The organism is Methylobacterium sp. E-041 (assembly GCF_022829665.1).
In the GTDB taxonomy this organism is placed as follows: Bacteria; Pseudomonadota; Alphaproteobacteria; order Rhizobiales; family Beijerinckiaceae; genus Methylobacterium.
Genome location: NZ_JAKSYQ010000052.1, coordinates 1 through 55,602 on the forward strand (window position 1 = coordinate 1; position 55,602 = coordinate 55,602).

Here is a 55,602-nt window from a genome sequence, read left to right on the forward strand (position 1 = left end):
GGCGGCGGCATCCTGCCCGGCAACCTGATCTACAACCCGTCGGGCCTCTCCAGCCTCGACTACTTCGGCACCGTGCGCGGTCGCCTCGGCTACGCCTTCGACCGCACCCTCGTGTACGGCACCGGCGGCTTCGCCTACGGCAGCGGCGGCGGCCGTGACTTCGGTTCGGGCGTGTCCCGCAACGACTTCCAGACCGGCTGGGCCGCCGGCGCCGGCGTCGAGTACGCCCTGCCGACCGACTCGTTCCTGAACTTCTTCCGCTCCTCGGCCGTGACGCTGAAGGTCGAAGGCCTGTACGTGAACCTCGACCAGGGCGGCCGCAACAACGGCGCCTTCGCCTCCAACTCGACCGGCACCGTGACCCTGACCTCGCCGGGCGTGACCGTCGTGCAGAGCGGCCTGAACCGCAACAACAGCACCGAGTTCGCTGTCGTGCGCGCCGGCCTGAACTACAAGTTCGGCTCGTACTAGGACCTGCCGGATCCGCCGCGGCTCGCCCAGAGCCGCGGTTCGACCCGACCCGAGAAGCCCGGCCGAAAGGCCGGGCTTTTTTCGTCGTCGGATCGCATCGTCCTACGGCGAAGATTTCTTCGCCGCCCCTGACAAACCTCGGGCGTGCTCCCCATCTTGGAACCGGTCCATGCGGCGCACGATGCCGCGGGTTCGATTCGAGGAGGACGACTCCATGAACAGCGAAGAACGCGACGTCATCTCCGGCATCTTCCAGCGGCTCGAGCAGGCGTCCAGCCAGCCCCGCGACGCGGATGCCGAGCGCTTCATTGCCGACAAGCTCAGGGCCCAGCCCTATGCGCCCTACGCGATGGCGCAGCTGATCTACGTGCAGGAAGAGGCGATCAAGAGCCTCAACCAGCAGCTCGAGCAGGCCCGCCAGCAACAGGCGCAGCCGCAATCCTCGGGTGGCGGCGGGTTCCTGTCGAGCATCTTCGGCGGCGGTTCGCAGCGCCAGGATCCGCAGCCGCAGCAGCGGGCGGGCGGCGCCTGGGGCAACCAGGGCGGCGCGCCGCAGGGTTACCCGCAGCAAGGGTATCCGCAGCAGGGCTACCCGCAACAGGGGTATCCGCAGGGCGGTCCGCAGCAGGGCGGCCCGTGGGGCGGCCAGCAGCAGGCGCCGGCTCGCGGCGGCGGCTTCATGGCCACGGCCTTGCCGATGGCGGCCGGCGCGGCCGGCGGCATGCTGCTCGGCAGCGCCCTCTCGAACGCCTTCGCCGGCGGCCATTCGAGCCTCGGCAGCGCCGCGGCGGCCGGCCTCGGCGGCGGCACGACGGTCGAGAACAACTACTTCGGCTCGGACGCCGGCGGCACCCAGGATTTCGGTGCGCCGCTCGGCGGCGGGAGCGACACCGCCTTCGACGGCGGCAACGACGACTTCGCCGGCGATCTGGGTGGCGGCGACGACAGCGACTGGGCCTGATCGCGCGGCCCGATCCGGGCGCGGCCCGCTCGGATCGGGCCGGATGACATGCGTCTGACGACGTCGAAGGCTCGGGTCGCTCCTCTCGGCGATCCGAGCCTTCCTGCGTTCGATCCCGCGGTCACATCACCTCGACCCGCGTCCCCACCGGCACGCGTTCGTAGAGGTCGACCACGTCGTCGTTCATCATCCGAATGCAGCCGGACGACACGTTCTGGCCGATCGTGTGCGGCTCGTTGGTGCCGTGGATGCGATAGAGCGACGAGCCGAGATAGAGTGCCCGCGCACCGAGCGGATTGCTGGGGCCGCCTTCCATGTGGCGCGGCAGGTCCGGCCGGCGCGCCAGCATCTCCGGCGGCGGCGTCCAGCCCGGCCACTCGGCCTTGCGGCTGACGGTTTTGAGACCCGACCAGGCGAAGCCCGGCCGCCCGACGCCGATGCCGTAGCGCATCGCCCGGCCGCCGGGTTGGACGAGGTAGAGATACTTCGACGGCGTATCGATCACGATCGTGCCCGGGCGCTGGGGACCAGAGAACGCGACCTCCTGCCGGGCGTAGCGCGGATCCGGCGCGCGGGCGATGCGGTCGCTCTCGGCAGGTGGGTCGGCCTGGGCGGGCAGGCCCTGAGGCAGCGCCGCGTAGGCTCGCGATGCGACGCCATAGGGTTCGATCGGATCGCCGGATTGTGCCGACGCGCCTGCGTAACCCGGCCGGGCCACCGCAACGGGGCGGGCACCGCCGCGTGGGGCGACGCCGCCGGTGACAAGGTATTCGATCAGGCCGCCGCCGTATCCGTCGGGCTCAGCATAGCGCGCCTGCGCCTGGACCGCCCCCGACCAGACGGATGCTGCAAGCGCCGCCCCCACGCACCAACTCGTCCGCATCGCCGCACTCCCGCACCACGGCCGGGCTCGATGCCGGCCGTCATGGTTGAGAGGGTCGGACCGGGACGCGCGACATTCGATGAAGGAACGTGGTGAATCGGTCGCGGACGGGCTTCGCTGCCCCGGTCGTCACGAAGCAACGTGAATCGACTGTAAATCCGAACGAATGCTTTCGATCTTCAGCAAACTGCAACCGTTCCTGGTCCTAGATCGGATCCGGGTTTCCAAGACGGCCGGTTCGAACCGATGACTCACAAGCGCTACCGCATCGAGGACAGCCTCGGCCTCCCGCCCGCGGCGGGGACGACGATGTCCAGTGCCGGGCCCGTGGAGGGCGGGGCGCGCCTCGACGAGATCCTCTCGGCGATCCAGGACCTGCGCCGCATCACCCAGTCGAGCGCCGGCGAGACCATCGAGGCGTGCCGCCGCGAGCTGTCCGAAGCCTTGGCGATGCGCTCCGAGCTCGACGTGATGAAGGCGGCGATCACCAACACCCGCGACGAGATCGCGGCTCTGTATCACTCCGAGTCCAACGGCAAGGGCATGCGCCGCGCCGCCGACGAGCTGGGCGCCGTGGTCGGGTCGACCGAGCGCGCGACGTCGACGCTGCTCACCGCGCTGGAGGAGATCGAGGCGAGCGCCAACATCCTGCGGGCCGGCAACCTCGGCAAGGGCGGCCAGGACAAGGTCGACGTCATCCTCGACCGCGTCATCGTCGCCTACGAGGCCTGCAATTTCCAGGACCTGACCGGCCAGCGCATCAGCAAGATCGTCAACGTCCTGAGCTTCGTCGAATCCCACCTCGACCGCATGATCGCCGCCTGGAGCGGCCTCGACGGGTTCCGCGACGTGTTCTCCGCCGGCCCCGCCGCCGTCGTCGATCCGGACGACGAGCGCTCGCTCCTGAACGGCCCGAAGCTCGACGAGGATCCGGGCCACGTCGACCAGTCGGACATCGACGCGCTGTTCGGCTGAGGGCCGAGGTCCGCCGGCACGCCTTTGCGCATCGCGCCCCTTCCCTCGCCAGTTTCGCGGGCTTAGATCACGGCGATGAGCCGGAGAGTCCCGTCAGGTCGCGCCACCGAGGATCTGCCCCAGGAGGCCTTCGACGACGAGGCTTTCGACGAGGAGCGGGACGAGGCCGAGCCGGCGCAGGCCGACGAGGCGCCCGAGATCGACTTCGATTTCGAGCCCGGCGCCGTCGAGGCCGGCACGGAGGTGATCCGCCGGTTCTGGACGACGCTGCCCTCCGGGCCCGGCGTCTACCGGATGTTCGATGCCAAGGGCGACGTGCTCTACGTCGGCAAGGCGAAGAACCTGAAGGCCCGGGTCGGCTCCTACGCCCGCGGGCAGGCGCATTCCAACCGCATCGCGCGGATGATCTCGCAGACGGCGGCGATGGAGTTCGTCACCACCGCCACGGAGACCGAGGCGCTGCTGCTCGAGGCGAACCTGATCAAGCAGCTGAAGCCGCGCTTCAACGTGCTGATGCGGGACGACAAGTCGTTCCCTTATATCCTCGTCACCGCCGACGGCCCGGCACCGCAGATCGTCAAGCATCGTGGCGCCCGCCGCCGCAAGGGCAGCTATTACGGCCCCTTCGCCAGCGTCTGGGCGGTGAACCGCACCGTGAACGCCCTGCAGCGGGCCTTCCTGCTGCGCACCTGCACCGACAGCTACTACGAGAACCGCACCCGGCCCTGCCTGCTGTTCCAGATCAAGCGCTGCTCCGGCCCCTGCACCGGCGAGATCGCGCTGGAGGATTACGCCGGCATGGCCGACTCGGCCAAGAACTTCCTCGCCGGGAAGTCCAATGCGGTGAAGGACCGGATGCGCACCGAGATGCAGGCGGCCTCCGACGCGATGGAGTTCGAGCGTGCGGCCCGCTTCCGCGACCGGATCAGCGCGCTCTCGGCGATCCAGGGCGTGCAGGGCGTCAACACGCAAGGGGTCGAGGAGGCCGACGTGTTCGCCCTCGACGAGCAGGCCGGGCAGTTCTGCATCGAGGTGTTCTTCTTCCGCAACTTCCAGAACTGGGGCAACCGCGCCTACTTCCCCAAGGCCGACCGCTCGATGACCCCGGACGAGGTGCTGGGCTCGTTCATCGGCCAGTTCTACGACACGATGCCGGCGCCGCGCCTCGTGCTGACGAGCCACGCGGTCGAGGATGCGGAGCTGGTCGCCGCCGCGCTCTCCAGCCAGGTCGCCTACCGGGTCGAGCTGCACCAGCCCCAGCGCGGCGAGCGCAAGGCGCTCGTCGACTACGCCCAGCGCAACGCCAAGGAGGCGCTCGGCCGCCGGCTCGCCGACACCGCGTCGCAGGGCAAGCTGCTGGTGGCGCTGGGCCAGGCCTTCGCCCTCGAGAAGACGCCGCGGCGGATCGAGGTCTACGACAACTCCCACATCATGGGCACCAACGCGGTCGGCGGCATGGTCGTCGCCGGCCCGTCCGGCTTCATGAAGACGCACTACCGCACCTTCAACATCAAGTCGGAGGAACTGACGCCCGGCGACGATTACGGGATGATGCGCGAGGTGCTGCAGCGCCGCTTCAAGCGCCTGGTCAAGGAGGCGCCGCGCACCGTCGCCGAAGCCGCCTTCGCCGCGACCGAGGGCGGTCCGGCGGAGCCGGTGGCCGAGGCGCCCGAGGATGCCGACGCGTTCCCCGCCTGGCCCGACCTCGTGCTCATCGACGGCGGCAAGGGCCAGCTCGACGCCGCGCGCAAGGCGCTGGAGGAGATCGGCGTCGCCGACGTGGCGCTGGTCGGCATCGCCAAGGGGCGCGACCGGGACGCCGGCCGCGAGACCTTCTTCATCCCCGGCCGGCCGGCGTTCAAGCTGCCGCCGCGCGATCCGACGCTCTACTTCGTGCAGCGCCTGCGCGACGAGGCGCACCGCTTCGCCATCGGCACCCACCGGGCCAAGCGCAAGCGCGAGCTGGTGCGCAACCCGCTCGACGAGATCGCCGGCATCGGCCCGAGCCGCAAGCGCGCGCTTCTGCACCAGTTCGGCACCGTGAAGGCGATCGAGCGGGCGGCCTACGAGGACCTTGCCAAGACACCGGGCGTGAACGCCGCCACCGCGCGCGCCGTCTACGACTTCTTCCATGCGGGCGGCTGACGCATGAGCGACGGCATCGGCGACGCATCGGAACGGTTGACGCTCAGGCAGGCGCATGATTTCACCGGCCCGATGAACGCCGTCCTCCCCCGACGCCGGTCGCAGGCCTGGACGCTCGCGAACTGCCTGACCTACGGCCGCCTCGTCGCCGTCCCGGTGATGGTCGCGCTGCTGTTCTGGCCCGACGCGATCACCATGCGCTTCACGGCGCTGGCGGTGTTCGTGCTCGCCGCGATCACCGACTACCTCGACGGCTACGTCGCTCGCACCTACGCACAGAGCTCGGCGCTCGGCCGGATGCTCGATCCGATCGCCGACAAGCTGCTGGTCGCCGCCTGCCTGCTGATGCTGGTGGCCGACCGCACCATCGTCGGCGCCTCCGTCTGGGCGGCGATCGTGATCCTGTGCCGCGAGGTGCTGGTCTCGGGCCTGCGCGAGTACCTCGCCGAGCTGAAGGTCGGCGTGCCGGTGAGCAAGGTCGCCAAGTGGAAGACCACGGTGCAGCTCGTGGCGCTGGGCTTCCTCGTCGCGGGGCCGGCTGGCGAGACGATCCTGCCCGGCACCGAGCGGATCGGCCTCGTCCTGCTCTGGCTCGCCGCCGCCCTGACGCTGTGGACCGGCTGGGACTACATGCGCGCCGGCATCAAGCACGTGATCGACGATCCGCGATAGGGTGATCCCGCCAGGCTTCCTCGCCCGCTGCGGCAGAGGGAGAAGCGACCTCGTGCATCGGGTGCGACCCGAGGAAACCGAACCATGAAGCTCGTCTATTTCGCCTGGGTGCGCGAGCGCGTCGGACGCCCCGAGGAGACCGTGACGCCGCCGGCGGAGGTCGCGACGGTGGGCGACCTGATCGGCTGGCTCAAGGGGCGGGGCGAGGAATACGCCCACGCCTTCGAGAAGGACGGCGTGGTCCGCGCCGCGATCGACAAGGTCCACGCCAAGCCCGACGCACCGATCGCGGGCGCGCGGGAGATCGCGTTCTTCCCACCGATGACCGGCGGCTAGGACCGACGCTGGCCGAGCGCCACCACCGCCCCGGTCATCGTCACTGCGCGCGGGCGCGGTCGACCACCGCGCGGGCGGCGGCGAAGGCCTCGTCGGCGTCGAGATGGGTGGTGTCGAGCCGTACCGCGTCGTCGGCCGCCCTGAGCGGCGCCGTGCTCCGCGCCGCGTCCCGGGCGTCCCGCGCCTCGATGTCGGCGAGGATGGCGGCCAGCGTCGTCGTCTCGCCGCGGCTCTCGAGCTCGCGGTGGCGGCGGCGGGCGCGCTCGGCGGCGTCGGCGGTGATGAACAGCTTCACGCGCGCGTCCGGGCACACCACCGTGCCGATGTCGCGCCCGTCGAGCACCGCGCCGGCGCTGGTGCCGGCGAAGCGCTGCTGCCACGCGAGCAGGGCCGCGCGCACCGCCGGCACCGCCGAGATGCGCGAGGCCGCCTCCCCCATCGCCCGGTCGCGCAGGCGCGGGTCGGCGAGGCGGTCGGCGATCAGGCCCTCGGCCGCCCGCGCCGCGGCGGCCTCGTCGTCGAGGGAAGCGCCGGCGTCGAGCAGAGTCAGCGCGACGCCGCGATAGAGCAGGCCGGTGTCGAGGTGGGGCAGGCCGTAGTGCCGGGCGAGGCGCTGGGCGAGCGTGCCCTTGCCGGAGGCGGCCGGGCCGTCGATGGCGATGACCATCGCTGTCGGGTTGTCGGGCATCGGGCCTATTCCCCGATCCCGGCGCCGAGCGCCTGCATCGTCGGCAGGAAGCTCGGGAAGCTCGTGGCGATCATCGCGCCGTCGTCGACGGTGACCGGCTCGGCGGTGGCCAGCCCCATCACGAGGAACGCCATGGCGATGCGGTGGTCGAGATGGGTCGCGACCGTGCCGCCCCCGGGCGGCGCGGTGCCGTCGCCGTGGACGAGGAGGTCGTCGCCCTCGATCAGGTGGGCGACGCCGTTGGCCTTGAGCCCGGCGGCGACCGCGGCGAGGCGATCCGATTCCTTGACCCGCAACTCGTGCAGGCCGTTCATCCGCGTGGTGCCCTGGGCGAAGGCGGCGGCGACCGCGAGCACCGGGTACTCGTCGATCATCGCCGGCGCCCGCTCGGCCGGCACGTCGACGCCCTTGAGGTGGCTCGCGCGCACGCGCAGATCGGCGACGGTCTCGCCGCCCTCCTCGCGCTCGCGCAGGCGCTCGATGTCGGCGCCCATCTCGATCAGCGTCGTGATCAGCCCGGTGCGCAGCGGATTCATCATCACGCCCTCGATCGTGATCTCGGAGCCCGGCACGATCAGCGCCGCCACCAGCGGGAAGGCGGCCGACGACGGGTCGGCCGGCACCACCACCTCGGTGCCGCGCAGCGTCGGCTGGCCGGTGAGCGCGACCGCGCGGCCGTGGCCGTCCGGCCCGTGCGGGGTGACGGAGACCTCGGCGCCGAACAGGCGCAGCATCCGCTCGGTGTGGTCGCGGGTGGCCGCGGCCTCGATCACCGTGGTGGTGCCCGGGGCGTTGAGGCCGGCGAGGAGCACCGCGGACTTGATCTGCGCCGAGGCGGCCGGCGTCTCGTAGCGGATCGGGATCGCCTCGCGCGGGCCACGCAGCGTCAGCGGCACGCGGCCGCCCTCGGCCTCCGCGAGCACCTGGGTGCCCATCAGCCGGAGCGGATCGAGGATGCGGCGCATCGGCCGGCTGCGCAGGGAAGCGTCGCCGTCGAAGGTCGCCGTGACCGGCTGGCCGCCGACGACGCCCATCATCAGCCGCGAGCCGGTGCCGGCATTGCCGAAGTCGAGGGTCTCGGCCGGATCGGACAGGCCGCCGATGCCGACGCCGCGCACCACCCAGCGTCCCTCCCCCAGGCGCTCCATGGAGGCGCCGAGCGCGCGGGCCGCGGCCGCGGTGCGCAGCACGTCGTCGCCCTCCAGCAGGCCCTCCACCCGCGTCTCGCCGATGGAGAGCAGGCCGAGGATCATCGCGCGGTGCGAGATCGACTTGTCGCCCGGCGGCCGCAGCCGTCCGCGCAGGGGCGCGCCGGGCGCGGCGGAAAGCGGGGTCGGCTCGGAATCGTGCGACACGGGCGGTCAACTTCGCGAGGGATCCGGGCCGGGGCCGCGGGATCGCCAGAGGAGGCGCTGAGGCGCCGAAAAGCCGGTGCGACGCGTGGCGCCGCGCGGGAACATGGGGCGGTCGGTTATCACGCGCGCCGCGATCCGTCATCCGAGCTGCGGCGCCGATCCGACGGTCCGCCGCCGCCCTGGATGCATCGAATGTCGCCGGCGAACGATCGCCGATCGCTTTTCCACAAAAAGGGGGTTGAGTCCGATCCGAGGCCCGCCTATAGAACCGCCCTCGCCGGACGGCATCGCCGGGCCAGCGAGACACCAGCGCGGACCTCCAGAGCCGCGGTGGACGAGAGTGGGGCCTTAGCTCAGCTGGGAGAGCGCTTCCATGGCATGGAAGAGGTCATCGGTTCGATCCCGTTAGGCTCCACCACTCTCCCTCTCAGACGCGGATACGGTTGTCCGAGAGGGGTTCGGCATGGACGATCTTCCATCGCTGCCCCATACGATCTTGTACCGTTATCTCGTACGATAGGCAGGCCGCCGCCACGTCTGCGACCGAGACCAGGTACGGTTTCTATCTGCCGTCGAACGGCGCGGTTTTCAGAAGAATCTGCCGTTACGGGCTGCCGTCGGGTTCGCCGACGCTGGTGACTGCATCACGCGCGGATGACGTGCGCGCCCATTGTCGACCGATCGCATCGACCCTCACGGCTCGCGTCGACGGTCGTCGCGCGAGGGAGGCCGGAACCGAACCGCCGATCGCGACCTTACATCTTCAATCACTGGTTGTGTGAGGCTGTGATGGTTGCGATCGTGGTGGCGGCGGTCTTCGGCGCGGGACTGTCGATCCTGCTCCTGGCCAAGTTCGGCCTCCTCATGGCGCTGCTGGCGATCCCCCTCGGCGGGAGCACCGCGGGCATGGCGGCCGCGCTCGGCCTCGCCGCGGCGCGCGATCGGCGCCCGCCGAACCGGATCGGCCGGAGACCTGCGATGGCGCGGCCCGCCACCATCGTCCGCTGACGCCGCAGCTCGCACCGCGACGCCGCTTTCGGCTGGCGCCTACCGGTGCCGGTCGAGGAACTGCGCGAGGTAGGCGCCGGCCGCGTCCGGCCGCTCGACGGCGAGGAGGTGGGCGGCGTGCGGCAGCGTCACCAGTTCCGCCTGGGGGATGCCCCGGCAGATCTCCTCGGCCATCGCAGGCGGCGTCGCGGGATCCTCGCGGCCGGCGACGACCAGCGTCGGGGCGGTGATCGCCGAGAGGCGTGGGCGCAGGTCCATGCGCCCGATCGCGCCGCAGCAGACCGCGTAGCCGGCCGCGTCGCAGGCCGTGAACGCCGTGCGGATCGGCGCGACCACCTCCGGATGCCGTTCGGAGAAGCCCGGCGTGAACCAGCGGCCGAGGGTCGCCGCGACGATCGCCTGCGGTCCCGCCTCGCGCACCGTCGCGGCGCGCGCGTTCCAGCTCGCTTCGCTCGGCATGTGGGCGGCCGTCGCCATCAGGGTCAGGCTCGCCACGCGGTCGGGCGCGGCGCTCGCCAGCGCCTGCATCGTCATGCCGCCGAGCGACAGGCCGACGGCGTGGATGCGGTCGATGCCGAGCCCGTCGAGCAGCGCGAGCAGGTCGCCGGCGAGATCGTCGATCTCGGCCGGCGCGTCCCGCGTCGCCGAGCCGCCATGGCCGCGGGTGTCGTAGCGCAAGATGCGGTAACGGTCGGCCAGGTGCGGCACCACCGCGTCCCACATGGCGAGCGTCGTCCCGAGCGAGTTGGAGAACGCCACCACCGGTGCGTCCTCCGGGCCGGTGAGGATGTGGTTCAGAGGCTGGTGAGCCATTTCAAGCCGCCAGCCCGAGGGCGGCGCGGGCCTCGGCCGGTGTCGCCGGCCGGCGGCCGTGGCGGCGCACCGCCTCGGCGGCGAGCCCGACGAGCTCGGCGTTGCTCGCGGCGAGCCGGTCCTTGGCGATGCGGATGTTGTCCTCGAGCCCGGTGCGCACCGCATCGGCGCCGCGCGCCAGCGCCCACTCCATCACCACCGCCTGGTTGCGGCCGATCCCGGCTGCCGTCCAGGTCGCCCCGGGCAGGATGCGCCGGGTCTCGGCCAGCAGGATGTCGAGCAGGTGCTCGTCGGCCGGCATCGCGTTCTGGACGCCCATCACGAACTGCACGTGCGGCCGCGCGTCGATCAGGCCGGCCTCGACGAGGCGGCGGGCGCCGTGGAGGTGCGACAGGTCGAAGATCTCGATCTCCGGCCGCACGCCGAAGCGCGTCATCTGCGTGGCGAGGTCGGTGACGAGGGCGGCCGGATTCTCGTAGACGATGGTCGGGAAGTTGACCGAACCGGTCGAGAGCGAGGCCATGTCCGGCCGGTGCTGCAGCGAGAGACCCCGGCTCGCCGGGTCGCGCCCGCGCCCGCCGGTGGAGAACTGCACCACGAGGCCGGGGCAATGCTTGCGCAGGCCCTCCTGCACGGCGGCGAAGCGGTCGGGATCGGAGGACGGGGTCTCGTCGTCGTTGCGCACGTGGATGTGGGCCAGCGTCGCCCCCGCCTCGAAGGCCTGGTGCGTCGACTCGATCTGCTCGGCCACCGTCACGGGAAGCGCCGGGTTGTCCGCCTTGCGCGGCACCGAGCCGGTGATCGCCACCGCGATCACCACGGGCGCGCTGGTCTCGATCTGGCTCATGGTCCCTCCGTGGCTCGGCCGCGTCCTCGCGCGATTCTCGCGGGATGTAGACCGCCGCGCCCGCGCGCAAAGCCCGGGGCGGAGACAGCGCCGCCGCTCTGTCGGCCCGCTTGATGCCGCGGCCGCGGCGGTTCATGGGTCGAGCGTCCGTGCGCGGGCCGCGCGAAGGAGGATGTCATGAGCCGTCTCGTCACCGTGCTGAACGGCCCGAACCTGAACCTCCTCGGCCGGCGCCAGCCGGAGATCTACGGCCACGAGACCCTGGCCGACGTCGAGGCCGCCTGCCGGGCGCTCGCCGGCGAGCTCGGGCTCGCGCTGCAGTTCCGGCAGTCGAATCACGAGGGCGCGTTGATCGACTGGATCCACGCGGCGCGGGACGAGGCCGCCGGCATCGTCATCAACCCGGCCGCCTTCACCCATACCTCGGTGGCGCTGCTCGACGCGCTCAACGCCTTCGACGGCCCGGTGATCGAGGTTCACATCTCGAACGTGCACAAGCGCGAGGCCTTCCGGCACCACTCCTACGTCTCGCTGCGCGCCGACGGCGTGATCGCCGGGCTCGGCACCGAGGGTTACGGCCTGGCGCTGCGCCGCGTCGCGACGTTGATCGGCCAAGCTGAAGCGGTGCGCTGATGCGGGACGGGGCGGTGGGCCGGGCGGGCAGCGCGCACGCGGCGCATGGACGGTTCGGCCGCCGATGCCTATGGCGTAGCGCGAGCCCGCCTCCGTCGGTCCGGGCGCTCCTCCTGCTTGCGATGGCGATGTTCGGTTCGATGCGTCCCGTCTCGGCCGAACCGGTTCCGCCGCCCGAGGCGACGACGGGACTGATCGAGGCCCTCCAGGCCCGCATCCTGTCCGGCCACAGCGCGACCGCGGTGCTGGAGGCGTGGTGCGCCGAGCGCGGCCTGTCGGCCGAGCCGCACCTCGTCGCCCGCCGGGTCCCGGGGGCCGAGAAGCCCCTCGACGCGGCGCAACGCAAGCGTCTCGGCCTCGCGCCGGACGAGCCGGTCCGCTACCGGCGCGTCCGGCTCGCCTGCGGCGTCCACGTCCTGTCCGAGGCCGACAACTGGTACGTGCCGGGCCGGCTGACGCCCGCCATGAACGCGGCCCTGGACGAGACCGACGCGCCGTTCGGCCGGGTGGTGCGCCCGCTCGCGCCGACCCGCCGCAACGTCGCGCTCCGCCCGCTCCGCGATCCCGGCGCCCCCGCCCCGAGTCCGGACGACCCGCTGTTCGAGGTCGACGCGGTGCTCGCGACCGGGGCCGGCCTGCCGTTCTGCGAGGTCGCCGAGACCTATCTCGGGGCCGTGCTCGGGCGCGGACCTTAGCGGCCGCCGCTGCGTCTTGCGGGACTTCGGTGCGCACGGCTATTGCCGGGCCGATCGCCCGGACGGGCGGCACGCTCGGAGGATCCGCATGAGACCGGCAACTGTGTTCGCTCCCACCCTCTTCGCCGCCTGCCTCGTCGCGTCCTGCCTCGTCGGCAGCGGCGCGCAGGCGCAAAAGGCCGCCGACCCGGCCGGGATCTGGCTGACAGAGACCGGCGACTCGAAGGTGCGGCTGACGCGGTGCGGCGCCGGCTTCTGCGGCACCATCGTCAGCACCGCGGGCAAGGGCCTCGACGCCAACAACCCGGACCCGGCCCTGCGCACCCGCAGCGTCGTCGGCGTCCAGATCGTCAACGCCACGAGCCCGTCGGGCGACGGCTATTCCGGCACCCTCTACAACCCGAAGGACGGGAAGACCTATTCCGGCTCGCTCAAGATGACCGGCCCGAACGCGATCGAGGTCTCGGGCTGCGTGATGAGCGTCTTCTGCAAGCGCCAGACCTGGAAGCGGGTGGGCTGAGCCGTCAGCCCGCCGCCACCGCCGCGGTGATCGCGTCGAGGGCGGCCTTCGCGCCGGCGCCCTCCGGGCCGCCGGCCTGGGCCATGTCGCGGCGGCCGCCGCCGCCCTTGCCGCCGAGATGGCCTGCGCCGGCCCGCACCAGGGCGACGGCGTCGTAGCGCTCGGTGAGGTCCGGGGTGACGCCGACCACGAGGCCGGCCTTGCCGTCGGCGCCGACGCCGACGATGGCGACGATGCCGGAGCCGAGCTTCTGCTTGCCGGCATCGGCCAGGCTCTTGAGGTCGCGCATCTCGACGCCCTCGATCGCCCGCGCCATCAGCTTGACGCCGGCCACCTCGGTCGCCTCGTCGCCGCCTCCGGCGCTGCCGCCCATCGCCAGCTTCTTGCGCAGGTCCGAGACCTCGCGCTCCAGCCGGCGGCGATCCTCCAGCAGCCCGGAGAGCCGGTCGGACACCTCCGCCACCGGCGCCTTGAGCTGGGAGGCCAGCGCCCCGAGGGTGCGGCTCTCCTCGCCGCGGTGGCGGCGGGCGGCGTCGGCGGTCATCGCCTCGATGCGGCGCACCCCGGCGCCGACCGCGCTCTCGGCGAGGATCGTGATGGTGCCGATGTCGCCGGTGCGCGCGGCGTGCGTGCCGCCGCAGAGCTCGATCGAGAAGTTCGGCAGGCGGCCGCCCTCGATCTCCGTGCCGGCATCGTCCACCGGCCGGCCCATGGAGACGACGCGGACCTCGTCGCCGTACTTCTCGCCGAACAGCGCGCGCGCCCCGGACTCGATTGCCTCGTCCACCGCCATCAGCTTGGTCACCACCGGCACGTTCTGCAGCAGCACCGCGTTGGCGATGTCCTCGACGCGGGAGAGCTCGGCCGCCTCGATCGGCTTCGGGTGGCTGATGTCGAAGCGCAGGCGCTCGGGGGAGACCAGCGAGCCCTTCTGCGCGACGTGGTCGCCGAGCACCTGCCGCAGGGCCTCGTGCAGCAGATGGGTGGCGGAATGGTTGGCGCGGATCGCGGCCCGGCGGGCGTGGTCGACCTTCAGCTCGACGGCCTGGCCGAGGCTCATGGTGCCCGCGTCCACGGTGACGTGGTGGACGAACAGGTCGCCGAGCTTCTTCTCGGTGTTGGTCACGCGGGCCTTCAGCCCCGGCGCGGCGAGCGCGCCGGTGTCGCCGACCTGTCCGCCGGATTCGGCGTAGAACGGCGTCTGGTTGGCGATGAGCAGCCCGCTCTCGCCGGCCTGCAGGGCCTGGACCTCGGCGCCGTCGCGCAGCAGCGCCGTCACGACGCCCTCGGCGCTCTCGGCCTCGTAGCCCAGAAACTCGGTGGCGCCGGTCCGGTCGCGCACCGAGAACCACACCGTCTCGGTGGCGGCCTCGCCCGAGCCCGACCACGCCGCGCGCGCCGCCTGCTTCTGGCGCTGCATCGCGAGTCCGAACGCCTCCGTGTCGACGCCGATGCCCCGGGCCTTCAGGGCGTCCTGCGTCAGGTCGAGGGGGAAGCCGTAGGTGTCGTAGAGGGTGAAGGCGGTCTCGCCGGCGAGGTTCTGGCCGGCGGCGAGGTCGCGGGTCTCGGCGTCGAGGATCGCGAGGCCGCGCTCCAGGGTGCGGCGGAAGCGTGTCTCCTCGAGGCGCAGGGTCTCGGAGATCAGGCTCTCGGCCCGCACCAGCTCGGGGTAGGCCTGGCCCATCTCCCGCACCAGCGTCGGCACGAGGCGGAACATCGCCGGCTCGCGCGAGCCGAGCAGCTCGAGGTGGCGCATGGCGCGGCGCAGGATGCGGCGCAGCACGTAGCCGCGGCCCTCGTTGCCCGGCAGCACGCCGTCGGCGATCAGGAAGGAACCGGCGCGCAGGTGGTCGGCGATCACCCGGTAAGAGGCGACGTTCGCGGGCTCGGGCGGGCGGCCGACCGCGTGCGACACGGCATCGATCAGCGACCGGAACAGGTCGGTCTCGTAGTTCGAGGTCACGCCCTGGAGGATCGCGGCCATGCGCTCCAGGCCCATGCCGGTGTCGATCGACGGCCGCGGCAGGACCAGCCGGTTGCCCGGCTCGACCTGCTCGTACTGCATGAACACGAGGTTCCAGAACTCGAGGAAGCGGTCGCCGTCCTCGTCGGGCGAGCCGGGCGGGCCGCCGGCGAGCCCCGGGCCCTGGTCGATGAAGATCTCCGAGCACGGCCCGCAGGGGCCGGTGTCGCCCATCTGCCAGAAGTTGTCCGAGGTGCCGATGCGGATGATCTTGTCGTCGGAAAAGCCGGCGATCTTCTTCCAGAGCGTCGCCGCCTCGTCGTCGTCGGCATAGACCGTGACGAGGAGCCGGTCCGGCTTGAGGCCGAACTCCTTGGTGATCAGGGTCCAGGCCAGCTCGATCGCCTGCGGCTTGAAGTAGTCGCCGAAGGAGAAGTTGCCGAGCATCTCGAAGAAGGTGTGGTGGCGCGCGGTGTAGCCGACGTTGTCGAGGTCGTTGTGCTTGCCGCCGGCGCGGACGCATTTCTGCGCCGTCGTCGCCCGCACGTAGGGCCGCTTCTCGACGCCGGTGAAGACGTTCTTGAACTGCACCATGCCGGCGTTGGTGAACATCAGCGTCGGGTCGTTCTTCGGCACCAGCGAGGACGACGGCACGATCGTGTGCCCCGCACCCGCGAAGTAGTCGAGGAAGGCCGACCGGATCTCGTTGACGCCGCTCATCGGATAACTCTGTGCTGGGCCGGGCTTTTTCGCGCGGCGACGCCCGGCCGTCCCGGGCCGTTCGTCGCGGATGCGCCCTCATACGGAGGGACGGGCGCCAAGTCACGGGCTCACATCGCGCCTCACCATCGCCGGAGGTACGGGTGATGGCCGGCCGGCCCCCGGAAACCGCCGGCAGGACCGGAATGGTCCAGCCTCGGCCGTGTTGTCGCCACATCTGTCAAGCCAGATCGGGGGGTGGCGCCGCCATCGGCGCGAAACCGGGATTTTGGGACGCACATGCAGGGCCGCACCGTCGGAACGTTTCGCAAGGCCATCGCGTCCGGCTCCGCCGCCGTCGGCAAGGGCGCGTCCAAATCGGCGTCCACGGGCCGCATCGGGGCGGGCGCCACCGACTGCATCACCCTTTCCGCCCCGGTCGGCCGCGGCCACGGCAGCCGTCCGGCGCTCGCCCGCTCCGTCCTGTCGATGTCGCTGTTCGCCGGCGCGCTGAGCGCGCTGCTGATCGGCTCGGGCGTCGAGCTCGGCAAGATCGGCCTCGAGAATGCGGTGTCCTCGGCCCAGGCCGCCACCGAGATCCCGATGCCGCGCCCCCGCATCCAGGTGAGCGCGCTGCCGCCCGTCGTCGCCGAGCCGCCGGTGGTGCTGCGCGCCTCCTCGGCCTTCGCCGCGGTCCACGATCTCGACACCGAGCTCGGGTCCAACGCGGTCGACCGGGTCTCCTACGACTTCCTGCTCTCGGAGAGCGCCGGCGGCGACCCGAACGACGTGCTCGAGTTCGGGCCGATGAAGATCCGCCGCCACATCGTCCAGACCATCGTCCGCGCCGCCCAGGCCGTGCAGACCGACCCGGTGCTGCTGATGGCGGTGGCCGACAAGGAGTCGAGCTTCATCACCGCCGTGCAGGCCAAGACCTCCTCGGCCACCGGCCTTTACCAGTTCATCGAGCGGACCTGGCTCGGCTGCGTGCGCGACTTCGGCGCCAAGTACGGGATGGAGAAGGAGGCGGCGCTGATCGTCGCCGATTCAAACGACCGGCCGACGGTGACGGACGCCGCCGAGCGCACTCGGATCCTCGAGCTGCGCCGCGATCCCTACCTCTCGGCGCTTCTGGCGGGCGAGATGCTGAAGCGCGACGCCGCCCGCATCGCCCTGCGGATCGGGCGCGAGCTGTCTCTGGGCGAGGTCTACCTCGCCCACTTCCTCGGGCCGGACGATGCCGAATCGTTCCTCGCCCAGGTCGTCGACAAGCCCGGCGCCGCCGCGGCCAAGCTGCTGCCGGGCCCGGCGCGGGCCAACCGCTCGATCTTCTTCGCTTCCGAGCGCAACCGCCGCCGCAAGGCCGCGAGCCTGTCGGTCGCGCAGGTCCACGAGAAGTTCGAGGCGATGATGAGCGCCCGCGGCGCGCGCTACCGCGACGTCCGCGCCGTGTCGGGCGTGATGGCCTACGCCGACGCCGACGCGGCCGCCCGCTAGGATCGGCCGCCCCGGGTATCTCGGGCGCTCCAGGTATCGGGCGCCTCGGGGATCGGCCGTCCGCAAGGATCAAACGGCCGCCTGAATCGTGAAGCCGGCGCAACTGACTGCGCTTTCCCGACTTCTTTCTTCAAGCGACTCCGCATCCGCGGCCCGCGACGTGAAGACTTCGGGGGAAGTTCTTGACCAAACCGCTCCGACACCGGCCCATCGACACGCTGAGCCCCGACATACCCCTCGACCGGATCGGGGAGACGCTGGCGTCGTTCTACGACAGCCTCGTCGCCGAGGGCGTGCCGGAGCATCTGGCTGCGCTCGTGCGCAAGGTCCGGCAATCCGAATCCGACGGCGACGTCGCGAAGCCTGCGGCGCCCCCTGCCCCGCGGGCCAAGCGGATCGCCCTCGTCGTCGAGGACAATCCCCAGGTTCGCGGCCTCGCCGAGGCGCTGCTCGAGGAGACCGAGCTTTCGGTCGTCGGCTGCGACAGCGCCGAAGCGGCGCTCGCGGTGCTGCAGGCACGGGGCGGCGACGTCGCCCTGGTCTTCGCCGACGTGCGTCTGGCCGGCGAGATGGACGGCCTCCAGCTTGCCCATGCGGTCGCGACGCTGTGGCCGCGGGCGCGGCTCGTCATCACGTCGGGCCACTGCGTCGGCCGCCCCGAGATCCCGCCTGAGGCGGTGTTCATTCAGAAGCCGTGGCGCGCCTTCGACGTGCTGCTGGAGGCGGAACGGGCCGTCGGCGAGCCGGCACCGCCGATCCTCTGACGCCGGCCCTGAGCGCCACCCTTCGCGTCGACGGCACCGTGAAGCTCTGCATGGAACGCGGCATCGGCCGCTTCGATCGCCGTCCCGAACCGAAACGGGCAAGTGGGCGTGAAATTTGCAGCACGGACGTCGCACCGGCGCATCCGCGGAGTGTTACGTCCTTGCCGATCCTGTCCGTCCGGCACGTCACCGTGTACCGCTACCGCCGCCCGGTCTCCTTCGGCGAGCACCGGATCATGTTCCGCCCGCGGGACAGCTACGATCAGCGCCTGATCGAGGCGACCCTCGACATCGACCCGCTGCCGGCCAGCGTGCGCTGGATGTTCGACGTGTTCGGCAACTGCGTCGCGATCGCGAGCTTCGACACGCGCAGCGACACCCTGCGCTTCACCTGCGGCATCACCCTCGACCATACGCCCGAGCACGCTCCGGTCTTCCCGCTGGCGCCGCACGCGACCCACTACCCGTTCGGCTACGGCGTCGAGGACATGCCCGACCTGTCGCGCTCGATCGAGCGGCAATGGCCCGACACGCACCACGTGGTCGACGCCTGGGCGCGCAGCTTCATCCCGGCCGACGGCCGCATCCCGACGCAGGACCTGCTCGCCGACATGACCCGCGGCATCCGCCGCAACTTCACCTACCTCGCCCGCAGCGAGAAGGGCGTGCAGGACCCGGTGACGACGCTCCGCCTGAAGCGCGGATCGTGCCGCGACTTCGCGGTGCTGATGATGGAGGGCGTCCGCTCCCTCGGCATGGCGGCGCGCTTCGTCTCCGGCTACCTCTACAATCCGCGCAACGACCGCGACCGCCACGTCGGCGGCGGCTCGACCCATGCCTGGGTCGGCGTCTATCTTCCCGGGGCCGGCTGGATCGAGTTCGACCCGACCAACGGCATCGTCGGCAATCGCGACCTGATCCGCGTCGCCATCGCCCGCGACCCGCGGCAGGCGGTGCCGTTGCACGGGTCGTATTTCGGTCTGGCGAGCGACGACCTCGGCATGCGCGTCGACGTCGCCGTGACCGAGAAGCCGGCGCTGGAGCTCGCCCCCGCGCAATAGGGGTACCGACACGCCGGTGCGGGCATCATGAACGTATGCTTCGTTGAGGAAGGTTGGCAGGTGGCGCGATGAAGATCAGGACCGGTTTCGATATCGCCTTCGATTCGGCGCAGCCGATGCCGATGATCCTGATGCTCAGCGTCCACCCGTCGCGGCTGCCGGACCTGCTGTCGCCGCAGGCGATCGCCTTCGATCCGCCGATCCCCTGCCACCAGTATGAGGACGGCTTCGGCAACATCTGCCATCGCATCGTCGCGCCGCCCGGGCTGCTGACGATCTCGGCCGACTTCACGGTGCAGGATTCCGGGCAGCCCGACGCGTTCGTGCCGGATGCGCGGCAGATCCCGGTGCAGGACCTGCCCGACGAGGTCCTCGTCTACCTGCTGGGCTCGCGCTACTGCGACACCGACAAGCTTTCGCAGACCGCGTGGTCGTTGTTCGGCAGCACGCCGGAAGGTTGGGCGCGCGTCCAGGCGATCGTCGACTACACCCACGAGCGCATCCGCTTCGACTACATGCGCGCCGACGCCACCCGCAGCGCTCATGACGGCTTCATGCAGCGCGAGGGCGTGTGCCGCGACTTCGCGCACCTGGCCGTCACCTTCTGCCGCTGCATGAACATCCCGGCGCGTTACTGCACCGGCTATCTCGGCGACATCGGCGTTCCGAAGGATCCGGCGCCGATGGACTTCTCCGCCTGGTTCGAGGTCTACCTCGAAGGGCCGCAGGGCGGGTGCTGGTACACCTTCGACGCCCGCCACAACACGCCGCGCATCGGGCGGATCGTGATGGCGCGCGGGCGCGACGCCACCGACGTCGCGATCACCACCAACTTCGGCTACGCGCCCCTCGCCCGCTTCGACGTGCACACCGACGAGGTGGCGTGATCGCGCGCCCTCGATCGGCGCGACGACGTCTTCGCGGCTTACGTATTCCCACGCTCCTGAAATCTTCGCCGGCCCGTGGAACCCTCTGCCTATGCTCACGCTTGTAATAGCAAAGGTTACTGCACAGGTAGGCCACATCATGAAGACCTCAGCCACCGCTCTCGCCGCCCTCCTCGGACTCTCGATTGTTGCCAGCGTGCCGGCCATGGCCGCCTCGACCTACGATCCCTTCGGCACCGATGCCGGATACGAGGAAGATCAGTCCTACGGTTACCAGGGTACGCAGAGCCGTGACTATTACGGCCAGCGTCCCGTCTACGAGCCGGGCTACGGCCAGGGCGTGCAGGCCGCGCCGCAGGCGCAGGTCCAGCCGATCCAGCGCGAGATCGTGGCGTTCAACGGCAACTATGCTCCGGGCACGGTCGTCGTCTCGACCGCCGAGCGTCGCCTGTACTTCGTGATGCCCAACGGCGAGGCGATCCGCTACGGCGTCGGCGTCGGCCGTCCCGGCTTCACCTGGTCGGGCACCAAGACCGTGACCGCCAAGAAGGAGTGGCCGTCGTGGACGCCCCCGGCCGCGATGATCGCCCGCCGCCCCGACCTGCCGCGCTACATGGCCGGCGGCATCGAGAACCCGCTCGGCGCCCGCGCCATGTACATCGGCAACACCGAATACCGCATCCACGGCTCGAACGAGCCGGACACGATCGGCCAGGCCGTGTCCTCGGGTTGCATCCGGATGACCAACGACGACGTCACCGACCTCTACGAGCGCGTGAAGGTCGGCGCCAAGGTCGTGGTCCTGAACTGATCCGACAGCGCACCTGTCTGCGAAATCATGAGGGCCGCGTCATCCGAGAGGGTGGCGCGGCCCGTCTCGTCTGAACACCTCGGCGCCGCTTCGCTCGGCTCAACGGGGCCGAGCCCTGCGCCGGCGATCCGGCGCAGCCGCCGATACGGAGACGCAGGAGGCGTCGGGCGCGCATTCGAGATCTCCGCCTCGCGGTGCGAAGGCGGTCGCGCGTCAGGGCACGACGCGGCCGACCGCCGTCTGCGGCTGGCTGAACGAGGCGATCGGCATGTCGCAGAAGCAGCGCGCGCCCAGCGGCCGCGGGCCCGGAAGCGGGCAGGAATAGGGCTGCGGACCGGTCAGGCCCTGCTGGACCGCATCGCAGTTCAGGCCGACCGGGCGGGCCGGGACCGGCCGCTCGCGCCGCCGCGGGTAGGCCGGGCGCTCGTCGTAGGCCGGGCGCTCGTCGTACCCGCGGGGCGGCGCGTCGTAATACTGGGCGTCGGCGGCCTGCACGGTCAAGGTCGTGAGCAGGGCGGCGAGGCCGAGGCGTGTGATCTGTCGCATGGCATCCCTATCGGCGGAACGTCGGAACCCTGTTCGGGCGGATGCAGGCATGCTCGCGGAAACCCGGCGAAAACGAGACGGCCCGCCCCCGACGATCGGAGGCGGGCCGGTGAGCGATTGCCGGTGCCCCGTCCCCCGGAGGGGCGGGCATGGTTTCAAGGGCTCAGTGCGTCGCCTTGTTGGCGGCGTCCTGTGCATCGTGCGCCGCCTGCTTGGCGGCATCCGTGCCCTGCTCCATCGCCTTGCGGGCGTTGTCGGCACCTTCCTGCATCACGGACTTCGCGCGCTCGGCACCCTGCTGCATCGCGCTCTGGGCGAGACCGCCGAAATCCTTGGCCTGCGCCTGGATCGCGGCGAACTGGCTGCGCACGAACTCGGCCTGATGCTGCATCGCCTCCTGCACGTCCTTCGAGCGGACGAGCTTCTGGGCGAGGTCGAAGGCGGCGTTGACGTTCTGCTCGGCATACTCGAAGCCGCGGGCGGACACGTCCTTCACGCTGGTCCGGGTCGCCTCGGTGGACCCGGTCACGGTCTCCGCGGTGCGGCGTGCGGCGCCGATGAAGCTGTCGAAGGCCTTGCGGGCCTGGTCGACGCTCTTCTCGGCGAAATCGCGCATCTCGGTCGGGACTTCGTAGGTCGGGGGGGTGCTCATCGCTCGTCTCCTCTCACGTTGCCGGTTGATGCATCATTGTGCGCTGCACAATAACACAGGTATCATCGTACGCCACCCGGCGAGGCAGCATTAACGTTGATGCGAGGTAAACGTGTGACGGGCGCGAGAAAGGTCCAGCACCCTTTGGCGCTCCGCCTACAATAAGCACGGTACAATCATATTTCCGTAACCGAACGGGCCGGGACGCGGCCGATGGGGACACTTCGTTGAACGTTGGCGACAGCACGCGTGCAGGCCTCACGGCCGCTCTGGAGGCCTGGGCGGCCGATCCCGTCCTCGCCGCGACGCTGGCTGATTCGGCGCGGGCCTACCTCGTCCTCGACGGGGCCGCGACGGCGATCCTGCACGCCTCCGCCGCGGCCGTCCCGTTCCGCGACGCGGTCTCGGACGAAGCCGGGACGCTGAACCCGGCCCTCGCCGGCCACATCCGTGCCGTCGGCGGCACCGCGCGGCCGCGGCTGGTGCGCCTGCGCCTCGATCCGCGGCGGATCGCGCCGCCGACCGCCTGCCTGATCGCCGGCGGCACGATCGACGGCGCCCCCGCCCTGCTCCTGATCGCGGTCGGTCCCCTCCCCGCCTTCCGCCCGCGCCCGGTTCCGCCCGCGACCACGGATCGGCCGGACGATCACGTCATGCCGGCCGCTCCGGTCGCGGCCGCGGCGCCGATCGCGCTCGATCCGGGCGACGCGGTCGTGCCCATGGCCGGCGATCGCTTCGTCTGGCGGAGCGATGCCGCGGACCGCCTCGCGACGATCTCCGGGGCATCGTTCGGGCCGCTCGCGCCGCGCCTCGTCGGGCACAGCTGGGCCGACCTCGCCGGGGCCGGCCGCTTGCGCGATGCAGACGCGTTCCTCGCCGCGGTCGGATCCCGGCGCACGTTTCGGGCGCTGCCGGCCGTGCTGGACGCCGGCCCGATCGGTGCGCTCGCCCTCGACCTGTCCGGCGCCTGCCTCGGCCGCAGCGGCGACACGTTCTCGGGATTGGGCGGGTACGGCGTGGTGCGCGCGGTGATTGCACCGTCGGCAGCCTTGGAACCCCCGACCGATGCGGCGCAAGCCTGTCCGGATCCGGTCGTCCCCGTTCCCGATCCCCAACTGCCCGACGCCGTCTCCCCGCCCGACGCGGAGGCGGCCCGCCCGGGCTCCGCGGGAGCCGATCGCACGCTGCCCGACATCCGCAAGGCCGCGTGGCCGCCGGCGACGATCACCGCCGCCCGCTTCGGCAGCCCTTGGGCCGGCGATCCATTCGCGCGCGATCCCTGGTCCGGTGCCCGCGGCCCGGCGCCGGTGCCCGATATCAACGCCGCCCCTGCGCCGATCGCGGTCCTGCCGGACTCCGAGCCGGCGCCCGTCGAGCAGAGCCCGCCCAGCGAAAGCCCGGTCGCGGTGCAGGAGGGCGCCGACGCCGCCCTGTCGGTGACCGAGCACGCGGCCTTCCGCGAGATCGCCCGCGCGCTCGGTGCCCGCTACGCCGGCGACGACGAGATCCGGGACCCGGCCGACGCCGCGGATGCGCGCGGCGCGGGCGGAGCGGTGATGCCGTTCCCGACGCCCAGGGTCGCGGAGCCCGAGACGCCGGTGCAGCCGGACGACGTCGCTCCGCCCCTGGACGACCTCCCCCTTTCGATGCTGATCCACCGCGGCGACGCGGTGCTGGCGGCCAACCGCCGCCTCCTCGACCTCACCGGATACGCCGACCTCGCGAGCCTTCAGGCCGCGGGCCTCCATCGCCTGTTCCCCGGGCTTGCCCCGGCCGACCGCGTCGCCGGTACCGGCGTCTCCGCCGGCCCGCGCATCGTCGAGATCGCGCAGGGCGGCAGCCGTCCGGTCGCCATCGAGCGCGGGCCGACGACCTGGAGAGGAGAGCCGGCGACCTGCATGATCCTGCGCGTGGTCGACGAGGCCGATCCGGCCCGCGAGCGGGCGGCCGAACGCCTCGCCCAGTCGTTTCGCGACGGCCACGCCGCGGACGCGCGTGCGACCCTCGACGCCCTCGACGACGGCGTCGTCACCCTCGACCCGGCCTCCCGCATCGTCGCGATGAACCGGGCCGCCGCCGGCCTGTTCGGATGCGATCCCCGCGAGGTGGTCGGCACCGGCTTCGACACCCTGTTCGAGGCCGCGCAGCGCGACGCGGTGCGTGCCGGCATCGCCGGACTCGGCACCGAGACGCGCATCGCCGCCGCCGGTGGCCGTCCGCTGACGCTGCGCGTGTCCGGCCGGGACGGGGCCCGCGTCGCCCTGCTGCGGCCTGCGCCCGACGATGCCGCGCGGGCGCGGCCGGACTTCGATCGCGCGGCCTTCCTCGACCGCCTCGATCGCGAGATCCGCACGCCGGTCGAGGGGATCGTCGGCCTCGCCGACGGCATCCTCGCGGAGCCGCACGGGCCGGTCGACGAACGCTACCGCACGACGCTGCGCGCGATCCGAGCGGCGGGCGACCACGTGCGCGGCCTCGTCTCCGACCTGATCGACATCGCCACCATCGAATCCGGCGGCCTCGCGCTGTCCGTCCGGCCGCTGCCCCTGAACGAGCTGGTCTCCGGCTGCGTCGAGCTGCTGCAGCCCGAGGCGGCGCGCGGCCGCATCGTCCTGCGCACCAGCTTCTCGCCGGATCTCGCACCCCTGGAGGCGGACGAGCCTTCCCTGCGGCAGGCGGCGCTGACGGTGATCGGCGAGGCGATCCGCGCGACGGCGGCCGGCGGCCAGGTGATCGTCTCGACGACGCCGGGCGAGCGCGGCGGCATCGCGCTGAAGGTGCGCGGCACCGGCCCGGGCGCACGCTCCGCCGAGCCCGAGGACGGGCACGACTCCCGCAGCGGCAGCGAGTCGCACGTCGCCGGGCTCGGATTGCCTCTGACCAAGGCCCTGGTCGAGGCCAATCACGGTTCGCTGCGCATCTCGACCCGGGGCAACGACGGCACCCTGGTGGAGATTCTTCTCCCAGGAACGGAATTCCGGACGGGGTGAGTGGCACGCCGAGACAATCCCCGGCCTTTGTCAGAGGAGCGGTTCGAAATTCGTCGTCACCGTTAGACTCTTCAAGCGGGGCCGTGCAGACCATCCCACCGAGGGACGACGGCGGGACTTAGGGTCGGGCTCGAACGGGCCCCGACCTTGGGGCAGGAAAACCGGCTTGACAGCGCTCTCCGGGCGCCCCTAGCAGGAATTGTGTCGCCTCCGGCCGGATGCGGGTCGGGCGGGGGGCGGCGATTGGTGTTACGACGACGACGACGATAATCTTTGGAAGCCCCGGCTGCGCGGACAACTGCGATACGATCGGGCACCAATCAGGGAGACGCGAGATGGACGGGAAGGTCGTCGAGGTTCGGGACACATGGCGCGAGGGCGCCCATGTGGACGACGCCAAGTATCGCGAGATGTACGCCGCCTCGGTTGCCGACCCGAACGCGTTCTGGGGCGAGCACGGCAAGCGCATCGACTGGATGACGCCGTTCTCCAAGGTCAAGAACGCCAGCTTCGAGCCGGGCCAGGTCTCGATCAAGTGGTTCGAGGACGGCAAGACCAACGTCGCCTACAATTGCGTCGATCGGCACCTCGAGACCCGCGGCGACCAGACCGCGATCATCTGGGAAGGCGACGACCCGAACGAGTCGAAGCACATCACCTACCGCGAGCTGCATGCGCAGGTCTGCCGGATGGCGAACGTGCTGCGCAACCGCGGGGTCGAGAAGGGTGATCGCGTCACGATCTACATGCCGATGATCCCCGAGGCCGCCTACGCCATGCTGGCCTGCGCGCGCCTCGGCGCCGTGCACTCCATCGTCTTCGGCGGCTTCTCGCCCGATTCGCTGGCCTCGCGCATCGAGGGCTGCGCCTCGAAGATCGTGATCACCGCGGACGAGGGCCTGCGCGGCGGGCGCAAGGTGCCGCTGAAGGCGAACGTCGACGCGGCGATCGCGCGCCTCGGCAAGGACGTCGTCGACCACGTCGTCGTGGTGCGCCGCACCGGCAGCGACGTGGCGATGGAGCCGGGCCGCGACGTGTACTACCACGAGGCCGCCGAGCAGGTGACCGACGAGTGCCCGGCCGAGGCCGTGGAGGCCGAGCACCCGCTCTTCATCCTCTACACCTCGGGCTCGACCGGCCAGCCCAAGGGCGTGGTCCACACCACCGGCGGCTACCTCGTCTACGCGTCGATGACGCACCAGTACGTCTTCGACTACCGCGAGGGCGAGGTGTACTGGTGCACCGCCGACGTCGGCTGGGTCACCGGCCACAGCTACATCGTCTACGGGCCGCTCGCCAACGGCGCGACGACGCTGATGTTCGAGGGCATTCCGACCTACCCGTCGAATTCCCGGTTCTGGGACGTGGTCGACAAGCACAAGGTCAACATCTTCTACACCGCCCCGACCGCGATCCGCTCGCTGATGGGCGGCGGCGAAGGGCCGGTGAAGAAGACCTCGCGGGCCAGCCTGCGCGTGCTCGGGTCGGTCGGCGAGCCGATCAACCCGGAGGCCTGGGACTGGTACTACAAGGTCGTCGGCGACTCGCGCTGCGCCATCGTCGACACCTGGTGGCAGACCGAGACCGGCGGCATCCTGATCACCCCGCTGCCCGGCGCGACCCGGCTGAAGCCCGGCTCGGCCACGCGCCCGTTCTTCGGCGTGCAGCCGGCGATGGTCGATGCCGAGGGCAAGGTCCTGGACGGGCCGTGCGAGGGCAACCTCTGCATCACCGAATCCTGGCCCGGCCAGATGCGCACCGTCTACGGCGACCACGAGCGCTTCGAGCAGACCTACTTCTCGACCTATCCGGGCAAGTACTTCACCGGCGACGGCGCCCGCCGCGACGCGGACGGCTATTACTGGATCACCGGCCGGGTCGACGACGTGATCAACGTCTCGGGTCACCGCATGGGCACCGCCGAGGTCGAGTCCTCGCTGGTCGCCCATGCGAAGGTCGCCGAGGCGGCGGTCGTCGGCTACCCGCACAACCTCAAGGGCCAGGGCATCTACGCCTACGTCACCCTCAACGAGGGCGAGGAGGGCGACGACGCGCTGCGCAAGGAGCTCGTGACCTGGGTCCGCAAGGACATCGGGCCGATCGCCTCGCCGGACCTGATCCAGTTCGCTCCCGGCCTGCCCAAGACCCGCTCGGGCAAGATCATGCGCCGCATTCTGCGCAAGATCGCCGAGGACGACTTCTCCTCGCTCGGCGACACCTCGACGCTCGCCGAGCCCGCGGTGGTCGACGACCTGATCGAGAATCGACAGAACCGCGCCGTCTAGGGCCGGTCTGCGACGACGGGCGGGCCTCGACCCGCTCACCGAGGCGGATGCCCCAGGGCGTCCGCCTCCAACATGCAAAAAATGCAGTCACGTCGACCGGAAGGCGGGCCCGATCGCGGGTACCCCTTCATCGGAGGGAGCACACATGTCCATCACCAGAAGCGGCCTCGACGGCCGCCCCGCCCCAGCGGTGCCGCGGCCCGGCAGCACCTCGTCCGGACCCGCCTACGACGAAGTCGCGAAGAGCCCGATCTTCCGCCAGCTCGTCCAAGAGCGCACGAGCTTCGGCTGGATCCTCACCGGCCTGATGCTGCTCGTCTATTTCGGCTTCATCGGCCTGATCGCCTTCGACAAGAGCCTGCTCGCGGTGAAGCTCGGCAGCGGCACCGCGTCGGTCGGCCTTCTCATGGGGGTCGTCGTGATCCTCTTCGCCTTCCTCCTCACCGGCCTCTACGTCATGCGCGCCAACACCCGCTACGACGCCCTGGCCGCCGAACTCAAGCGGAGCCTCGGACGATGATCCGCACCCTGTCATTCCTGGGAGCCGCCCTGCTGTCCGGCCCCGCGCTCGCGGCCGGCCCCGACATGGGCGCCGTGCAGCAGCAAGCGACGAACTGGCCGGCCATCGGCATGTTCCTGTTCTTCGTGCTGTTCACGCTGGGCATCACCTACAAGGCGGCCAAGGGCACCAAGTCCGCGGCCGACTTCTACGCCGCCGGCGGCGGCATCTCGGCCGGCACGAACTCGCTGGCGATCGCCGGCGACTACATGTCGGCGGCCTCGTTCCTCGGGATCTCCGGCCTCGTCTACACCTCGGGCTTCGACGGGCTGATCTACTCCACCGGCTTCCTCGTCGGCTGGCCGATCGTGCTGTTCCTGATCGCCGAGCGCCTGCGCAACCTCGGCAAGTTCACCTTCGCCGACGTGGCGAGCTTCCGCCTCGACCAGACCTCGATCCGCATCATCTCCGCGACCGGAACGCTGGTCGTGGTGGCGTTCTACCTGATCGCCCAGATGGTCGGCGCGGGGAAGCTGATCCAGCTGCTGTTCGGCCTGCCCTACCTCTACGCGGTGGTGATCGTCGGCGTGCTGATGATCGTCTACGTCGCCTTCGGCGGCATGAAGGCCACCACCTGGGTGCAGGTGATCAAGGCCTGCCTGCTGCTCGGCGGCGCCACCTTCATGGCCGGGGCCGTGCTGCTCAAGTACGGCTTCAACCCGGAGGCGCTGTTCGCCTCGGCCGTCGCCACGCATCCGAAGGGCGACGCGATCATGGCGCCCGGCGGCCTCGTGTCGAACCCGGTCGAGGCGATCTCGCTCGGCGTCGGCCTGATGTTCGGCACCGCCGGCCTGCCGCACATCCTGATGCGCTTCTTCACCGTCTCGGACGCCCAGGCCGCCCGCAAGTCGGTGTTCTACGCCACCGGCCTGATCGGCTACTTCTACATCCTCACCTTCATCATCGGCTTCGGCGGCATCGCCCTGCTGATGTCGGATCCGTCCTACTTCAAGCTCGGGCCGGCCGGCGCGTTCGACAAGCTGAAGGACATGCTCGGCGGGACCAACATGGTCGCCGTCAACCTCGCCAACGCGGTCGGCGGGCCGTACTTCCTCGGCTTCATCTCGGCGGTGGCGTTCGCGACCATCCTCGCGGTCGTCGCCGGGTTGACGCTGGCCGGTGCGTCCGCCGTCAGCCACGACCTCTACGCCCAAGTGATCGCCCGCGGGCGCACCACCGAGAAGCACGAGGTCAACCTCTCGAAGATCGCGGCGGTGGTGATCGGCATCGTGGCGATCTACCTCGGCTACGTGTTCGAGAACCAGAACGTGGCGTTCATGGTCGGCCTCGCCTTCTCGGTCGCGGCGAGCTGCAACTTCCCGGTCCTGGCCATGTCGATCCTGTGGCGCGGCACCACGACCTGGGGCGCGTTGCTCGGCGGCCTCGTCGGGCTGATCTCGGCGGTGACGATGGTGGTGCTCTCGAAGGCCGTGTGGGTCGCGACGCTCGGCCACGCGGCGGCGATCTTCCCCTACGACAACCCGGCGCTGTTCTCGATGCCGCTGGCGTTCGCGACGATCTGGATCGTCTCGACGCTTGACAAGTCGCGGCGGGCCGAGCGCGAGCGCGCCGCCTTCGAAGCGCAGTTCGTGCGCTCGGAGACCGGCATCGGTGCGGAGGGCGCCCACGCGCACTGACGCCCGCCACACCGGCGACGCCTTTCGAGGGGGCGCGGCATCCGCCGCGCCCCCTTCTTCGTCGCGGCACGGCTCCGCGACAGGCCTGCTTCGCGCACGAGCCGAAGCAAACCTGTTACAACGTCTTCATTCCTTCCGTTCCGCCCGTCCGACCTGTTGGCAGAATCGAGGCCTCGGGTAACAATCGCGTGTTCGGTTCTTGCCGAACGGCCGGACGACGCGAGCGCGTCGTCCCAAGCCCGGTTCCGCGAAAGGAGCACCGGGACACGACGGATCGGGAGGAATTTCAAGATGGTTGCTGCAACCGCAGTCCCACGGCCGGGAGACGCGGCACGGCCGATGACCTCGGCCGAGAAGCGCGTGATCTTCGCGTCGTCCCTCGGCACCGTGTTCGAGTGGTACGACTTCTACCTCTACGGCTCGCTCGCCGCGATCATCGGGGCGCAGTTCTTCTCGGCCTACCCGCCGGCCACGCGCGACATCTTCGCGTTGCTCGCCTTCGCCGCCGGCTTCATCGTCCGCCCGTTCGGCGCCCTGGTGTTCGGCCGCGTCGGCGACCTCGTCGGCCGCAAGTACACCTTCCTCGTCACCATCCTGATTATGGGCCTGTCGACCTTCATCGTCGGCATCCTGCCCAACGCCGAGACCATCGGCATCGCGGCGCCGATCATCCTGATCGTGCTGCGCCTCGCGCAGGGCCTCGCGCTCGGCGGCGAGTACGGCGGTGCCGCGACCTACGTCGCCGAACACGCCCCGAACGGACGGCGCGGCTTCTACACGAGCTGGATCCAGACCACCGCGACGCTCGGCCTGTTCCTGTCGCTGCTGGTGATCCTGGCGACCCGCTCGTTCACCGGCGAGGAGGCGTTCAAGGCTTGGGGCTGGCGCATCCCGTTCCTGGTCTCGGTGCTGCTGCTCGGCATCTCGGTCTGGATCCGCCTGCAGCTCTCCGAGTCGCCGGCCTTCAAGAAGATGAAGGAGGAAGGCACCACCTCCAAGGCGCCGCTGACGGAGGCCTTCGGCCAGTGGAAGAACGCCAGAATCGCGCTCATCGCCCTGTTCGGCCTCGTCGCGGGCCAGGGCGTGGTCTGGTACACGGGCCAGTTCTACGCGCTGTTCTTCCTGCAATCGATCCTGAAGGTTGACGGCTACACCGCGAACCTGCTGATCGCCTGGTCGCTCCTGCTCGGCACCGGCTTCTTCGTGTTCTTCGGCTGGCTCTCGGACAAGATCGGCCGCAAGCCGATCATCCTGGCCGGCTGCGCGATCGCCGCCGCGAGCTTCTTTCCGCTGTTCCACGGGCTCACCTCGGTGGCGAACCCGGCGCTCGAGCGGGCGATCGACCAGGTGAAGGTCACGGTGGTGGCCGATCCGAAGGAGTGCGGGAACCTGTTCAACCCGGTCGGCACCCGCGTGTTCTCGGCGCCGTGCGACCTCGCCCGTGACTTCCTCTCGAAGTCGTCGGTGAAGTACGCCACCGAAGCCGGCCCCGCCGGCCAGCCGACCGTGGTCAAGGTCAACGACACCGCCGTGCCGTTCCCCGCCGGCAGCCCGGCCGCGGACTTCAACAAGGCCGCCACCGCGGCCCTGCAGGCGGCGGGCTACCCGAAGGCGAACGACGCCGGCATCGTGAAGATGTCGAATCCGTTCGACATCTTCCGGCCGCAGGTGGCGAGCGTGATCGGGCTGCTGTTCGTCCTCGTCCTGTTCGTGACGATGGTCTACGGGCCGATCGCGGCGATGCTGGTCGAGCTGTTCCCGACCCGGATCCGCTACACCTCGATGTCCCTGCCCTACCACATCGGCAACGGCTGGTTCGGCGGCCTGCTCCCGGCCACCGCCTTCGCGATGGTCGCCCAGACCGGCGATATCTATTACGGCCTCTGGTACCCGATCGTCATCGCCGTCGCGACGGTGATCATCGGCCTGTTCCTGGTGCCCGAGACCAAGGACCGCGACATCTACGCCGACGCGGACGCCCCGGCCCCGCGCCGCTGAGCGACGAGATCGTCGCCGCGCACGGATCGGCACGACAACGAGAAGGCCCCGCCGGTCGGCGGGGCCTTCCCTCATTCGAAGGGGCTGCGACGCCGCTCAGTGCCGGAAGTGGCGCACCCCCGTGAACACCATCGCCAGCCCAGCCGCGTCGGCGGCGCGGATCACGTCGTCGTCCCGCATCGAGCCGCCGGGCTGGATCACGGCGGTGGCGCCGGCCTCGGCCGCCGCCATCAGGCCGTCGGCGAAGGGGAAGAACGCGTCGGAGGCCACCACCGCGCCGACCGCGAGGCTGTCCGGGAGGCCGAGGCGCTGGGCACCCTCGGCGGCCTTCCAGGCGGCGATGCGCGAGGAGTCGACCCGCGACATCTGCCCGGCGCCGATGCCGACGGTGGCGCCGCCCTTGGCGTAGACGATGGCGTTCGACTTCACGTGCTTGGCGACCCGGTAGGCGAAGCGCAGGTCGGCGAGCTCGGCTTCCGTCGGCGCGCGCCGCGTGACCACATTCAGCGCCATGTCGTCGACGACCATGGCGTCGCGGCCCTGCACCAGCAGGCCTCCGGCGAGCGTGCGCACGGTCTCGCCCGCGGCCCGCGGGTCCGGCAGGCCGCCGGCGAGCAGCAGGCGCAGGTTCTTCTTGGCGGCGACGATCGCGATCGCCTCCTCCGACGCCTCGGGAGCGATGATGACCTCGGTGAAGATCTTGACGATCTCGCGGGCGGCATCCGCGTCGAGGGGCCTGTTGAGGGCGACGATGCCGCCGAAGGCCGAGGTCGGGTCGCAGGCGAGCGCACGGGCATAGGCCTCGGTCAGGCTCGCGCCCTCGGCGACGCCGCAGGGATTGGCGTGCTTGATGATCGCCACCGCCGCCGCGCGGGCCGGATCGAACTCGGCGACGCACTCGTAGGCCGCGTCGGTGTCGTTGAGGTTGTTGTAGGACAGGTCCTTGCCCTGCACCTGCCGTGCAGTGGCGATCCCGGCCCGCGCGATCCCCGGCGCGCGGTAGAAGGCGGCCGCCTGGTGCGGGTTCTCGCCGTAGCGCAGGCCCTGCGCGAGCTGGCCGCCGAAGCTGCGGAACGGTGCCGTGCCGGCGGCTTCCACGTGGGCGGACATCCAGTTGGCGATCGCCGCATCGTAGGCCGCGGTGCGGGCATAGGCCTTCTGGGCGAGTTGCCGGCAGAAGGGCCGGGTGAGCGTGCCGCCGCCCTGCGCCAGCGCCTCCAGAACCGCGCCGTAGTCGGAGACGTCCGTCACCACCGCGACGTCGGCATGGTTCTTGGCCGCCGCGCGGATCATCGCCGGCCCGCCGATGTCGATGTTCTCGACGCAGTCGTCGTAGTCGCGTCCGGCCGCGATCGTCGCCTCGAACGGGTAGAGGTTGACCACCAGCAGGTCGATCGCGCCGATGCCGTGGGCGGCGAGCGCGGCCTGGTGCTCGGGGTTGTCGCGGATGGCGAGCAACCCGCCATGCACCGCCGGATGAAGCGTCTTCACCCGGCCGTCCATCATCTCGGGGAAGCCGGTGAGCTCGGCGACCTCGGTGACCGGCAGCCCGGCCTCGGTCAGCGCCTTGTGGGTTCCGCCGGTGGAGACCAGGGCGATGCCGCGCGCGCTCAGGGCGCGGGCGAAGTCGACGAGCCCCGCTTTGTCGGAGACGGAAAGGAGCGCGCGGGCAACCCGCACCTGATCATGCGACATCGTGGGTCTTGTCGTTTCGAGGGTGTTCCGGGCGCGGTAGCACGAATGGCCGCCGCCGGGCCAGAAGGCCGGTCAGGCCGCCGCGCTCGGCGTGCGTCCGGGTGCCGAGGCGAGGCGCTGGAACGTCCAGTCGACGCGCACGTCGTCGTGGACGGCCACGTGCAGCACGATCTGGTCGGTGCGGCGCGCGCCGGTGAGGCCGGCGAAGTAGACGCTCTCCTCCAGCCGGATCTCGGCGCCGGTGGCATGGAAGGTCCAGACCTCGCCGAGCGGCGAGGACAGCTCGAGCCCGTCCTCCTGAAGGCGCACCGCGATCGCCGGGTGCAGGTGGAAGCGGATCGCCACGTCCTGCGTCCGCGGCCGGCCCTTCCTCGCGGACGCGCGCAGGAACGCGTCCTGCCCGTCGAGCCGCCCCTCGGCGCCGGCGAGCTGCCAGCGTCGCTCGTGGACGATGCCGTGGTCGCGGGCGTAGCCGTCGTGCCGGGCGGCGAGCACGGTGGAGGCGCCCTCGTCGCTGCGCTCGGCCTTCACCGCCGCCGGCCCGCGCAAAACCACGGGGCCGACGCGGCGTTCGAGCCACCGCGCCGCGACGCGTTCGCCCCACCACCCGCCGGACCCGAGGAAGCGGCAGGACGATGCGTCGGCGACGCAAGCGGTGGAGTGGGCGGCCGTGGTGCGGGCGAGCCGGCGCAGCTCTGGGCCGCTCGCGGGCAGGCCGCAATTGATCACGATCCGCTGCGGCCCGCTCGACATCTCGAACGACAGGCAGCCGGCCCCGGCATTGAGCGAGTACGGCAGCGGCGGCGGGGCGCCGACGTCGGCGATGACGACGATGCGGCCGCCTTCCAGCCGCTCGTAGCCGGAATTCGGCGCGTGCATCATCGGCTGCGCCAGGGCGCCGTCGTAGATCAGCAGCGTCGCGAGGTGGTCGGCGGCCGTCGCGCCCATGCCGTTGAAATGGCTCAGCGAGGCGTCGGCGTGGCGCAGCAGGCGCAGCAGCGGCAGCATCCGGTCGATGGCGCGCAGCAGGGCCTCGGGCGGCTCGACGCTGCGGCTGAGATAGCTCTGGCGCAGGGGCAGCAGGTCGAGGAGCAGCTCCATCGCGAAGCGCGGATCGCGCGAGCGGTGGCCGCCGTCCGGCATGATCTGGCGGTCGAGCTCGCGCGACAGCACGCGGGTGGCGCGCCGCAGGATCGGCTGGATGCCCTCGCAGCACAGCCCGGCGAAGCAGAGCGCGACGGCCGCGTTCAGCCGCCATTGCGGCGGCACCCCGCGCCGCAGGTCGCGCTCGAGCTGCTGCGCCCCGCGGGCCAGTGCCCTGAGGAAGGTCTGGTAGAAGGCGTGGTCGGCCCCTTCCAGCACCAGCGGCGACTGGCTCAGGAACGAGATCAGCCGGCGGGCGGCCACCGGCGTCTGGCGCGCCAGCGTCGGGTCGCCGCGCCCGGCCACGAAATCGGCCACGAAGGCGCGGGCGTTGGCGCGGGCAAGCGCCGTGTCGGCGGCGCGCAGGTGCCTGAGCCAGCCGAAGCCGTAGAGCACGTCGGCCCATTCCGGCGAGGGCGGCGTGTAGTCGAACGGCGAGCCGCCGCTCACCGCGAGCGAGCGCCCGGCGAAGACGAAGAGCCCGGCATAGATGTCGTCGGCGAAGGTGGCGTCGGAGGTGCGCAGGTCGTGCGGCGCGATCACGAGGCCGGTGACGCGGACGCGGGCGAGGATGTCCGGCGGCGCGGTGAAGCGGGCCGAGGCGGCGCGTGCGGTCCGGGCGACCTCGCGTCCGACCAGCCGATACAAGCGCCAGCGATCAGCCCCCCAACGCACGCAGTTCCCCTGAAGGCCGGTGCGCGGAGATCGGCGCCGGTCACTCTCACGATCAAGCTAGAGCGGGCGTCTTAACCATCGGTTTACGATCTGTCATTGCTGGAGGTGACGGGTGCCGCGGCGCCGGCCGACCGTTTCCCCGTGCCGGGTCGCCCGCCATGCTGCCTGATGGTCTCTGAATCCAAGGCTCCGCAAGACGCGGGCGATCGTGCCAAGCTCGTCGCCAACGAGAGCGCCAAGCTCACCGCGACCTACGTGAACGGCGTCGCCATCGCGATCCTGGCCGTGGGCGGCCTTGCACCTGTCTTCTCCGGGCGGCTCGCCGGCATCGACTTCGGAGCTGCGCTCCTGGGCGCCAACCTTCTCCTTTGCGCGATGACGAGTGCGGCCCTACATTGGCTCGGACGCAGAATTCTCAGGACCCTCCGATGAGCGATCCGCACGTTCTGTTGATGTTCGCCTTTCCGATTTGCGGATTGATGCTCGGCCTCTGGGCGTTTTGGCTGACGCGGCGAGCGCACGACTAGACTGCACGACGAGACGGGTCGTGGGACGACGCGGCTTGGCGCCGGCCGCCGTCCCTGTGGAAACCGATGAAAGCGGGGACGATCGGGCCGATTCGACGGTTCGTTGCCGGCAAAGTCTTGAACGCCCTAAGCCGTTTACCCGCCGAGCTTTTTTCCGATGTATCGAAGACGGCATCCAGCACCTGCCGGGGGGCAGCGTCGATGCGGTTCGATATCACCGAGGATCCGAGCGGCCTTTGGCTGTGGACGCTGGTCGACGACCGCAACGGACCGGTGGTGTGCTCGCCCGTCCGGTTCCGGACCCAGGTCCAGGCCTATGCCGACGTCGCCGCCTTCAAGGCGATGGTGTCGGGCGCCGGCGTGCTGGTCGGGCGCGGCCCGAAGCGCCGCAACTCCGGTGACGGCGGCGGTCAGCTCGGCCTGCTCTGAGCGTCACGACGGCCCCAGCGCCGCGCCGAACGCGCGTAGGTTGCTCCGCATCATGTCGAGATAGGTCGATGCCGGGCCGGCCGCCCCGGACAGCGCGTCGGAATAGACCTTGTCGCCGATCCGCGCGCCGCTCTCGCGCGAGACCTGCTGCATCAGGCGCGGGTCGGCGATGGTCTCGATGAACACCGCCGGCACCTTGTCCTGGCGGACCTGCCGGATGATCCGGGCGACGTCCTGCGGGCTCGCCTCGCTGTCGGTCGAGACCCCCTGCGGCGCCAGGAAGGTCAGGCCGTAGGCGGCGCTGAAGTAGCCGAAGGCGTCGTGCGTGGTGATGACCTTGCGGTGCTCGGGGGGAATCCTGGCGAGCGTCGCGCGGATCTCGGCGTCGACCGCGTCGAGCCGGGCGAGATAGGCCTCGGCGTTGCGGGCGTAGTCGGCGGCATGGCCCGGATCGACCCTCGCCAGGCCATCGCGGATGTTGGCGACGTAGACCTTGGCGTTCGGGATGCTCTGCCAGGCATGCGGGTCGGGGCTCGACGCCGGGTCGTGGCCGCCCGCGCCGCCGTGGTGATGGTCGTGCCGGCCGGGTATCGTCGCGACCCCGGCCGAGGCGACGACGGGCGCCTTCGAGCCGGAGGCGCGGACCAGCCGGTCGAGCCAGCCCTCGAAGCCCAGGCCGTTGACGAACACGATGTCGGCGGCGGCCAGCGTCCGCGAATCACCGGGCGCCGGGCTGTAGCCGTGGGCATCCGCATCGGGCCCGACGAGGGTGGTCACCGCGACGACGTCGCCGCCGACCTGCCGCACGAGGTCGCCGAGGATCGAGAAGGTCGCCACCGCCCGCACGCGGTCCGCCGCGAAGGCCGGAAGTGATGCGGCGTGCAGGCACAGCGCCAGGGCCGTCGCTCGGAGGAGGCCGAGTCGCGTCGTGGTCCGGGTCGCCATCGTCGAGCACTCCTCGCAGCCGTCCGGCGTGCTGATAGTGTAATAGTGTTACATCGCCAAGCCGCGCGCGGCGACATACCGCCGAAACACGGATGCGGTGTGATCGGTGCGGCAGCGGGACGGCCGGTCGGCTCGGCCGCGCTGCGGATCCGGCGGCACCCGATCCGGGCTCGCCGCGGAAGGAAGGGAGACCGAGATGGTCGGACGTGTGATCAAGGGTGCCCTCGTCGCCGGCCTCGCCGGCCTTGCCCTGGCCGGCGCGGTCGCGGCGCGCGACGGCGAGGACGGCCCGCCCCGCCGCTGGGGCGGCCATTGGAGCCGGCTCTCCCCCGAGGACCGCGCGGCCTTCGCCGACGCCCGCATCGCGGCGCTCCATGCAGGCCTGCGCCTCAACGCCGACCAGGAGAAGCTGTGGCCGCCGGTCGAGACGGCGATGCGCGACCTCGCCCGCCAGCGCCGCGAGCGCATGGCCGCGATGCGCGATCGCAAGCGCATGGACGAGGACGCGCCGGCGGCGTTGCGCGCCATGGCGGATGCCGCCACCGCCCGCGGCGCGGCTTTGGGCAAGCTCGCCGACGCCTCGGGGCCGCTCTACGCCACCCTCGACCCCGACCAGAAGCGCCGGGCGATGATCCTGGCCGGGCCGATGGGCGGCCATCGGCACCGCCACGGCGGCCGTGGCGAGGACGGCGGCGAGGGCGAGCAAGGCCCCCGCGACGGGCGCTGACGCAGGCGGCGCTTGATCCGCGGCGGCCGGGGCGGCACACCCGCGCCACCGCCGCCTCGGGCGACGGTGGGCCGGCGCCCTTCGCCCGGACGATCTCGGAACCCGCGATGGCGCGCCTGAAGGGCGACACGATCCCCCTGCTCCGCCGGCTCTGGCGCGAGTGGCTGTCGCCGCACCGGGGCACGCTGGCCGTGGTGCTGGTGCTCATCGCCCTGGTCGGCGCCTCGACCGGCCTGTACCCGGCGCTGATCAAGGGCGCTTTCGACGCCTTCGACCGCAAGGATGCCGGCGCGCTGGCCTACGGCCCGCTGATCGTCATCGTCGTCACCTCGGTGCGCGGTTTCGCGCTGTTCGGCCAGACGGTGCTGACCAACCGTGTCGTGACCCGGGTCGAGGCCGACATGCAGGCCGCGCTCTACGGGCACCTGATCGACGCCGACCTGGCGCAGCTCGGGCGCGAGAGCCCGGCCGCCTTCACCCAGCGCTTCACCACCGACTTCGCCTTCATCAAGGAGGCGCTGACCCGGATCTCGACCGTGCTGCTGCGCGACGTCGCCATGCTCGTCGGCCTCGTCGCGGCGCTGATCTGGATGGATCCGGTGCTGACGCTGGTGGCCGCGGTCACCGTGCCCTTCGTCGCCAGGCCGATCGGGCGGATCGGCAAGAAGCTCAGGCGCGTCTCCACCACCACCCAGGAGCAGATGGGTGCCACCGCCAGCCTGATTTCCGAGAGCCTCCAGGGGGTGCGCATCGCAAAAACCTACGCGATGGAGGGCTACCTCAAGGGCCGCGCGGCCGACGCGCTCGACTCGGTCCGGCGCCTGAAGATGAAGGCCGCCAACGCCCGCGGGCGCCTCGACCCGCTGCTCGAGGTCGGCGGCGGGTTCGCCGTGGCGGCGGTGCTGATGCTGGTCGGCCAGCGGGTGATGGCGGGCGAGCGCACGGTGGGCGACTTCACCGGCTACGTCGCCGCGCTCCTGCTCGCCGCCCAGCCGGCCCGTGCGCTCGGCACCCTCAACGCGATCCTGCAGGAGGCGGCCGCCGCGCTGACCCGCTACTTCGCGCTGATGGACGAGGCGCCGACGATCCGGGAGGCGCCCGCCGCCGTCGCGCTGAGGCGGGGACCGGGCGAGATCGCCTACCGGAACCTGCACTTCCGCTACCGGCCGGACGCGCCGGCGCTGGAGGGCATCGACCTCGTCGTGCCGGCCGGCTCGACCACGGCGCTGGTCGGCCGCTCGGGCTCGGGCAAGTCCTCGCTGCTGAACCTCGTGCCCCGCCTCTACGACGCCACCGCCGGAACGGTGGCCATCGACGGGCAGGACGTGCGCGGGGTGACGCTGGCGTCGCTGCGCGCGGCCGTCGCGGTGGTGTCGCAGGAGGTGGTGCTGTTCGACGACACCATCGCCGCCAATATCGGCTTCGGCCGGCCCGGCGCCACGATGCCCGAAATCGTCGCCGCCGCGGAGGCCGCCGCCGCCCACGGCTTCGTCGCGCGGCTGCCCGAGGGCTACGACTTTCGCGTCGGGCCCGCCGGCGGGCGGCTCTCGGGCGGCGAGCGCCAGCGCATCTCGCTCGCCCGCGCCTTCCTCAAGGACGCGCCGATCCTGCTCCTCGACGAGGCGACCTCGGCCCTTGACTCGGAATCCGAGCGCCTGGTGCAGGACGCGCTGACCCGGCTGATGAAGGGCCGCACCACCCTGGTCATCGCCCACCGGCTCTCGACCGTGCGCGAGGCCGACCTGATCGTGGTGATGGAGGCCGGCCGCGTCGTCGAGACCGGGCGGCACGAAGCCCTGATCGCCCAGGGCGGCGCCTATGCCCGCCTGCACCGGATGCAGCTCTCGGACGACCCGGCACCGGCGCCGGTGTCGTGAGCCGAATCGGGTCTCGCGCGTAATCCCCGCGTCACGGGACGGGAACGGGCGATGACGGGCGAGACCTTCGGACGGACGGCGGACGGGGAGACGGTGACGCGCTTCACCCTGGTGCGCGGGCCGCTGCGCGTGCAGGTGCTCGATTACGGCGGGATCGTCACCGCGATCGAGACGCCGGATCGCGGGGGGCGCGTCGGCAGCGTCGTGCTCGGCCTCGATACGGTGGCGGGCTACGAGACCAAGAGCCCGCATCTCGGCGGCCTGATCGGGCGCTTCGCCAACCGCATCGCCAAGGGGCGCTTCACGGTCGACGGCCACGCCTACGCCCTGCCGATCAACGAGCCGCCGAACGCGATGCATGGCGGGCCGCGCGGCTTCGACCGGCGGATGTGGCGCGTCGAATCGGTCGATGACGCGCACCTGACGCTCGCGCGCCGCTCGCCCGACGGCGAGGAGGGATTTCCGGGCAACCTCGACGTCGCGGTGACCTACGGCCTGCCCGAGGACGGGACGCTGCGGATCGACTACCGCGCGCATACCGATCGCCCGACCGTGCTCAACCTGACGAACCACGGCTACTTCAACCTGGCGGGCGAAGGCGCCGGCGACGTCATGGGTCACGTCGTCACGATCCCGGCCGACGCGGTGCTGGAGACCGACGCGACGCAGGTGCCCACCGGCACGCTGCGGCCGGTGGCCGGCACGGCGTTCGACTTCCGCACCGGCATGGCGCTCGGCCGGCGCATCCGCGACGGCGATCCGCAGCTCGCGTTCGCCAAGGGCTACGACCACTGCTTCGTCCTCCGCGATGCGGACGGACGGCTGCGGCCGGCGGCGACCTGCATCGCGCCGGGGAGCGGGCGCCGCCTCGACGTGGCGACGACGCTGCCGGGCCTGCAGCTCTACACCGGCAACAACCTCGACGGGACGCTGATCGGCCCGAGCGGCCGGATCTACCGCTCGGGCGACGCGGTCTGCTTCGAGACGCAGGCCTTCCCCGACGCCCCGAACCACCCCGGCTTCCCGCCGGCGGTGCTGCGGCCCGGCGAGCGTTTCGCGTCGACGACGACCTACCGGTTCTCGCTCGCCTGATCGGCGTCCGCCCGCGCCGCCCGGCGTGCGGCGACCGCGTCGGCGAGCAGGCACAGGATCTCGAAGGCGAGCTGGCCGCCGGTGAGCGCGGTGAGCCCCGACGGGTCGAGGGGCGGCGCCACCTCCACGAGGTCGGCGCCGACGAGGTCGAGGCCGCGCAGGCTGCGCAGCAGGGCCAGCGCCTCGCGGGTGGTCAGCCCGCCGATCTCCGGCGTGCCGGTGCCGGGCGCATAGGCCGGGTCGAGGCTGTCGATGTCGAAGCTGAGATAGGTCGGGCCGCGGCCGGCGATGGCGCGGGCCTCGGCCGCGACCTCCGGCATGCCGCGGCCGGCGGCCTCCTCCATGGTGATGACGCGGATGCCCCGGGCGCAGGCCCAGTCGCGCTCGTCCGCCGCATCCATGCTGCCGCGGATGCCGATCTGCACGCAGCGCCGCGGATCGAGCACGCCGTCCTCCACCGCGCGGCGGAACGGGGTTCCGTGGGTGAGCCGGGTGCCGCCGTACTGCGCGTCGTCGGTGTCGCTGTGGGCGTCGATGTGCACGAGGCCGAGCGGCCGGTCGCGCCCGAGCGCCCGGAGGATCGGATAGCTGATCAGGTGGTCGCCGCCGACGCCGAGCGGCACGATGCCGGCCGCTCTGAGGCCGCCCATGAACGCCTCGATCCGCCGGCAGGTCTCGCCGGCGTCGATCGGGTTCACCGGCACGTCGCCGAGGTCAACGCAGGCCGCCAGCGCGTAGGGCGCGAGCCCGCTGGCATGGTTGATCGCCCGCGTGCCGGTCGAGGCCTCGCGCACGCCGCGCGGGCCGAGGCGGGTGCCCGGCCGGTTCGTGGTCGCCCCGTCGAACGGGATGCCGACGAGGCCGATCTCGACGCCATCGGCGCTTCGCGGATCGCGGCAGGGCAGCCGCATGAAGCTCGCCACGCCGGCAAAGCGCGGCGTCTCCATGCCGGAGGCCGGACGGAACGCCGCGATGCGAGCCGCATCCGCCTCGCTCACCCTGTGCACCACGCTGGTCCCTCCCCGGATCGACCGGTATCATCCCGGGCCAGCCCGGCGCGATCAAGCCGGATGCGCCGATCCGCGTTGACGACGCGGCGTCCCGTGGCTATAGAGCCGGCTCTGCCGAGGGCCCGTGCGGTTGCGCGCGTCGTCGGCTTCGCCATTCGCCACACCCAGCGCAGACCGATCCGAGGCTCCCCGAGCTCGAAGGTCCCCGCCCTTTGATACGAGGATGCCCATGGCCAACACCGTGTCGGCCAAGAAAATGACCCGCAAGATCGCCAAGCGCACGGCGATCAACCGCTCGCGCCGCTCCCGGATGCGTACCTTCGTCCGCAAGGTCGAGGAGGCCATCGCCGCTGGCGTGCAGTCCGACGCCCTCAGCGCGCTCCGCGCCGCCGAGCCGGAGATCATGCGGGCCGCCCAGAGCGGCATCGTTCACAAGAACAACGCCTCGCGCAAGGTTTCGCGCCTCGCCGCCCGCGTGAAGGCCCTGGCGGCCGCCGCCTGAGCCCGGCCGCCGTCGGCACCGCCGACGCGCCATCAGGTCCCGATACGAAAAAGCCCGGCCTTCGCGCTGGGCTTTTTCGTGTGTCGGAGCCATCGCGGCCATGATCTCATTCGTCGGGACGGCGGCCGCGCTCGACGTGAGGCGCGCACCCTCCGCGATCGCCCTCCCGTGAAGCGGGCTGCCGCATCAGTGCATCTTGCGTACGATGGCAGCCGGTGAGCCTTCGAAGGCCCGCGCGGCCCCCTCCCCCGTCCGGGAGAGGGTCGGAGTGAGACCTGCCCGGAAGGACCTGTCCCCTCACCCTGTCCCCTTGACCCTGTCCCCCTGCCGAACGGGAGAGGGCCCCGGCGCCGCGCCGGCACGACGCCGCCGTTCAGTCGCCGTCGCGGGGTCGAGCAACGCGGAGATCCGGGCGCCAGGCCGGGGTGCGGACCGATCGTTGCCCGCGACACCGCCGTCGAGACGCGCTCCGGAAGCGCCTGAGGGCACGGTCGATGTTCGCGCCTTGTCCGCGCTTGGCGCGTGACGAAGCGTTAACCCATTTTCAAAAATCCATTTCGTTGCGGAGTCTTCGGGGCGGGTGTAGCTTAACAAAACCTCACCACGCCCCAGCAAACCCACAGCATCTCCGCCACCAAGCCGAATCATGCGTCGAATCAAAGCCGTATCGTGTGTCGCTTCGACTCCGCTCGACTCGCCGAAGTGGCGGTCAAGGCTTTCCCCGCAAGTCCCACTGTTAAAACTACCGTAGGCAATTGTTGATAGGCTCTTCAAATCGACCAGCAGCGTCGTCGGACGGGTTGACTCCCTCCGATTTTTGCGCCCCGCCCGTGTTCACGGGGTGTTCCAGTGTGCGTGCGTACGCCCCGTCGGCGGGTCTCCCGTCCTCGGTGCGAGGAGAGTGTCAGTGATGCATGTCGACGAGAGCGTGTCGGGCGGCGGCGGAAGCGGTGGAGGAAACGGGTCCACGGAGGCCGCGGCAGCCTGGGGACGGGTGAAGCGCCGCCTGCGGGCCGAGCTCGGCGAGGACGTGTTCGCGAGCTGGTTCGCCCGCCTGGAGCTGGATTGCGTCGTCGGCGGCACCGCCCGCCTCACCGTGCCGACCCGGTTCCTGAAGAGCTGGATCGAGTCGCACTACCTCGACCGGGTGCTGAACACGTTCAAGGCCGAGGTCGAGGAGGTCGGCCGCATCGAGGTCGGCGTGCGCGGCACCACCGCCCCCGTCCGCCCGGTGGCGCCCGGCGCCCCGAAGCCCGGCCCGACCAGCGGCCCGCTCGCCCGCCTCCACGCCGCCGGCACGCCCGCGCCGATGCCGACGACCCCGGCGCCCGACATGCGCGCCGAGATCGCCGGCGAGCTCAACGGCGCGCCCCTCGACGCGCGGCTCACCTTCGCGAACTTCCTGCTCGGCCGCTCGAACTCCCTGGCGCATGCCGCCGCCGACCGCGTCGCCCGCCACGACGGCGAGGGTGCGCTCTACAACCCGCTCTACTTCCATGCCGGCGTCGGCCTGGGAAAGACCCACCTGCTGCACGGCATCGGCCACGCCGCCCGCGAGGCCGGCCGCCGGGTGATCTACCTCACGGCCGACCGCTTCATGTACGGCTTCGTCAACGCCCTAAAGACCCAGAACGCGCTCGCCTTCAAGGAGCGCCTGCGCGGCATCGACCTGCTGATCCTCGACGACGTGCAGTTCATCCAGGGCAAGTCGATCCAGGCCGAGTTCGGCCACACCATCAACGCGCTGATCGATGCCGGCCGCCAGGTCGTCGTCGCCTCCGACCGGCCGCCGACGGAGCTGGAGGCGCTCGACGAGCGCGTCCGATCGCGCCTGGCCGGCGGCCTCGTGGTCGAGATCGGGATGCTGGACGAGCAGCTGCGCGCCTCGATCCTTTCCGCGCGGCTCGCCGCCGTGCGGGTGGCGCATCCGAGCTTCGAGGTCTCGCCGGCGGTGGCGACCTACGTGGCCCGCGCGATCACGGCCAACGGCCGCGACCTCGAGGGCGCCGTGAACCGCCTGCTGGCCCATGCCACGCTCACCGGCACCGCCGTGACCATGGAGACGGCCGAGACCGCGATCCGCGACCTCGTGAAGAACCGCGAGCCGAAGCGGATCAAGATCGAGGACATCCAGAAGCTCGTCGCCTCGCGCTACAACGTCTCGCGCTCCGACATCCTCAGCGAGCGCCGCACCGCCGCGGTGGTGAAGCCGCGCCAGATCGCGATGTACCTGTCGAAGGTGCTGACCCTGCGCTCGCTGCCCGAGATCGGCCGCCGCTTCGGGGGGCGCGACCACACCACGGTGCTCCACGCCGTGCGCAAGATCGAGAAGCTGATCGGCGAGGACGCGGTTCTCGGCGACGAGGTCGAGCTCCTGAAGCGCATGCTGCAGGATTGATCCTGCTCCGTCCCTCCCCTCTCGCGGGGCGGGACGCGCGGGGCGGGTCGTCGGCCTGTCCCGCCCCCGATCGCCCTGTGCGAGGGACGAATCGCGCCCTTGCCTTCGCGGCGCCGCTTCGCCAAGCTGAACGGCCAAACTCCGAACCCGCCGGCCGCGGCGGCGTTCGAGCACGGTCCTTCGAGCATTCAGAGTACTGCGATGAGAGTCACTGTCGAGCGTGCGGCCCTCCTACGGTCGCTCGGCCACGTGCACCGCGTCGTGGAGCGGCGCAACACGATCCCGATCCTGTCGAACGTGCTGCTGCGTGCCACCGACGGCGGCCTCCAGCTGCGGGCGACCGACCTCGACATCGAGGTGACCGAGACCGTGCCGGCCGACGTCTCGGATCCGGGTGCCACCACCGTGCCGGCCCACGTGATCTACGACATCGTGCGCAAGCTCCCCGAGGGCGCGCAGGTCTCGCTCGAGACCGGCGGCGAGTCCGGCCAGATGACGATCCGCTCCGGCCGCTCGCGCTTCGCGCTCGGCGCCCTGCCGGAAGGCGACTTCCCGGACCTCGCCGCGGGCGAGCTGCCGCACAGCTTCGGCATCGCGGCCGCCGACCTCAAGCGCCTGATCGAGAAGACCCAGTTCGCGATCTCGACCGAGGAGACGCGCTACTACCTCAACGGCATCTATCTCCACACCATCGAGGCGGAGGGGCTGAAGCTGCGCGCGGTCGCCACCGACGGTCACCGGCTCGCCCGCGTCGAGATCGACGCGCCGGAGGGCAGCGCCGGCATGCCGGGCATCATCGTGCCGCGCAAGGCGGTCGCCGAGATCCAGAAGCTCGTCGACGACGGCGGCGACAGCGTCGCCATCGACCTCTCGCCCGCCAAGATCCGCCTGCGCTTCGCCTCCGGCGTGACGCTGATCTCCAAGCTGATCGACGGCACCTTCCCCGACTACCAGCGCGTCATCCCGGCCGGAAACGACAAGCGCCTCACCGTCGAGCGCGAATCCTTCGCGCGGGCGGTGGACCGGGTCTCGACGATCTCGTCGGAGCGCGGCCGGGCGGTGAAGCTCGGCCTGCAGGAGGGCCGCCTCTCGCTCTCGGTCAACAACCCGGATTCGGGCAGCGCGACGGAGGAGCTCGACGTTGACTACGAGGCCGCCGGCCTCGATATCGGCTTCAACGCCCGCTACCTCCTCGACATCACCGGCCAGCTCGAGGGCGACACCGCCCTGTTCAAGCTCGCCGACCCGGGCTCCCCGACCCTGATCCAGGACCGCGAGGGCGCCTCGGCGCTGTACGTGCTGATGCCGATGCGGGTGTGAGCGAGGCACCGGTTTCGCACTCGGGTGGGGCATCGAACGAGACGGATGATGCGGATGCGCAGCGCCTCACCCGCCTGACCGCCCGCGACTTCCGCAACCACGCCGATCTCGACCTGCCGCTGTCGGACCGCTTCGTCGCGCTCGTCGGCGAGAACGGGGCGGGCAAGACCAACATCCTAGAGGCGATCTCGCTGTTCGCGCCCGGCCGCGGCCTGCGGCGGGCTGAGTTCTCGGCGATGGCGCGCAAGGACGGCCCCGGCGGGTTCGCCGTCTCGGTGACGCTGGCGCGCGACGGGGCGGAGCACCGCCTCGGGACTGGATGCGAGCCGCCGGGCTTCGACGGGCGCGTCAGCCGGCTCTGTCGGATCGACGGGGCCGGCGCGCCCTCCCCGGTCGCCTTCTCGGAGTTCCTGCGCGTGGTCTGGCTGACGCCGGACCTCGACGGGCTGTTCCGCGGGCCGGGCGGCGACCGCCGCCGCTTCCTCGACCGGCTCGTGCTCGCGGTCGATTCCGGCCACGGCGCACGCGTCTCGGCGATGGAGCGGGCGCTGCGCTCGCGCAACCGCCTGCTGGAGGAGCGCCCGAACGACGGCCGCTGGCTCGACGCGATCGAGCGCGAGGTCGCCGAGCTCGGCGTCGCCGTCGCGCTCGCCCGCCGCGAGACCACCGAGCGGCTGGATCGCCTGATCCACGAGACCCGCGACGACGCGCAGCCGTTTCCCTGGGCGGCCCTGCGCCTGGAGGGCGACCTCGACGACCTCGTCGCGGTCTGGCCGGCGCTCGAGGCGGAGGACCGCTTCCGCCTTGCCCTCGCCCGGGGCCGCCCGCGCGACCGCGCCGCCGGGCGCACGCTGTCGGGCCCCCAGACCAGCGACCTCGTGGTCCGCCACGGCCCGAAGGACGTGCCGGCCGCCACCGCCTCGACCGGCGAGCAGAAGGCGCTGCTGATCGGCCTCGTGCTCGCCCATGCCAAGCTGGTGCGGGCGATGAGCGGGATCGCGCCGCTGATCCTCCTCGACGAGGTCGCCGCCCACCTCGACCCCCGCCGCCGCGCCGGCCTGTTCGCGGCCCTCGACGCGTTGCCGGGGCAGGTGTTCATGACCGGGGCCGACGCGGCGATGTTCGCCGAGCTCGGCGGGCGGGCCGACGTGATCGGCATCGCCGACGGGCGCATCGCGCGGCCCTGATCTCGACCGTCGTGACCACGATGCCGCTGTCCAGCCTCGCCTTCTTCGCCGCCGTCTATGCCATCGCCGTCGCCTCGCCCGGCCCGGGCATCGCCGCGCTCGTGGCGCGGGTGCTGGCGCGGGGGACGCCGGGGATCATCGGCTTCGCGGCGGGGTTCGTCGCGGGCGATCTCGTCGGGTTCTCGCTGACGGTGGCGGGCCTTGCCATGGTGGCGCAGACCTTCGCGATCGGATTCGTCGTCCTGAAATACGCCGGCGCGATCTATCTCGCGTATCTCGCCCTGGGGAGCCTAGACCGCCCGCACCGACGCGGTCGAAGCCGCGCCCATGGCCGGACACGGCGCCGTTCGCCTGTTTCTCGGCGGACTGACCCTCACTTTGGGCAACCCGAAGGTGATCCTGTTCTTCCTGGCCCTGCTGCCGACTGTCGTCGACCTCGATCATCTCACGCCGCTGGGCATCGCGGAGATCGCGGCGACGATCGTCGTCGTGCTGAGTGCGGTGCTGGCAACCTATGTGCTCGCCGCGGCCCGCGCGCGCCGGGTCTTCACGTCGTCTCGCGCCCGTCGCGCGATCAATCGTGGGGCCGGAACGGTCATGGCCGGCGCCGCCGTCGCCATCGTCGCGCGCTGACCCTCAAGCCATCGCCGAGCGAATGTCGGTCTGCGGAAAGTCGTCGCCGACGAAGAGCAGGGGAACGTCGTGGACCTGGGCGCAGGCATAGGCGAAGCAGTCGCCCAGATTGAGCTGTGCCGGATGCCCGCGGCCCTTGCCGTAGCGTGCATGCGCGGCGAGGGCTTCGTGGCTTTCCGCCGCGGCGATCGGCACCAATCGGATGCCGGCGGCCAGGAGGAACCGTTCGATCTGCGATTCGGAGTTCGCGACGTCCTGACTCAACTTTCGCGAGAGGGCCATGACGGTCTCGAAGACGGCAAGCGCCGAGGTGATCGGTGCTTCGGCTTGGTCGAGGCACCGGATCAACGCCGCCGCTGGCGGCTCTGCGCTCATGATCGCGACCATGGCGGAGGCATCGACGAACATCACTCGTCGTTCAGGCCGTCGTAGAAGGCCTTGTCGGCCTCCAGACCCGTTCGCGGTACGGCGGCGATCTCATCGAGCAGGGGCCGCAACCGTTCGGCCAGCGGTAGGGCGCGATCCCGCCGCTCCAGTTCGTTGGCCAGCGCGATCTTCACCGCCTCGGTCTTGCTGACCCGGGCGAGGGCCGCCAGTTTGTCGGCGAGGCGGTTCACCTCCTCGCTTCGGATGTTCAGCGGCATCGCGCGCCTCCGTGTAGACAATCTGCTGTTAGTGTATACGCACCCCGGCGGCAAGCCGTGGTTTCACCTGGGACAGGCATGACCTCACGACTCGACGATGCGCGGCGCGCCCTCAAGACCACCTTCGGCTACGACGATTTCCGACCCGGCCAGGACGAGGTGATCGAGGCGGTGCTCTCGGGCGCGGACGTGTTCGCGGTGATGCCGACGGGCTCGGGCAAGTCGATGACCTACCAGCTGCCGGCGCTGGTCGAGGATTCGCTCACCGTCGTGGTCTCGCCGCTGATCGCGCTGATGCACGACCAGGTGCAGCAGATGCGCGGCTTCGGCGTCGCGGCAGCGACCCTGAACTCGTCGGTGGCCGAATCGGTCTCGCGCGAGACCTGGCGGATGATCCGCGCGAACGAGCTGCGGCTGCTCTTCGTCTCGCCCGAGCGCCTGCTGATGGACGGCTGCATGGACGCGCTGCGCGGCGCAGGCGTCCGCCGGCTCGCGGTCGACGAGGCGCATTGCGTCTCGCAATGGGGCCACGACTTCCGCCCCGAATATCGCGCGCTGTCCCGCGCCCGCGAGGCGCTCGGCGACGTCCAGACCGTGGCGCTGACGGCGACCGCCGACAAGGCGACGCGGGCCGAGATCGCCGAGCGCCTGTTTCCCCAAGGGCGCGACCTCAAGACCTTCGTCCACTCCTTCGACCGGCCGAACATCGGCCTGACCTTCGCCGCCAAGGACAACCCGACCCGGCAGATCGAGCGCTTCCTCAAGCACCGCCGCTCCGAGAGCGGGATCATCTACTGCTCGTCGCGCAAGCGCACCGAGCAGCTGGCCGAGAGCCTGAAGAAGGACGGCTTCAACGCGTATCCCTACCATGCCGGGCTCGACCAGGGCACGCGCATGCGCAACCAGGACACCTTCCTGCAGGAGGACGGCGTCGTGATGACCGCGACGGTGGCCTTCGGCATGGGCATCAACAAGCCCGATGTGCGCTTCGTCTGCCACGCCGACATGCCGGGCAACGTCGAGGGCTACTACCAGGAGATCGGCCGCGCCGGCCGCGACGGGCTGCCCGCCGACACGCTGACCCTCTACGGCCTTGACGACATGGCTCTGCGCCGCCGCCAGATCGACGAGAAGGAGGTGCCGGACGAGCGCCGCCGCGTCGAGCGGCGCAAGCTCGAGGCGATGATCGCGCTGTGCGAAGGCGCGGCCTGCCGCCGGCAATCGCTGCTCGCCTACTTCGACGAGGCCAGCGGCCATTGCGGCCGGTGCGACCTCTGCCGCGGCGGCGTCACGCTCGTCGACGGCACGGTCCCGGCCCAGAAGATCCTCTCGGCGATCGTGCGCACCGGGCAGCGCTACGGCGCGGCCTATGTCTGCGACGTCGTCCACGGCAAGGTGAGCGAGCCGATCCGCCGCAACGGCCACGAGCAGCTCAAGACCTTCGGCGTCGGCGCCGACAAGCCGGTCGCCGCCTGGCGCGCGATCCTGCGCCAGCTCTTCGCCGCCGGCGCGGTGGCCGAGAACACCGACGGCTACGGCGGCCTCACCATGACCGACAAGGGCGAGGCGATCCTGTTCGGCCGCGAGCCGGTGCAGCTCCGCCCCGACCCGGAGCCGAAATCGGCCGAGCCGCGCGAGCGCCGCCGCGCGGGCGCCGTGCGCGACGCCGGCTCGGACGACCTGAGCCCGGCCGACGAGGCCCTGTTCCAGCACCTGCGCGGCCTGCGCGCCACCATCGCGCGCGCCGACAACATCGCCGCCTTCATGGTGTTTCCCGATCGGACGCTGATCGAGATGGCCAAGGGCAAGCCGGTGGATCTCTACGCGCTGCGCACCGTCCACGGCGTCGGCGAGCGCAAGCGCGAGGCCTACGGCGAAAGGTTCGTCGCCGCGATCGCCGAGTTCCTGGCGCATCCCCCGGCGGCGTGACGGGCGGAGCCGGCATCGGCGACGTCTCAGCTTGTAGGCTCGCTCGACAAGCTTCTCGCGACCCACGCCAGACGTGCGGAGAGCCGTGGGCGCTCCTCCGACGCAGCCATCCGTGGTGGTCGAGCAAACGCAATTCCGCGCGGGAAGCGAACCTTGACCGCGAGAAGGCGTCCTACGGCATCGCCGTGGCCCACTGCCGGGTGTTTGCGGTTGAAGCAGCGGCTTTCGCGGACCGACCCAAGCCCGGTCAACTTCCTCGGTCCGGCCAACCCCCATCGGATACGTATGACCGCTTGGGTGCCATTCGACTTTTGTACAGTCTGGGATGGACGCCAAGGCAGGCGGGGCGGCGGACAATCTGCCGCCCGCGCGCTGCGGCTCGGCCTTCTCCGCGTCTCAACCGTGAGCGGGCGGGGTGGCGATGTCCGCCTCGATCGATCCGTTGCCCGGAAGCGGACAGGCCGAAAGCCACCCTTTGCGGTGCCCCCCGAGTTTCTCAGCAGGTCATAACGCCGGCGTCTTTTCGCTCGTCTCCGGGGCGTGCCGTCGTGTAGGGAGCCGGCATCCTTCGACAGCAACAGCGCCGGAACGCTCCGTCATCACCCGATTCAGCGACACGCCCACCGCCGATCCGCAAGAGGTGGTCACGCGCCAGGTCTTCTACCTGCCCGGCTTCGATCCGCGCCAGCCCGAGACCTACTGGGGCCTCTTCCGTCGCGAGAGCCGGCTGACGGCCGCGCGCCGCGGGCTCGACATCGCGGTGAGCGACCCGTCGCGCAGCGCCGACCGCCTCAGCCTCGACTGGACCCTCGAATCGGGGGGCACCCGCACGCGCTACGGCCTGCTGCGCTGGGACGACATCGTGCGTGCGCGCTTCCCGCGCCCCAACTGGCGGCGCCTCCTCACGGTGCCGGCCCTGCTGTGGCGGCTCAGGCGCTCGGGCTACGAACGGCGCCTGCGCCGCGAGGGGCGCAGCTTCGCCATGGTGATCTTCGGCGTCCAGTACCTGTTCCTGGTGTTCGTGGCGTTGAGCCTCGGGCTCGCCGCGCTGCCGCCGCTGGCGCTGCCGGCCGACTGGCGGCCGTGGTCGTGGCTCGCGGTACCGGTCGCGGCCTACGCGATCCTGGCCGGGATCATGGCGATCACCCGCGGCAAGCCGTTCTACTGCGCCCACCTCGTCGACGACACCGCCTTCACCCACGACCACGCGGCCGGCCGCGAAGCCCGGATGCCCGAGCGCCTCGACGCCATGGCCGCGCGCATCGCCGCCGCCGAGGGCACCGCCGACGAGGTCGTGGTGATCGGCCATTCCTCGTCGAGCTTCCTCGGGGTCGAGGTGCTCGACCGGATCCTCTCGGCCGATCCCGCCTTCGGCACCCGCGGCACGCCGGTCTCGTTCGTGACGCTGGGCAGCGTGATCCCCTGGATCGCCCTCGACCGCCCCGCGGTGAAGTTCCGGGCGGCGCTCGCGCGCTTCGCCGCCGCCGACCAGATCCGCTGGCTCGACGTGCGCGCGCCGTGGGACTGGCTGTCGATCCACCTGCGCGATCCGCTGACCGCCTCCGACGTTCCTTCGCCCGACCGCGGGCGCCCGGCCACGCGCTACGTCCGGCTGGAGGACCTGATCGAGCATCGTCTCATCCGAGGCCGACGCTTCAACCTGTTCCAGATGCACTTCCAGCTCTTGATGTCGAGCCTGGACACGGACGGGTTCGACTACATCGCGCTGGTCTCCGGGCCGGAGCCGGTGCACGCGGCGATCGACCGCCGGTGCGGGGCGCGGCCGGCGAGCCCGTCCGAAGGCGGCGCGACGGCCGTGCCGGTCCGCGCCTGAGCGCTCCGACCCCGGGACGGGCCGGGCGGATGTGTGATCGAATGTTGCCAGGGCGGGCGCTTACCCTCTAGAGCCGTGGCGACTCCCGAGCCGGCGCCGACCTTGCCGACGGCGCCATCTCCGATCGGGACCGGATTTTCGTCGAGACTGCCGCATGTTCCGCAACGATGTCCCGATCACGCCCGAGCTCGTCCGCCAGCACGGCCTGACGCCGGACGAGTACCAACGGTTCCGCGGGTTGATCGGGCGCGATCCGACGCTGACCGAGCTCGGCATCGTCTCGGCGATGTGGAACGAGCACTGCTCGTACAAGTCGTCGCGCAAGCACCTGCGCGGATTGCCGACGACGGGGCCGTGGGTGATCCAGGGGCCGGGCGAGAACGCCGGCGTCATCGACATCGGCGACGGCCTCGCCTGCGTCTTCAAGATGGAGAGCCACAACCACCCGAGCTTCATCGAGCCCTACCAGGGCGCGGCGACCGGCGTCGGCGGCATCCTGCGCGACGTCTTCACCATGGGCGCGCGCCCGATCGCGGCCCTGAACGCCCTGCGCTTCGGCTCGCCCGACCACCCCCGCACCCGCCACCTCGTCTCGGGCGTGGTCGCCGGCATCGGCGGCTACGGCAACTCCTTCGGGGTGCCGACGGTCGGCGGCGCGGTCGGCTTCCACCCGCGCTACGACGGCAACATCCTGGTCAACGCCATGGCGGTCGGCCTCGCCAAGGCCGACGCGATCTTCTACGCGGCGGCCTCGGGCGTCGGGAACCCGATCGTCTACCTCGGCTCGAAGACCGGGCGCGACGGCATCCATGGCGCCACCATGGCGTCGGCCGAGTTCGACGCCGAGACCGAGTCGAAGCGCCCGACCGTGCAGGTCGGCGACCCCTTCGCCGAGAAGCTCCTGCTCGAGGCCTGCCTCGAGCTGATGCGCTCGGGCGCGGTCATCGCGATCCAGGACATGGGGGCTGCCGGCCTGACCTGCTCGGCCGTCGAGATGGGCGCCAAGGGGGATCTGGGCGTCGAGCTCGACATCGAGAAGGTGCCCGCCCGCGAGGCCGGCATGACCCCTTACGAGATGATGCTGTCGGAGAGCCAGGAGCGCATGCTCATGGTTCTGAAGCCCGGCATGGAGGCCGAGGCCGAGGCGATCTTCGTGAAGTGGGGCCTCGACTTCGCGGTGATCGGCAAGACCACCGACACCCTGCGCTTCGTGGTGAAGTGGCACGGCGACGTCGTCGCCGACCTGCCGATCAAGGAGCTCGGCGACGAGGCGCCGCTCTACGACCGGCCGCACATCGCCAACACGCACCTGCCCGAGATCCAGGCCGCGGACGTCGCGGCGCCGGCCTCCCTGACCGAGGCGCTGAAGCGGCTCGTCGGCTCGCCCGAGCTGTGCTCGAAGCGCTGGGTCTACGAGCAGTACGACCACTTCATCGGCGGCAACACCGTGCAGAAGCCCGGCGGCGACGCCGCGATCGTCCGCGTCGAGGACGGTCCCCGCGGGCTGGCGCTCACCGCCGACGTGACGCCGCGCTATTGCGAGGCCGACCCGGTCGAGGGCGGCCGGCAGGCGGTGGCCGAGGCGTGGCGCAACATCACCGCCGTCGGCGGGCGGCCGCTGGCGATCACCGACAACCTGAACTTCGGCAACCCCGAGAAGCCCGAGGTGATGGGCCAGCTCGTCGGCTGCCTCCAGGGCATCGGCGAGGCCTGCAAGGCGCTCGACTTCCCCGTCGTGTCCGGCAACGTCTCGCTCTACAACGAGACCAACGGCGTCGGCATCCTGCCCACGCCGACCATCGGCGGCGTCGGCGTGCTCGACGACGTCGCGCGCCACGCCACCATCGCCCTGAAGCGCGAGGGCGACGTGCTGGTGCTGGTGGGCGCCGCCGAGGGGTGGCTCGGGCAGTCGATCTACCTGTCGGTGATCGAGGGCCGCGAGGAGGGGGCGCCGCCCCCCGTCGACCTGTCGCTCGAGCGCCGCAACGGCGACTTCGTCCGCGGGCTCATCGCCTCGGGCCAGGTCGACACCGTGCACGACCTCTCCGACGGCGGCCTCGCGGTGGCGTTGGCCGAGATGGCGATGGCGGGCAGCTTCGGCGCGACGCTGCCCGAGGCGCCGGAGGGCATGCCGGCGCACGCCTACCTCTTCGGCGAGGACCAGGCGCGCTACCTCGTCGCCGTGCCGGCCGAGGCCGCGACCGACATCCTCTACGCCGCCTCGGCGCAGGGCATCGACGCGTCGGTGGTCGGCGTGGTCGAGGGCGACGGTTTGACCCTGCCGGGCGGGCAGACCATATCGGTCGCCGAGCTCCGCGACGCCCACGAAGGCTGGCTGCCGGCCTACATGGCGAGCCTTCCGGCGGCCGCCTGACACCCCCGACCCGAGGAACCGACCGATGCCGATGGACGCGCGCGAGATCGAGCGGATGATCGTCGAGGCCCTGCCCGACGCCAAGGTGGAGATCAAGGATCTCGCCGGCGACGGCGACCACTACGCCGCCACGGTGCTGTCGGCGGCGTTCAAGGGCAAGACCCGCGTCGCCCAGCACCAGATGGTCTACGGCGCGCTCCAGGGGCGGATGGGGGGCGTGCTCCACGCCCTTGCGCTGACGACGGGCGTCCCGCAGGATTAGGCCTCCGTTCCACGGTGGTGCCGATGGACCAGCCGAGCCTCTGCGACGACGACATCGTGACCTGGTCCGAGCAGCAGGCGGCGAGCCTGCGCGCCCTGGCGGCTCGGCCCGACCTCTCGAATGCGCGCGCTTGGGAGAACATCGCCGAGGAGGTCGAGGGCTTGGGACGGTCTCAGACGCAGGGCGTCGAGAGTGCCATCATCCTCGTCCATGTCCCGAAGTACCTTTCGGCTCCGTCCGCGCAATCGACCCGATCCTGGCGGGTCGAGGTGGTCGCCTACCAGGCGACGGCACGCCGGAACTACAAGCGCTCCATGCGACAGAGGATCGACTGGGAAGACCTCTGGACCACCGCGAAGGCGAACGCCGCCGTGTCGCTCGAGATGTACGGCGACAGCCCCGTCCCTGGGCTGCCGGCGACGATGCCTTTCCATCCGGACGAGATCGTGGCGAAGAGCTTCGATATGGATTGGGCGCTGGAGCGGTTGGCCTCGGCATTGGAAATGCCTGCCGACCATCACTAGATCTGCTGAAACGAACGAGGATCGGAACCCATGAGCGACGTCAACGCAATGATCGAGAACGAGATCAAGTCCCAGGACGTGGTCGTGTTCATGAAGGGCACGCCCACCATGCCGCAATGCGGCTTCTCGGGGCAGGTCGTTCAGATCCTCAACTACCTCGAAGTGCCGTTCAAGGGCGTGAACGTGCTGGCCGACGCCGGCATCCGCGACGGCATCAAGGCCTATTCCAACTGGCCGACCATCCCGCAGATCTACGTGAAGGGCGAGTTCGTCGGCGGCTGCGACATCACCCGCGAGATGTTCCAGTCGGGCGAGCTGCAGACCTTCCTCGCCGAGAAGGGCGTCCCGGTGAAGTCCGCCGCCGCCTGAGCCGGCCTTCGCGGACGGACGACGACGAAGGGCGCCGCGGCGCCCTTTTTCGTGGCCGCATCCGAGAAACGTTCGGCACGGATCCGGCTTGAGCCCGAGAGGGGCAACCGGAGGCGCGCCTCGGGCGCGGCGTCATCATGCACGACGTGATCATC

51 protein-coding genes, 1 tRNA gene and 1 pseudogene (1 of these 53 only partly in view) are annotated in these 55,602 nt (G+C 71.2%); 39 read left to right on the top strand and 14 right to left on the bottom strand.

Annotated elements, in window-relative coordinates; translation table 11 throughout:
• Both MKK70_RS03470 and MKK70_RS03475 read left to right on the top strand, forming a co-directional pair.
• A partial coding sequence (locus MKK70_RS03470) for an outer membrane protein (protein WP_243945838.1) occupies nucleotides 1-471 on the top strand: 471 nt, incomplete at its 5' end.
• A 214-nt stretch (nucleotides 472-685) separates the two neighbouring features.
• Nucleotides 686-1,432, top strand: coding sequence for a DUF2076 domain-containing protein (locus tag MKK70_RS03475; protein WP_147728242.1), 747 nt, complete (start codon nucleotides 686-688; stop codon nucleotides 1,430-1,432).
• Between the two features lie 121 nt (nucleotides 1,433-1,553).
• Here the strand turns inward: MKK70_RS03475 and MKK70_RS03480 are convergent, their stop codons facing one another.
• Nucleotides 1,554-2,315, bottom strand: coding sequence for a L,D-transpeptidase (locus tag MKK70_RS03480; protein WP_243945840.1), 762 nt, complete (start codon nucleotides 2,313-2,315; stop codon nucleotides 1,554-1,556).
• 246 nt (nucleotides 2,316-2,561) lie between these two features.
• On the opposite strand from MKK70_RS03480, the gene MKK70_RS03485 reads away from it, so the two are divergent.
• The 4 genes from MKK70_RS03485 (at nucleotide 2,562) to moaD (ending at nucleotide 6,443) form a co-directional block, all read left to right on the top strand.
• Nucleotides 2,562-3,290, top strand: coding sequence for a chemotaxis protein (locus tag MKK70_RS03485; RefSeq protein WP_147844133.1), 729 nt, complete (start codon nucleotides 2,562-2,564; stop codon nucleotides 3,288-3,290).
• A gap of 75 nt (nucleotides 3,291-3,365) precedes the next feature.
• Nucleotides 3,366-5,435 (top strand): excinuclease ABC subunit UvrC, encoded by a 2,070-nt coding sequence (gene uvrC / locus MKK70_RS03490; protein WP_147728239.1) that lies wholly within the window; start codon nucleotides 3,366-3,368, stop codon nucleotides 5,433-5,435.
• 72 nt (nucleotides 5,436-5,507) lie between these two features.
• Nucleotides 5,508-6,107 (top strand): CDP-diacylglycerol--glycerol-3-phosphate 3-phosphatidyltransferase, encoded by a 600-nt coding sequence (pgsA, locus tag MKK70_RS03495; protein ID WP_147844136.1) that lies wholly within the window; start codon nucleotides 5,508-5,510, stop codon nucleotides 6,105-6,107.
• A gap of 84 nt (nucleotides 6,108-6,191) precedes the next feature.
• Nucleotides 6,192-6,443 carry a molybdopterin converting factor subunit 1 gene (gene moaD / locus MKK70_RS03500; RefSeq protein WP_147728238.1) on the top strand — a complete coding sequence of 84 codons (252 nt, stop codon included), beginning with the start codon at nucleotides 6,192-6,194 and terminating at the stop codon, nucleotides 6,441-6,443.
• A gap of 40 nt (nucleotides 6,444-6,483) precedes the next feature.
• Here moaD and cmk read toward each other — a convergent pair whose 3' ends face one another.
• Together cmk and aroA are read right to left on the bottom strand one after the other, a co-directional pair.
• Complete coding sequence (gene cmk / locus MKK70_RS03505) at nucleotides 6,484-7,131, bottom strand: (d)CMP kinase (RefSeq protein WP_147859422.1); 648 nt, start codon at nucleotides 7,129-7,131, stop codon at nucleotides 6,484-6,486.
• Between the two features lie 5 nt (nucleotides 7,132-7,136).
• The gene (gene aroA / locus MKK70_RS03510) at nucleotides 7,137-8,486 is read right to left on the bottom strand and encodes a 3-phosphoshikimate 1-carboxyvinyltransferase (RefSeq protein ID WP_243945842.1); all 1,350 of its coding nucleotides are present in this window, start codon (nucleotides 8,484-8,486) and stop codon (nucleotides 7,137-7,139) included.
• A 342-nt stretch (nucleotides 8,487-8,828) separates the two neighbouring features.
• Here aroA and MKK70_RS03515 point away from each other — a divergent pair.
• Nucleotides 8,829-8,904 (top strand) — tRNA-Ala (locus MKK70_RS03515).
• 371 nt (nucleotides 8,905-9,275) lie between these two features.
• Nucleotides 9,276-9,494, top strand: coding sequence for a hypothetical protein (locus MKK70_RS03520; RefSeq protein ID WP_243945844.1), 219 nt, complete (start codon nucleotides 9,276-9,278; stop codon nucleotides 9,492-9,494).
• A 39-nt stretch (nucleotides 9,495-9,533) separates the two neighbouring features.
• Here MKK70_RS03520 and pcaD read toward each other — a convergent pair whose 3' ends face one another.
• A complete protein-coding gene (gene pcaD, locus MKK70_RS03525; protein WP_243945846.1) occupies nucleotides 9,534-10,307 on the bottom strand; it encodes a 3-oxoadipate enol-lactonase in 774 nt (257 codons plus the stop codon).
• A 1-nt stretch (nucleotide 10,308) separates the two neighbouring features.
• Nucleotides 10,309-11,154: a 3-keto-5-aminohexanoate cleavage protein gene (locus tag MKK70_RS03530; RefSeq protein ID WP_147859419.1), complete on the bottom strand. Its 846-nt coding sequence runs from the start codon at nucleotides 11,152-11,154 to the stop codon at nucleotides 10,309-10,311.
• 177 nt (nucleotides 11,155-11,331) lie between these two features.
• Between MKK70_RS03530 and aroQ the strand changes: the two genes are divergently transcribed.
• The 3 genes from aroQ to MKK70_RS03545 all read left to right on the top strand — a co-directional run bounded on the left by aroQ (nucleotide 11,332) and on the right by MKK70_RS03545 (nucleotide 13,002).
• Nucleotides 11,332-11,787 (top strand): type II 3-dehydroquinate dehydratase, encoded by a 456-nt coding sequence (aroQ, locus tag MKK70_RS03535; RefSeq protein ID WP_147726847.1) that lies wholly within the window; start codon nucleotides 11,332-11,334, stop codon nucleotides 11,785-11,787.
• Nucleotides 11,788-11,927: 140 nt separating this feature from the next.
• Nucleotides 11,928-12,482 carry a hypothetical protein gene (locus MKK70_RS03540; RefSeq protein ID WP_243945848.1) on the top strand — a complete coding sequence of 185 codons (555 nt, stop codon included), beginning with the start codon at nucleotides 11,928-11,930 and terminating at the stop codon, nucleotides 12,480-12,482.
• Nucleotides 12,483-12,570: 88 nt separating this feature from the next.
• Nucleotides 12,571-13,002, top strand: coding sequence for a DUF2147 domain-containing protein (locus tag MKK70_RS03545; protein ID WP_147726843.1), 432 nt, complete (start codon nucleotides 12,571-12,573; stop codon nucleotides 13,000-13,002).
• Nucleotides 13,003-13,006: 4 nt separating this feature from the next.
• Here MKK70_RS03545 and alaS read toward each other — a convergent pair whose 3' ends face one another.
• Entirely contained in the window at nucleotides 13,007-15,685 is a 2,679-nt protein-coding gene (gene alaS, locus MKK70_RS03550; RefSeq protein ID WP_243945850.1) for an alanine--tRNA ligase, read from the bottom strand.
• Nucleotides 15,686-15,964: 279 nt separating this feature from the next.
• Here alaS and MKK70_RS03555 point away from each other — a divergent pair, with 279 nt between their 5' ends.
• The 5 genes from MKK70_RS03555 (at nucleotide 15,965) to MKK70_RS03575 (ending at nucleotide 20,684) form a co-directional block, all read left to right on the top strand.
• Complete coding sequence (locus tag MKK70_RS03555) at nucleotides 15,965-17,161, top strand: transglycosylase SLT domain-containing protein (protein ID WP_243945851.1); 1,197 nt, start codon at nucleotides 15,965-15,967, stop codon at nucleotides 17,159-17,161.
• Nucleotides 17,162-17,391: 230 nt separating this feature from the next.
• Nucleotides 17,392-17,925 carry a response regulator gene (locus MKK70_RS03560; protein WP_243945879.1) on the top strand — a complete coding sequence of 178 codons (534 nt, stop codon included), beginning with the start codon at nucleotides 17,392-17,394 and terminating at the stop codon, nucleotides 17,923-17,925.
• A gap of 161 nt (nucleotides 17,926-18,086) precedes the next feature.
• Nucleotides 18,087-18,986 carry a transglutaminase family protein gene (locus MKK70_RS03565; RefSeq protein ID WP_243945853.1) on the top strand — a complete coding sequence of 300 codons (900 nt, stop codon included), beginning with the start codon at nucleotides 18,087-18,089 and terminating at the stop codon, nucleotides 18,984-18,986.
• Nucleotides 18,987-19,054: 68 nt separating this feature from the next.
• A complete protein-coding gene (locus tag MKK70_RS03570) occupies nucleotides 19,055-19,873 on the top strand; it encodes a transglutaminase-like domain-containing protein (protein ID WP_147726835.1) in 819 nt (272 codons plus the stop codon).
• A gap of 139 nt (nucleotides 19,874-20,012) precedes the next feature.
• Nucleotides 20,013-20,684 carry a L,D-transpeptidase gene (locus tag MKK70_RS03575; RefSeq protein ID WP_147843537.1) on the top strand — a complete coding sequence of 224 codons (672 nt, stop codon included), beginning with the start codon at nucleotides 20,013-20,015 and terminating at the stop codon, nucleotides 20,682-20,684.
• Nucleotides 20,685-20,897: 213 nt separating this feature from the next.
• Here MKK70_RS03575 and MKK70_RS03580 read toward each other — a convergent pair whose 3' ends face one another.
• The gene (locus MKK70_RS03580) at nucleotides 20,898-21,230 is read right to left on the bottom strand and encodes a hypothetical protein (protein WP_243945855.1); all 333 of its coding nucleotides are present in this window, start codon (nucleotides 21,228-21,230) and stop codon (nucleotides 20,898-20,900) included.
• 163 nt (nucleotides 21,231-21,393) lie between these two features.
• Nucleotides 21,394-21,882, bottom strand: coding sequence for a phasin (locus tag MKK70_RS03585; protein WP_147726829.1), 489 nt, complete (start codon nucleotides 21,880-21,882; stop codon nucleotides 21,394-21,396).
• Nucleotides 21,883-22,109: 227 nt separating this feature from the next.
• On the opposite strand from MKK70_RS03585, the gene MKK70_RS03590 reads away from it, so the two are divergent.
• From MKK70_RS03590 to MKK70_RS03610, 5 genes are all read left to right on the top strand, one after another.
• A complete protein-coding gene (locus tag MKK70_RS03590) occupies nucleotides 22,110-24,872 on the top strand; it encodes a PAS domain-containing protein (protein ID WP_243945857.1) in 2,763 nt (920 codons plus the stop codon).
• Nucleotides 24,873-25,207: 335 nt separating this feature from the next.
• Nucleotides 25,208-27,157 carry an acetate--CoA ligase gene (acs, locus tag MKK70_RS03595; RefSeq protein ID WP_147726408.1) on the top strand — a complete coding sequence of 650 codons (1,950 nt, stop codon included), beginning with the start codon at nucleotides 25,208-25,210 and terminating at the stop codon, nucleotides 27,155-27,157.
• A gap of 145 nt (nucleotides 27,158-27,302) precedes the next feature.
• Complete coding sequence (locus tag MKK70_RS03600; protein WP_243945859.1) at nucleotides 27,303-27,677, top strand: DUF485 domain-containing protein; 375 nt, start codon at nucleotides 27,303-27,305, stop codon at nucleotides 27,675-27,677.
• Nucleotides 27,674-29,353: a cation acetate symporter gene (locus tag MKK70_RS03605; RefSeq protein ID WP_243937398.1), complete on the top strand. Its 1,680-nt coding sequence runs from the start codon at nucleotides 27,674-27,676 to the stop codon at nucleotides 29,351-29,353. Before MKK70_RS03600 ends, MKK70_RS03605 begins: the two co-directional genes overlap by 4 nt.
• A 291-nt stretch (nucleotides 29,354-29,644) precedes the next feature.
• Complete coding sequence (locus MKK70_RS03610) at nucleotides 29,645-31,351, top strand: MFS transporter (RefSeq protein ID WP_147843123.1); 1,707 nt, start codon at nucleotides 29,645-29,647, stop codon at nucleotides 31,349-31,351.
• Between the two features lie 96 nt (nucleotides 31,352-31,447).
• Here MKK70_RS03610 and purH read toward each other — a convergent pair whose 3' ends face one another.
• Nucleotides 31,448-33,046, bottom strand: a complete 1,599-nt coding sequence (purH, locus tag MKK70_RS03615) for a bifunctional phosphoribosylaminoimidazolecarboxamide formyltransferase/IMP cyclohydrolase (RefSeq protein ID WP_243945864.1) — start codon at nucleotides 33,044-33,046, stop codon at nucleotides 31,448-31,450.
• A gap of 72 nt (nucleotides 33,047-33,118) precedes the next feature.
• Nucleotides 33,119-34,864, bottom strand: coding sequence for a heparinase II/III family protein (locus MKK70_RS03620; RefSeq protein ID WP_243945866.1), 1,746 nt, complete (start codon nucleotides 34,862-34,864; stop codon nucleotides 33,119-33,121).
• Nucleotides 34,865-35,032: 168 nt separating this feature from the next.
• On the opposite strand from MKK70_RS03620, the gene MKK70_RS03625 reads away from it, so the two are divergent.
• On the top strand, nucleotides 35,033-35,296 hold the full coding sequence (locus MKK70_RS03625) for an amino acid transporter protein (RefSeq protein WP_147726410.1): 264 nt from the start codon (nucleotides 35,033-35,035) through the stop codon (nucleotides 35,294-35,296).
• A 296-nt stretch (nucleotides 35,297-35,592) separates the two neighbouring features.
• Nucleotides 35,593-35,820 (top strand): hypothetical protein, encoded by a 228-nt coding sequence (locus MKK70_RS03630; protein ID WP_147726402.1) that lies wholly within the window; start codon nucleotides 35,593-35,595, stop codon nucleotides 35,818-35,820.
• A 3-nt stretch (nucleotides 35,821-35,823) separates the two neighbouring features.
• Here the strand turns inward: MKK70_RS03630 and MKK70_RS03635 are convergent, their stop codons facing one another.
• Entirely contained in the window at nucleotides 35,824-36,765 is a 942-nt protein-coding gene (locus tag MKK70_RS03635) for a metal ABC transporter substrate-binding protein (RefSeq protein WP_243945868.1), read from the bottom strand.
• Between the two features lie 196 nt (nucleotides 36,766-36,961).
• On the opposite strand from MKK70_RS03635, the gene MKK70_RS03640 reads away from it, so the two are divergent.
• The 3 genes from MKK70_RS03640 (at nucleotide 36,962) to MKK70_RS03650 (ending at nucleotide 40,461) form a co-directional block, all read left to right on the top strand.
• Entirely contained in the window at nucleotides 36,962-37,492 is a 531-nt protein-coding gene (locus MKK70_RS03640; protein WP_243934581.1) for a Spy/CpxP family protein refolding chaperone, read from the top strand.
• Between the two features lie 107 nt (nucleotides 37,493-37,599).
• Nucleotides 37,600-39,369: an ABC transporter ATP-binding protein gene (locus MKK70_RS03645; protein ID WP_243945870.1), complete on the top strand. Its 1,770-nt coding sequence runs from the start codon at nucleotides 37,600-37,602 to the stop codon at nucleotides 39,367-39,369.
• Nucleotides 39,370-39,420: 51 nt separating this feature from the next.
• Nucleotides 39,421-40,461, top strand: coding sequence for an aldose epimerase family protein (locus MKK70_RS03650; protein WP_243945871.1), 1,041 nt, complete (start codon nucleotides 39,421-39,423; stop codon nucleotides 40,459-40,461).
• Here MKK70_RS03650 and speB read toward each other — a convergent pair.
• Complete coding sequence (gene speB / locus MKK70_RS03655) at nucleotides 40,440-41,408, bottom strand: agmatinase (RefSeq protein ID WP_243945881.1); 969 nt, start codon at nucleotides 41,406-41,408, stop codon at nucleotides 40,440-40,442. The two genes, MKK70_RS03650 and speB, sit on opposite strands and share 22 nt — an antisense overlap.
• Before the next feature lie 292 nt (nucleotides 41,409-41,700).
• Here speB and rpsT point away from each other — a divergent pair, with 292 nt between their 5' ends.
• The 6 genes and pseudogenes from rpsT (at nucleotide 41,701) to MKK70_RS30515 (ending at nucleotide 47,511) form a co-directional block, all read left to right on the top strand.
• Nucleotides 41,701-41,973 carry a 30S ribosomal protein S20 gene (gene rpsT / locus MKK70_RS03660; protein ID WP_147728871.1) on the top strand — a complete coding sequence of 91 codons (273 nt, stop codon included), beginning with the start codon at nucleotides 41,701-41,703 and terminating at the stop codon, nucleotides 41,971-41,973.
• Between the two features lie 910 nt (nucleotides 41,974-42,883).
• A complete protein-coding gene (gene dnaA / locus MKK70_RS03665) occupies nucleotides 42,884-44,371 on the top strand; it encodes a chromosomal replication initiator protein DnaA (RefSeq protein ID WP_147862941.1) in 1,488 nt (495 codons plus the stop codon).
• A gap of 201 nt (nucleotides 44,372-44,572) precedes the next feature.
• Nucleotides 44,573-45,691, top strand: a complete 1,119-nt coding sequence (gene dnaN / locus MKK70_RS03670) for a DNA polymerase III subunit beta (RefSeq protein ID WP_147844487.1) — start codon at nucleotides 44,573-44,575, stop codon at nucleotides 45,689-45,691.
• Nucleotides 45,692-45,765: 74 nt separating this feature from the next.
• Nucleotides 45,766-46,878 carry a DNA replication/repair protein RecF gene (recF, locus tag MKK70_RS03675; RefSeq protein ID WP_243934661.1) on the top strand — a complete coding sequence of 371 codons (1,113 nt, stop codon included), beginning with the start codon at nucleotides 45,766-45,768 and terminating at the stop codon, nucleotides 46,876-46,878.
• Between the two features lie 20 nt (nucleotides 46,879-46,898).
• Nucleotides 46,899-47,117 (top strand): annotated as a pseudogene (locus MKK70_RS30510) (LysE family translocator); the annotation flags it as partial.
• An 88-nt stretch (nucleotides 47,118-47,205) separates the two neighbouring features.
• Nucleotides 47,206-47,511: a LysE family translocator gene (locus MKK70_RS30515; protein ID WP_279603504.1), complete on the top strand. Its 306-nt coding sequence runs from the start codon at nucleotides 47,206-47,208 to the stop codon at nucleotides 47,509-47,511.
• A 3-nt stretch (nucleotides 47,512-47,514) separates the two neighbouring features.
• Here the strand turns inward: MKK70_RS30515 and MKK70_RS03685 are convergent, their stop codons facing one another.
• Nucleotides 47,515-47,919 (bottom strand): type II toxin-antitoxin system VapC family toxin, encoded by a 405-nt coding sequence (locus MKK70_RS03685; RefSeq protein WP_147729276.1) that lies wholly within the window; start codon nucleotides 47,917-47,919, stop codon nucleotides 47,515-47,517.
• The gene (locus tag MKK70_RS03690; RefSeq protein ID WP_147729277.1) at nucleotides 47,919-48,155 is read right to left on the bottom strand and encodes a type II toxin-antitoxin system VapB family antitoxin; all 237 of its coding nucleotides are present in this window, start codon (nucleotides 48,153-48,155) and stop codon (nucleotides 47,919-47,921) included. The genes MKK70_RS03685 and MKK70_RS03690 overlap by 1 nt, the downstream gene beginning before the upstream one ends.
• Nucleotides 48,156-48,233: 78 nt before the next feature.
• Between MKK70_RS03690 and recQ the strand changes: the two genes are divergently transcribed.
• The 7 genes from recQ to MKK70_RS03725 form a co-directional block, all read left to right on the top strand.
• Nucleotides 48,234-50,084 carry a DNA helicase RecQ gene (gene recQ / locus MKK70_RS03695; RefSeq protein ID WP_147859671.1) on the top strand — a complete coding sequence of 617 codons (1,851 nt, stop codon included), beginning with the start codon at nucleotides 48,234-48,236 and terminating at the stop codon, nucleotides 50,082-50,084.
• Between the two features lie 640 nt (nucleotides 50,085-50,724).
• Nucleotides 50,725-51,918: a hydrolase gene (locus MKK70_RS03700; protein ID WP_243945872.1), complete on the top strand. Its 1,194-nt coding sequence runs from the start codon at nucleotides 50,725-50,727 to the stop codon at nucleotides 51,916-51,918.
• Nucleotides 51,919-52,072: 154 nt separating this feature from the next.
• Entirely contained in the window at nucleotides 52,073-54,292 is a 2,220-nt protein-coding gene (gene purL / locus MKK70_RS03705) for a phosphoribosylformylglycinamidine synthase subunit PurL (protein WP_147727613.1), read from the top strand.
• A gap of 25 nt (nucleotides 54,293-54,317) precedes the next feature.
• Nucleotides 54,318-54,554 (top strand): BolA/IbaG family iron-sulfur metabolism protein, encoded by a 237-nt coding sequence (locus MKK70_RS03710; RefSeq protein WP_147727612.1) that lies wholly within the window; start codon nucleotides 54,318-54,320, stop codon nucleotides 54,552-54,554.
• Between the two features lie 23 nt (nucleotides 54,555-54,577).
• Nucleotides 54,578-55,078: a DUF29 family protein gene (locus MKK70_RS03715; RefSeq protein WP_243945873.1), complete on the top strand. Its 501-nt coding sequence runs from the start codon at nucleotides 54,578-54,580 to the stop codon at nucleotides 55,076-55,078.
• Nucleotides 55,079-55,108: 30 nt separating this feature from the next.
• Nucleotides 55,109-55,447, top strand: a complete 339-nt coding sequence (grxD, locus tag MKK70_RS03720) for a Grx4 family monothiol glutaredoxin (RefSeq protein ID WP_243945874.1) — start codon at nucleotides 55,109-55,111, stop codon at nucleotides 55,445-55,447.
• A 137-nt stretch (nucleotides 55,448-55,584) separates the two neighbouring features.
• Nucleotides 55,585-55,602: the beginning of an NAD(P)/FAD-dependent oxidoreductase gene (locus MKK70_RS03725; protein ID WP_243945875.1), read on the top strand. 882 nt of this gene lie beyond the right edge of the window; the window shows 18 of its 900 coding nt (coding positions 1-18); its start codon is at nucleotides 55,585-55,587; its stop codon lies off the right edge, out of view.

What these genes read in the sequence shown, in the direction of transcription:
- MKK70_RS03475 (WP_147728242.1), top strand. Translation starts at nt 686, where the DNA reads ATGAACAGCGAAGAACGCGACGTCATCTCCGGCATCTTCCAGCGGCTC.
- MKK70_RS03480 (WP_243945840.1), bottom strand. Translation starts at nt 2,315, where the DNA reads ATGCGGACGAGTTGGTGCGTGGGGGCGGCGCTTGCAGCATCCGTCTGG.
- MKK70_RS03485 (WP_147844133.1), top strand. Translation starts at nt 2,562, where the DNA reads ATGACTCACAAGCGCTACCGCATCGAGGACAGCCTCGGCCTCCCGCCC.
- uvrC (WP_147728239.1), top strand. Translation starts at nt 3,366, where the DNA reads ATGAGCCGGAGAGTCCCGTCAGGTCGCGCCACCGAGGATCTGCCCCAG.
- pgsA (WP_147844136.1), top strand. Translation starts at nt 5,508, where the DNA reads ATGAACGCCGTCCTCCCCCGACGCCGGTCGCAGGCCTGGACGCTCGCG.
- moaD (WP_147728238.1), top strand. Translation starts at nt 6,192, where the DNA reads ATGAAGCTCGTCTATTTCGCCTGGGTGCGCGAGCGCGTCGGACGCCCC.
- cmk (WP_147859422.1), bottom strand. Translation starts at nt 7,131, where the DNA reads ATGCCCGACAACCCGACAGCGATGGTCATCGCCATCGACGGCCCGGCC.
- MKK70_RS03520 (WP_243945844.1), top strand. Translation starts at nt 9,276, where the DNA reads ATGGTTGCGATCGTGGTGGCGGCGGTCTTCGGCGCGGGACTGTCGATC.
- pcaD (WP_243945846.1), bottom strand. Translation starts at nt 10,307, where the DNA reads ATGGCTCACCAGCCTCTGAACCACATCCTCACCGGCCCGGAGGACGCA.
- MKK70_RS03530 (WP_147859419.1), bottom strand. Translation starts at nt 11,154, where the DNA reads ATGAGCCAGATCGAGACCAGCGCGCCCGTGGTGATCGCGGTGGCGATC.
- aroQ (WP_147726847.1), top strand. Translation starts at nt 11,332, where the DNA reads ATGAGCCGTCTCGTCACCGTGCTGAACGGCCCGAACCTGAACCTCCTC.
- MKK70_RS03540 (WP_243945848.1), top strand. Translation starts at nt 11,928, where the DNA reads ATGCGTCCCGTCTCGGCCGAACCGGTTCCGCCGCCCGAGGCGACGACG.
- MKK70_RS03545 (WP_147726843.1), top strand. Translation starts at nt 12,571, where the DNA reads ATGAGACCGGCAACTGTGTTCGCTCCCACCCTCTTCGCCGCCTGCCTC.
- alaS (WP_243945850.1), bottom strand. Translation starts at nt 15,685, where the DNA reads ATGAGCGGCGTCAACGAGATCCGGTCGGCCTTCCTCGACTACTTCGCG.
- MKK70_RS03555 (WP_243945851.1), top strand. Translation starts at nt 15,965, where the DNA reads ATGCAGGGCCGCACCGTCGGAACGTTTCGCAAGGCCATCGCGTCCGGC.
- MKK70_RS03570 (WP_147726835.1), top strand. Translation starts at nt 19,055, where the DNA reads ATGAAGATCAGGACCGGTTTCGATATCGCCTTCGATTCGGCGCAGCCG.
- MKK70_RS03575 (WP_147843537.1), top strand. Translation starts at nt 20,013, where the DNA reads ATGAAGACCTCAGCCACCGCTCTCGCCGCCCTCCTCGGACTCTCGATT.
- MKK70_RS03580 (WP_243945855.1), bottom strand. Translation starts at nt 21,230, where the DNA reads ATGCGACAGATCACACGCCTCGGCCTCGCCGCCCTGCTCACGACCTTG.
- MKK70_RS03585 (WP_147726829.1), bottom strand. Translation starts at nt 21,882, where the DNA reads ATGAGCACCCCCCCGACCTACGAAGTCCCGACCGAGATGCGCGATTTC.
- acs (WP_147726408.1), top strand. Translation starts at nt 25,208, where the DNA reads ATGGACGGGAAGGTCGTCGAGGTTCGGGACACATGGCGCGAGGGCGCC.
- MKK70_RS03600 (WP_243945859.1), top strand. Translation starts at nt 27,303, where the DNA reads ATGTCCATCACCAGAAGCGGCCTCGACGGCCGCCCCGCCCCAGCGGTG.
- MKK70_RS03605 (WP_243937398.1), top strand. Translation starts at nt 27,674, where the DNA reads ATGATCCGCACCCTGTCATTCCTGGGAGCCGCCCTGCTGTCCGGCCCC.
- MKK70_RS03610 (WP_147843123.1), top strand. Translation starts at nt 29,645, where the DNA reads ATGGTTGCTGCAACCGCAGTCCCACGGCCGGGAGACGCGGCACGGCCG.
- purH (WP_243945864.1), bottom strand. Translation starts at nt 33,046, where the DNA reads ATGTCGCATGATCAGGTGCGGGTTGCCCGCGCGCTCCTTTCCGTCTCC.
- MKK70_RS03625 (WP_147726410.1), top strand. Translation starts at nt 35,033, where the DNA reads ATGGTCTCTGAATCCAAGGCTCCGCAAGACGCGGGCGATCGTGCCAAG.
- MKK70_RS03630 (WP_147726402.1), top strand. Translation starts at nt 35,593, where the DNA reads ATGCGGTTCGATATCACCGAGGATCCGAGCGGCCTTTGGCTGTGGACG.
- MKK70_RS03635 (WP_243945868.1), bottom strand. Translation starts at nt 36,765, where the DNA reads ATGGCGACCCGGACCACGACGCGACTCGGCCTCCTCCGAGCGACGGCC.
- MKK70_RS03640 (WP_243934581.1), top strand. Translation starts at nt 36,962, where the DNA reads ATGGTCGGACGTGTGATCAAGGGTGCCCTCGTCGCCGGCCTCGCCGGC.
- MKK70_RS03645 (WP_243945870.1), top strand. Translation starts at nt 37,600, where the DNA reads ATGGCGCGCCTGAAGGGCGACACGATCCCCCTGCTCCGCCGGCTCTGG.
- MKK70_RS03650 (WP_243945871.1), top strand. Translation starts at nt 39,421, where the DNA reads ATGACGGGCGAGACCTTCGGACGGACGGCGGACGGGGAGACGGTGACG.
- speB (WP_243945881.1), bottom strand. Translation starts at nt 41,408, where the DNA reads ATGGAGACGCCGCGCTTTGCCGGCGTGGCGAGCTTCATGCGGCTGCCC.
- rpsT (WP_147728871.1), top strand. Translation starts at nt 41,701, where the DNA reads ATGGCCAACACCGTGTCGGCCAAGAAAATGACCCGCAAGATCGCCAAG.
- dnaA (WP_147862941.1), top strand. Translation starts at nt 42,884, where the DNA reads ATGCATGTCGACGAGAGCGTGTCGGGCGGCGGCGGAAGCGGTGGAGGA.
- dnaN (WP_147844487.1), top strand. Translation starts at nt 44,573, where the DNA reads ATGAGAGTCACTGTCGAGCGTGCGGCCCTCCTACGGTCGCTCGGCCAC.
- MKK70_RS30515 (WP_279603504.1), top strand. Translation starts at nt 47,206, where the DNA reads ATGGCCGGACACGGCGCCGTTCGCCTGTTTCTCGGCGGACTGACCCTC.
- MKK70_RS03685 (WP_147729276.1), bottom strand. Translation starts at nt 47,919, where the DNA reads ATGTTCGTCGATGCCTCCGCCATGGTCGCGATCATGAGCGCAGAGCCG.
- MKK70_RS03690 (WP_147729277.1), bottom strand. Translation starts at nt 48,155, where the DNA reads ATGCCGCTGAACATCCGAAGCGAGGAGGTGAACCGCCTCGCCGACAAA.
- recQ (WP_147859671.1), top strand. Translation starts at nt 48,234, where the DNA reads ATGACCTCACGACTCGACGATGCGCGGCGCGCCCTCAAGACCACCTTC.
- purL (WP_147727613.1), top strand. Translation starts at nt 52,073, where the DNA reads ATGTTCCGCAACGATGTCCCGATCACGCCCGAGCTCGTCCGCCAGCAC.
- MKK70_RS03710 (WP_147727612.1), top strand. Translation starts at nt 54,318, where the DNA reads ATGCCGATGGACGCGCGCGAGATCGAGCGGATGATCGTCGAGGCCCTG.
- MKK70_RS03715 (WP_243945873.1), top strand. Translation starts at nt 54,578, where the DNA reads ATGGACCAGCCGAGCCTCTGCGACGACGACATCGTGACCTGGTCCGAG.
- grxD (WP_243945874.1), top strand. Translation starts at nt 55,109, where the DNA reads ATGAGCGACGTCAACGCAATGATCGAGAACGAGATCAAGTCCCAGGAC.